Annotated in this window: 41 protein-coding genes and 1 tRNA gene; 15 read left to right on the forward strand and 27 right to left on the reverse strand. The window is 51.4% G+C overall.

Annotated elements, in window-relative coordinates; all coding sequences use genetic code 11:
* Positions 1–1,634 precede the first annotated feature (1,634 nt).
* The 5 genes from B4W65_RS02140 to rimP all read right to left on the reverse strand — a co-directional run bounded on the left by B4W65_RS02140 (position 1,635) and on the right by rimP (position 8,820).
* Positions 1,635–3,392 carry a T9SS type A sorting domain-containing protein gene (locus B4W65_RS02140; protein WP_158522751.1) on the reverse strand — a complete coding sequence of 586 codons (1,758 nt, stop codon included), beginning with the start codon at positions 3,390–3,392 and terminating at the stop codon, positions 1,635–1,637.
* Between the two features lie 404 nt (positions 3,393–3,796).
* Positions 3,797–3,869, reverse strand: a tRNA-Met gene (locus B4W65_RS02145).
* 149 nt (positions 3,870–4,018) lie between these two features.
* Positions 4,019–7,015 (reverse strand): translation initiation factor IF-2, encoded by a 2,997-nt coding sequence (gene infB / locus B4W65_RS02150; RefSeq protein WP_088653446.1) that lies wholly within the window; start codon positions 7,013–7,015, stop codon positions 4,019–4,021.
* Positions 7,016–7,090: 75 nt separating this feature from the next.
* Positions 7,091–8,332 carry a transcription termination factor NusA gene (nusA, locus tag B4W65_RS02155; RefSeq protein ID WP_088653447.1) on the reverse strand — a complete coding sequence of 414 codons (1,242 nt, stop codon included), beginning with the start codon at positions 8,330–8,332 and terminating at the stop codon, positions 7,091–7,093.
* A gap of 23 nt (positions 8,333–8,355) precedes the next feature.
* On the reverse strand, positions 8,356–8,820 hold the full coding sequence (gene rimP, locus B4W65_RS02160; protein ID WP_088653533.1) for a ribosome assembly cofactor RimP: 465 nt from the start codon (positions 8,818–8,820) through the stop codon (positions 8,356–8,358).
* 188 nt (positions 8,821–9,008) lie between these two features.
* On the opposite strand from rimP, the gene thiL reads away from it, so the two are divergent.
* Genes thiL through gcvH form a run of 4 tightly spaced genes read left to right on the forward strand, consistent with a single transcriptional unit; the run spans position 9,009 to position 18,564 of the window.
* The gene (thiL, locus tag B4W65_RS02165; protein WP_088653448.1) at positions 9,009–10,046 is read left to right on the forward strand and encodes a thiamine-phosphate kinase; all 1,038 of its coding nucleotides are present in this window, start codon (positions 9,009–9,011) and stop codon (positions 10,044–10,046) included.
* Between the two features lie 10 nt (positions 10,047–10,056).
* The gene (gene ruvA / locus B4W65_RS02170; RefSeq protein WP_088653449.1) at positions 10,057–10,638 is read left to right on the forward strand and encodes a Holliday junction branch migration protein RuvA; all 582 of its coding nucleotides are present in this window, start codon (positions 10,057–10,059) and stop codon (positions 10,636–10,638) included.
* A gap of 36 nt (positions 10,639–10,674) precedes the next feature.
* Positions 10,675–18,141 (forward strand): T9SS outer membrane translocon Sov/SprA, encoded by a 7,467-nt coding sequence (gene sov / locus B4W65_RS02175; protein WP_240509451.1) that lies wholly within the window; start codon positions 10,675–10,677, stop codon positions 18,139–18,141.
* A 45-nt stretch (positions 18,142–18,186) separates the two neighbouring features.
* Positions 18,187–18,564, forward strand: coding sequence for a glycine cleavage system protein GcvH (gene gcvH, locus B4W65_RS02180; RefSeq protein WP_088653450.1), 378 nt, complete (start codon positions 18,187–18,189; stop codon positions 18,562–18,564).
* Between the two features lie 52 nt (positions 18,565–18,616).
* On the opposite strand, the gene B4W65_RS02185 is transcribed toward gcvH, so the two are convergent.
* Entirely contained in the window at positions 18,617–19,963 is a 1,347-nt protein-coding gene (locus tag B4W65_RS02185) for a sigma-54-dependent transcriptional regulator (RefSeq protein ID WP_088653451.1), read from the reverse strand.
* Between the two features lie 215 nt (positions 19,964–20,178).
* On the opposite strand from B4W65_RS02185, the gene porW reads away from it, so the two are divergent.
* The 4 genes from porW to B4W65_RS02205 are packed head-to-tail and all read left to right on the forward strand — an operon-like array spanning position 20,179 to position 26,284.
* On the forward strand, positions 20,179–22,983 hold the full coding sequence (gene porW / locus B4W65_RS02190; RefSeq protein ID WP_088653452.1) for a type IX secretion system periplasmic lipoprotein PorW/SprE: 2,805 nt from the start codon (positions 20,179–20,181) through the stop codon (positions 22,981–22,983).
* A gap of 46 nt (positions 22,984–23,029) precedes the next feature.
* Positions 23,030–24,589, forward strand: a complete 1,560-nt coding sequence (gene porX / locus B4W65_RS02195; protein WP_088653453.1) for a T9SS response regulator signal transducer PorX — start codon at positions 23,030–23,032, stop codon at positions 24,587–24,589.
* A gap of 25 nt (positions 24,590–24,614) precedes the next feature.
* Positions 24,615–25,025 (forward strand): tRNA (adenosine(37)-N6)-threonylcarbamoyltransferase complex ATPase subunit type 1 TsaE, encoded by a 411-nt coding sequence (tsaE, locus tag B4W65_RS02200; protein ID WP_088653454.1) that lies wholly within the window; start codon positions 24,615–24,617, stop codon positions 25,023–25,025.
* A gap of 44 nt (positions 25,026–25,069) precedes the next feature.
* Positions 25,070–26,284, forward strand: coding sequence for an alanine dehydrogenase (locus tag B4W65_RS02205; RefSeq protein ID WP_088653455.1), 1,215 nt, complete (start codon positions 25,070–25,072; stop codon positions 26,282–26,284).
* A gap of 19 nt (positions 26,285–26,303) precedes the next feature.
* On the opposite strand, the gene B4W65_RS02210 is transcribed toward B4W65_RS02205, so the two are convergent.
* The 7 genes from B4W65_RS02210 to B4W65_RS02240 all read right to left on the reverse strand — a co-directional run bounded on the left by B4W65_RS02210 (position 26,304) and on the right by B4W65_RS02240 (position 31,986).
* Entirely contained in the window at positions 26,304–26,540 is a 237-nt protein-coding gene (locus B4W65_RS02210) for a NifU family protein (protein WP_088653456.1), read from the reverse strand.
* Positions 26,541–26,775: 235 nt separating this feature from the next.
* Positions 26,776–27,885 carry an Mrp/NBP35 family ATP-binding protein gene (locus B4W65_RS02215; RefSeq protein WP_088653457.1) on the reverse strand — a complete coding sequence of 370 codons (1,110 nt, stop codon included), beginning with the start codon at positions 27,883–27,885 and terminating at the stop codon, positions 26,776–26,778.
* 63 nt (positions 27,886–27,948) lie between these two features.
* Entirely contained in the window at positions 27,949–28,317 is a 369-nt protein-coding gene (locus tag B4W65_RS02220) for an MGMT family protein (RefSeq protein ID WP_088653458.1), read from the reverse strand.
* Positions 28,283–29,065 carry a tRNA (guanosine(46)-N7)-methyltransferase TrmB gene (gene trmB / locus B4W65_RS02225; protein WP_240509452.1) on the reverse strand — a complete coding sequence of 261 codons (783 nt, stop codon included), beginning with the start codon at positions 29,063–29,065 and terminating at the stop codon, positions 28,283–28,285. The genes B4W65_RS02220 and trmB overlap by 35 nt, the downstream gene beginning before the upstream one ends.
* Before the next feature lie 8 nt (positions 29,066–29,073).
* Positions 29,074–29,547 carry a gliding motility lipoprotein GldH gene (locus tag B4W65_RS02230; RefSeq protein WP_088653460.1) on the reverse strand — a complete coding sequence of 158 codons (474 nt, stop codon included), beginning with the start codon at positions 29,545–29,547 and terminating at the stop codon, positions 29,074–29,076.
* A complete protein-coding gene (locus B4W65_RS02235) occupies positions 29,528–30,793 on the reverse strand; it encodes a PSP1 domain-containing protein (RefSeq protein ID WP_088653461.1) in 1,266 nt (421 codons plus the stop codon). The genes B4W65_RS02230 and B4W65_RS02235 overlap by 20 nt, the downstream gene beginning before the upstream one ends.
* Positions 30,794–30,867: 74 nt before the next feature.
* Positions 30,868–31,986, reverse strand: a complete 1,119-nt coding sequence (locus B4W65_RS02240; protein WP_088653462.1) for a DNA polymerase III subunit — start codon at positions 31,984–31,986, stop codon at positions 30,868–30,870.
* Positions 31,987–32,051: 65 nt separating this feature from the next.
* Here B4W65_RS02240 and B4W65_RS02245 point away from each other — a divergent pair, with 65 nt between their 5' ends.
* Together B4W65_RS02245 and B4W65_RS02250 are read left to right on the forward strand one after the other, a co-directional pair.
* Entirely contained in the window at positions 32,052–32,831 is a 780-nt protein-coding gene (locus tag B4W65_RS02245; RefSeq protein WP_088653463.1) for a radical SAM protein, read from the forward strand.
* Positions 32,832–32,881: 50 nt separating this feature from the next.
* The gene (locus tag B4W65_RS02250; RefSeq protein WP_088653464.1) at positions 32,882–33,976 is read left to right on the forward strand and encodes a glycosyltransferase; all 1,095 of its coding nucleotides are present in this window, start codon (positions 32,882–32,884) and stop codon (positions 33,974–33,976) included.
* Here the strand turns inward: B4W65_RS02250 and B4W65_RS02255 are convergent.
* From B4W65_RS02255 to B4W65_RS02265, 3 genes are read right to left on the reverse strand one after another with little or no spacing between them, the layout of a single operon-like run.
* Positions 33,973–34,782, reverse strand: coding sequence for a CHAD domain-containing protein (locus B4W65_RS02255; RefSeq protein WP_088653465.1), 810 nt, complete (start codon positions 34,780–34,782; stop codon positions 33,973–33,975). The genes B4W65_RS02250 and B4W65_RS02255 overlap by 4 nt on opposite strands.
* A gap of 16 nt (positions 34,783–34,798) precedes the next feature.
* Positions 34,799–35,635 (reverse strand): DUF3108 domain-containing protein, encoded by an 837-nt coding sequence (locus B4W65_RS02260; RefSeq protein ID WP_088653466.1) that lies wholly within the window; start codon positions 35,633–35,635, stop codon positions 34,799–34,801.
* Positions 35,632–37,449: an Ig-like domain-containing protein gene (locus B4W65_RS02265; RefSeq protein WP_088653467.1), complete on the reverse strand. Its 1,818-nt coding sequence runs from the start codon at positions 37,447–37,449 to the stop codon at positions 35,632–35,634. Before B4W65_RS02265 ends, B4W65_RS02260 begins: the two co-directional genes overlap by 4 nt.
* A gap of 178 nt (positions 37,450–37,627) precedes the next feature.
* On the opposite strand from B4W65_RS02265, the gene B4W65_RS02270 reads away from it, so the two are divergent.
* Complete coding sequence (locus tag B4W65_RS02270; RefSeq protein WP_088653468.1) at positions 37,628–38,518, forward strand: hypothetical protein; 891 nt, start codon at positions 37,628–37,630, stop codon at positions 38,516–38,518.
* A gap of 60 nt (positions 38,519–38,578) precedes the next feature.
* Here B4W65_RS02270 and metA read toward each other — a convergent pair whose 3' ends face one another.
* The 3 genes from metA to rnr form a co-directional block, all read right to left on the reverse strand.
* Complete coding sequence (gene metA / locus B4W65_RS02275) at positions 38,579–39,496, reverse strand: homoserine O-acetyltransferase MetA (protein WP_088653469.1); 918 nt, start codon at positions 39,494–39,496, stop codon at positions 38,579–38,581.
* Between the two features lie 12 nt (positions 39,497–39,508).
* Positions 39,509–40,117 (reverse strand): TetR/AcrR family transcriptional regulator, encoded by a 609-nt coding sequence (locus tag B4W65_RS02280; protein WP_088653470.1) that lies wholly within the window; start codon positions 40,115–40,117, stop codon positions 39,509–39,511.
* Positions 40,118–40,235: 118 nt separating this feature from the next.
* Positions 40,236–42,416, reverse strand: a complete 2,181-nt coding sequence (gene rnr / locus B4W65_RS02285) for a ribonuclease R (protein WP_088653471.1) — start codon at positions 42,414–42,416, stop codon at positions 40,236–40,238.
* Positions 42,417–42,514: 98 nt separating this feature from the next.
* Here rnr and B4W65_RS02290 point away from each other — a divergent pair, with 98 nt between their 5' ends.
* Positions 42,515–43,774, forward strand: a complete 1,260-nt coding sequence (locus tag B4W65_RS02290) for a phosphoglycerate kinase (protein WP_088653472.1) — start codon at positions 42,515–42,517, stop codon at positions 43,772–43,774.
* A 676-nt stretch (positions 43,775–44,450) separates the two neighbouring features.
* Here B4W65_RS02290 and B4W65_RS02295 read toward each other — a convergent pair.
* From B4W65_RS02295 to B4W65_RS02310, 4 genes are all read right to left on the reverse strand, one after another.
* The gene (locus tag B4W65_RS02295) at positions 44,451–45,041 is read right to left on the reverse strand and encodes a hypothetical protein (RefSeq protein ID WP_146697685.1); all 591 of its coding nucleotides are present in this window, start codon (positions 45,039–45,041) and stop codon (positions 44,451–44,453) included.
* A gap of 4 nt (positions 45,042–45,045) precedes the next feature.
* On the reverse strand, positions 45,046–45,930 hold the full coding sequence (locus B4W65_RS02300; protein ID WP_158522752.1) for a DUF4296 domain-containing protein: 885 nt from the start codon (positions 45,928–45,930) through the stop codon (positions 45,046–45,048).
* A 10-nt stretch (positions 45,931–45,940) separates the two neighbouring features.
* The gene (locus B4W65_RS02305) at positions 45,941–47,335 is read right to left on the reverse strand and encodes a sugar transferase (protein ID WP_088653475.1); all 1,395 of its coding nucleotides are present in this window, start codon (positions 47,333–47,335) and stop codon (positions 45,941–45,943) included.
* A gap of 102 nt (positions 47,336–47,437) precedes the next feature.
* Positions 47,438–49,039, reverse strand: a complete 1,602-nt coding sequence (locus tag B4W65_RS02310; RefSeq protein WP_158522753.1) for a capsule assembly Wzi family protein — start codon at positions 49,037–49,039, stop codon at positions 47,438–47,440.
* An 86-nt stretch (positions 49,040–49,125) separates the two neighbouring features.
* On the opposite strand from B4W65_RS02310, the gene B4W65_RS02315 reads away from it, so the two are divergent.
* Both B4W65_RS02315 and B4W65_RS02320 read left to right on the forward strand, forming a co-directional pair.
* Complete coding sequence (locus B4W65_RS02315; protein ID WP_088653477.1) at positions 49,126–49,734, forward strand: MarC family protein; 609 nt, start codon at positions 49,126–49,128, stop codon at positions 49,732–49,734.
* Between the two features lie 10 nt (positions 49,735–49,744).
* Positions 49,745–50,374 (forward strand): ribonuclease H1 domain-containing protein, encoded by a 630-nt coding sequence (locus B4W65_RS02320; protein ID WP_088653478.1) that lies wholly within the window; start codon positions 49,745–49,747, stop codon positions 50,372–50,374.
* Positions 50,375–50,383: 9 nt separating this feature from the next.
* Here the strand turns inward: B4W65_RS02320 and B4W65_RS02325 are convergent, their stop codons facing one another.
* From B4W65_RS02325 to B4W65_RS02340, 4 genes are all read right to left on the reverse strand, one after another.
* Entirely contained in the window at positions 50,384–52,246 is a 1,863-nt protein-coding gene (locus B4W65_RS02325; RefSeq protein WP_158522754.1) for a tetratricopeptide repeat protein, read from the reverse strand.
* 171 nt (positions 52,247–52,417) lie between these two features.
* On the reverse strand, positions 52,418–54,736 hold the full coding sequence (locus B4W65_RS02330) for a glycoside hydrolase family 3 N-terminal domain-containing protein (RefSeq protein WP_088653480.1): 2,319 nt from the start codon (positions 54,734–54,736) through the stop codon (positions 52,418–52,420).
* 409 nt (positions 54,737–55,145) lie between these two features.
* Positions 55,146–55,493 (reverse strand): J domain-containing protein, encoded by a 348-nt coding sequence (locus tag B4W65_RS02335; protein ID WP_088653481.1) that lies wholly within the window; start codon positions 55,491–55,493, stop codon positions 55,146–55,148.
* A complete protein-coding gene (locus B4W65_RS02340) occupies positions 55,490–55,723 on the reverse strand; it encodes a DUF4248 domain-containing protein (protein ID WP_088653482.1) in 234 nt (77 codons plus the stop codon). Before B4W65_RS02340 ends, B4W65_RS02335 begins: the two co-directional genes overlap by 4 nt.
* Before the next feature lie 458 nt (positions 55,724–56,181).
* On the opposite strand from B4W65_RS02340, the gene B4W65_RS02345 reads away from it, so the two are divergent.
* Complete coding sequence (locus B4W65_RS02345) at positions 56,182–57,429, forward strand: integrase core domain-containing protein (RefSeq protein WP_088653483.1); 1,248 nt, start codon at positions 56,182–56,184, stop codon at positions 57,427–57,429.
* Positions 57,430–57,671: the final 242 nt, after the last annotated feature.

Raw genomic sequence — 57,671 nt, forward strand, 5'->3', positions numbered from 1 at the left:
TTTGGTCCAGCTGCCGGTATCATCGGGGGTTCGACTTACCAGAACCTGCAACAGGCGGTTATCGGCATCGTAGAGATAACGGTGCGCAAAGGTCTCACCGGGGGTGTCTTTCTGGAAAAGGATTTGCTCTACCCGACTGGTGAGCGCGCTGTACTGATAATCGACTGTAAGGTATTTTACCTGTCCAGCAATGTTGATCTCCTGTACGGCCCACACAACGCGCCCGTGAACGTCGTAGCTGAAATAGGTAGCTCCATGGTTGTTGTACATTTTAGTCAGACGGCCATCGGTATGCTTTTGTTGATAACCGGCCAGTTCAAGCTGGGGCTGGTCATAGACGTACCAGGTTTGCTCACGGCGCACGGCATCCTGGGTTCCGGCCCATTCCAGATTGTTGTAATGGGCGGCTATGTGGTTAGCCGGGAAGCGGTGGTCGCTGGTATTGATGTCCAATATACCGTGAGGTATATAGCTGGTGAGGGTGCGGCAACCGTAGATGGGATTACCACTGGCATCTACTATGAGTTGTCCGCTTGTGGGATCGTATTGCTTTACGTCACATATCTCTTCTATCTTCTCTTCAACATACCCCTTGGGTTCACTCATGACGCCTACCTCTGTTATGCGTCCGGTCTCATCGTGATAAAGGGTGTAGTTAAGCTCGTACACCGGACTGGGTGCGTCTGCTTTGGCGGTTTGAACGGCATCGCGCGAGAATCGGATGCGGCCGGCCTGGTCATAGAAGAATTCCGTGCGGCCTTCATCGGGCGACTCGTAGCTTAGGGTGAAAAGGCTGTTGTGCGTATAGCGGGATTTCATACCGTTGTTGCTGCCATGGCTGTCGGCTTGCATATGCAGCGGCACGCGCTGCATATCTCCGGCATCGTCTGTATTAATGTAGTCGATGCCCTCAGGGGGTATGGTGGCCACAAGGCGGTTACTATGGTCGTAGCTGTAAAGGGTATAATGGTAGCTGCGCTGTTTGTATGAGATATCAAAGTTTTCATTGATTTCTCCATAACACTTTTGAATATATTCCCGTCGAATCTCTTTGCGCAATCGCTGGATGGAATCGGTGACGAAATTGCGGAATGCCCACTGAAATCCTATTTCACAGTTGTTCAAACAGCTTTGCTCGGCTTCCATCTCCATCAAATGACGGCGCAAGTCTCCCAGGTGAAGGTGCTTGGTTTCTTCTATGTATTGTATCGTCTCCTCCACCCCCTCCCGTGCTCGCACCCCACGGGTCAATCAGCGTCACGGGATTCCCATCCATCGAAACGTATGGGCTTTGCCACGGGAACACTTTCGGGTCGGGGGTGAGCCAGCGGCCAATTCTCGGATCCAGTGCCCTGAAATATGTCGTATAGCCTGCGCCGCCCGACATTTCGGGGTCGCGCTCACTGCACTTCCCGATTATGTTAGTCTAATGGCTGAATCAGCATAGCTTCAACATGCCATAGGGGTAGTAATCGGCTGGGCCGCTACCCCCCCCCTTTGTGGGAGCCAGGTCAAGAGACCAAAAAAGGAGGTCCCAACAACAGTGCTGAGGTCTCCTTTTTCTATATCACAAAAGCCATCAGAAACCCTGGTCTCTGATGGCTTTTGTGCTAAGATAAATACTTAAAGAAAAGCTATTCCTTTCTGAGTTTAAATTGCGAATAGCCGTGGGCATGTTTCACAACAAGGAAATAAAGACCACTGGGAAGCCCGTCAATTTGGTAGCTGGATTTTTTGGGGAAACTCCTGAGCAAACGACCATTAACATCATAAATACGCAGCGATTGAACCAGCTCCGGACGATTAAAACCAAACTCATTTGCAGCAGGATTGGGATATATAAAAAAGGACAGGTCCGCCACCTCCTCAATACTGCTTATAACGGACGACAGGATGATCAGGCTCTGCTCAAAAAAGGCCTCATTTCCACAGGCATCGAAAGCCCGCCAGCGACGAGTTATTACCTGGTCGCTACCACGCAGCTCCACCGTCTCGCCCATATATTGAACCGAGGCATCATACGATTCAATTAAAGGCTGATAAGGGCTATCATAAACCTCCAATTGACCATCCTGACGAATATACATCTCCTCATTAACGTGATAAATGATGTCGCCTGCCTGCTCGTCACCAAAAACAACAAAATCTAAAATGTTCTCTTTTAAATAGAGCCACTCCCTGACTTTTACAACCGGCCTGTTGCATACCGCCCCAAGCATAAGGGTCGAATACTGAGGAATCACCAGAGTACCGGGACCACAAAGTAGCGCTAAGGAAAAATTATTGTCCGCATTTGCGGCAACAGTTAATTCAGCTCCCTCAGAAACACTTACAGAATTAAGGCCTTCGCTATTGTCTAAGAAACTAACCCTGGTCCCAAGGCCTTTAAGCTGAACATCATCAATGTTCAGAACAGTAACTTGCGGAATAACACTTACCTCTACAAAATTCAGGGTCGACGCTCCGCCTCCTTCAAAACCCTGATAATGCTTAATTCTTTTTGAAGAGGTATTTATGAGCGATTCTCCAATCATCGGACTATCATCCAATCCACAGAGCTTTACCCCCTCTTTCACAACCAAATCTTCTGACTCAATATCAATAAGGGTATTGGTCGTTTTTACTGTATTCTGATTGCCAGCCAAAATGGCTGCAAAAGTACTTTCATAAGTCGCATTCCTTATGATAATATGCGCCTGCTCCCCCGCAGAATCATGCGTGCCATAAGTGCCTGCCACAAGGGTTGGCCTGGGATCAGAAACCCCTGCGACACCAACATCCACCGTTGTGCTCACATTGTCAAATATCGCCTTTGAATCCGAAACATAAATAAAGGAAGCATTAACACCCCCTTCAGGAATCATGGTCAGATTCATATCTTTAAACGTAATATCCGCCCGCAATTCAAGAGGCAGTCCACGTTCAAAAGAAAGCGTGTTGTGATCAGCTCCCCCATCGATGATAATGGCTTTGTTCAACACAAAAGGCTCCCAAACACCCAAATGATTAGGAAAAGACGCATCGGGTTTAATGGCTACATGATTGCTCAGATTAATGACATCCCCATCCTGGGCCAATTGTAAGGCCGCAACAAACTCCTGATAACTGCCGACATAATAGTGTTGGCGATTTTCATTGTCTCCACCTGATTCAAGTTCTCCATTACAGGTGGTTACGGCCTTCACCTCAAATGGATCGGGAATAACATCACCCTCGTTAAAAACAAGCTCGGCTTCGGGCAATTCGGTAAAAGTAAGGACTGCGGACGCCTCTGATCCACTGCCTTCTAAAAATTGCGAGCTGTAGTGCTTGCTTGACTGTGCATAAGAAATGCACGCCGCGTGCACCACAAAAAAGAAAAGTATCCATCCCCTCAGCTTCATCCTCCTCATATTCATCCCCTTTCAAAACTATAGAACCGCAAATATAACTCCAAAATCAATCGCACCAAAATACTACGCCATGATTAAGACAAAGCTGTGTGCCCTAAAGGGCACGTGTAAAAAACGGGACTGAAGTCCCGGTCTTGTCTTCGCCTCGACACTACTGGTCATAGCTGATCATACACAGTTACGGGGCATGGTTGCCCCGCAAGCGTGGACTTCAGTCCACTTTCAAGAACAGGCGCTCCGCGCCTGACCTATCCCTCCCAATCATAACCCAGCTTCCGCACAAGGCCTCTGGGGGTTGTGGGCCTGGGACGTTTGTGTGCCTTGGGCCTGCCCCCACCCGCAGGCCCAAGGCACACAAACGCAAGAGCCTCTGTAAACATACTGTTTACAGAGGCTCTACCTAGTAGCGGGGACCAGACTCGAACTGATGACCTTTGGGTTATGAGCCCAACGAGCTACCAACTGCTCCACCCCGCAATATATCTTCAGAAGCTTTCTTCTATCGTTTTGCGTGTGCAAATATAGGGCGAATTTCCCGAACTTGCAAGCTTACTCCTGCAGTTTTTAAAAAAAAGCGGGCGCCCGATGTTTCAAGCGCCCGCTCACTTAGCCCAAAGGGCAGTAGCTTAGAGGGTACGACTCACCTCTATTTCTTCGTAGGCTTCTACAATGTCGCCTATTTTTATGTCGTTGAAATTGTTGATGTTCAAACCACACTCGTAGCCCGAAACCACTTCTTTCACATCGTCTTTAAAGCGCTTGAGCGAGCCCAAATCACCGGTGTAAATAACAATGCCGTCACGTATCAGGCGGATCTTGGAATTTCGCTTGATTTTACCTTCCTTAACCATACAACCGGCAATGGTACCGACTTTGGTAATCTTGAAGACTTCGCGCACTTCCACGGTGGAAACAATCTGTTCCTTAATTTCCGGCGAAAGCATGCCTTCCATAGCGGCCTTGATTTCTTCGATGGCGTCGTAAATAATGGAGTAGAGACGAATATCGATTTCCTCCTTCTCGGCAATCTTCCGGGCCGCCATACTCGGGCGCACCTGGAAACCAATCACAATGGCGTTGGATGCAGCGGCCAGCATAATGTCCGACTCGGAAATGGCACCTACCGCCTTGTGAATTACATTCACCTGAATTTCTTCGGTACTCAGCTTAATCAAGGAATCGGACAAGGCCTCGATGGATCCGTCCACGTCGCCCTTCACAATCAGGTTCAACTCCTGGAAATTGCCAATGGCAATTCGTCGGCCAATCTCGTCGAGGGTAATGTGCTTTTGAGCACGCATTCCCTGCTCACGCTGCAGCTGCTGACGCTTGTTGGCAATATCCTTTACTTCCTTCTCGCTTTCGAGTACGTTGAATTTTTCACCGGCCTGCGGGGCACCGTTCAGACCCAGAATCAATACGGGTTCTGAGGGGCCTACAGAGTCGACCTTTTGATTGCGCTCATTAAACATGGCCTTAACGTGGCCATAATAGCTTCCCGAGAGAATAAGGTCGCCTACTTTTAAGGTTCCGGCCTGTACCAACATCGTGGCCACGTAACCACGACCCTTGTCCAGTGAGGATTCAATCACACTACCCACAGCTGGTTTATTCGGATTGGCCTTCAATTCGAGCAAATCGGCCTCCAAAAGCACCTTCTCCAACAGCGATTTGATGTTGGTACCATGCTTCGCGGAGATTTCCTGACTCTGGTACTTTCCACCCCAGTCTTCTACCAGGTAATTCATATTGGCCAGCTCTTCCCGAACTTTATCGGGATTGGCGCCGGGCATATCTATTTTATTGATGGCAAACACAATGGGCACACCGGCAGCGGTAGCATGATTGATGGCCTCCACTGTTTGGGGCATCACATTGTCGTTGGCCGCTACTATAATAATGGCAATATCGGTGACCTGGGCGCCACGTGCACGCATGGCGGTAAAGGCCTCGTGACCCGGGGTATCCAAAAAGGTGATTTGTCGTCCACTTTCCAATTTAACGCTGTAGGCACCAATGTGCTGGGTAATACCCCCTGCCTCACCAGCAGTAACATCGGCCTTACGAATGTAGTCAAGCAAGGAAGTCTTACCGTGGTCAACGTGTCCCATAACCGTAACAATGGCAGGGCGCTCCTCCAAATCGGCCGGATCGTCTTCTTCCTCTACAATGCTGTCGATTACATCGGCACTGACAAACTCCACTTTAAAACCAAACTCCTCACTCACCAGGGCAATCGTCTCGGCATCCAAACGCTGGTTGATCGACACAAAAAGCCCCAGGCTCATACAGGAGGCAATAATCTGGGTTACCGGCACGTCCATCATATTGGCCAACTCATTGGCCGTAACAAACTCCGTAACCTTAATGGTTTGCTTCTCCTCGTCCATCCGATCCATTTCGGCCTGATGACGCTGCGAAGCCATGTCGCGCTTATCACGACGGTGACGTGAAGTCTTGGACTTGCCTTTAGTGGTCAGGCGGGCCAGGGTGTCTTTAATCTGACGTGCCACATCCTCCTCGCTGACCTCGGCCCTTACGGGACGCTTTTTCACCTTTGAAACCTTTTTCTTGCCGGCTCCGGCTCCGGCAGCCTGACCCTGACCGGGCTTGCGGTCGCCGGGACGAGCGGGACGGGAAGCGTCTCCTCCTGCGGCAGTCTTATCGCCCACCGCAGCTATATTTACTTTTTCCTTATCCTTTTTAATCCGCTTCCGCTTTTTGCGGCGCGATTTGCGATCTTCGGCACTGCCTCCTCCATTGCGGGAGTCCACCGGCAAATCAATTTTACCCACTACAGTAGGCCCGGAGAGCTTTCGTACCTGAGTAGGCATGAAATCTTCCTTTTTCTCCTCCTTTGCGGGAGCGGCAGGCTCAGTCTTTGTCGGCTTTTCCGGTACAGGTGCCTTTTTCTCTTCCGGAGCTGCTTTTTTAGCAACAGCTGCAGCTTCGGCCGGTGTGGGCTTGGCCGCAGGTTTCGGAGCCGCTTTTGCGGGACCGTCAAGATCAATTTTACCTACCACTTTGGGCGCCTCGGCCGGCTTATCGGATTTCATTGAAATATGTTCCGGCTCCTTGGGCGCAGCAGGCTTCTTCACTTCGACCGGCTTCTTCTCCTCAACCGGTTTTTTCTCTTCAACCGGCTTTTCTTCCTTCTTTTCCTCCTTTACAGGAGCAGGTGCGGGAACAGGCTCAGCCGGTGCCGCAGCAGCAGGCTTTTCTTCCTTCTTCTCCTCTTTTGCAGGGGCTGCAGCAGGCTTGGGTTTGTTCAAATCAACTTTGCCGACCACCTTCAATTCGGGGCCTTTGCGACCACGATTCATGATTTCGTCGATGGACACCTTATCGTCCTCTACATCTTCCTCAACCGGCTTGTGGACTGTTTCAATAGATACCGCTTCCTTCTTTTCCTTTTGCTTGCGCTCAATCAGTTCTTCCGAAGCCTTTTTCACACTCTGGTCTTGTCTGAACTCCTTTTTCAAAAGCTCCACCGTATCTGCGTCAACCTTGGTATTGGGGTTCATATCGAGCTCAATCCCTTTCTTATGAAGGAATTCGACGATGGTGGAAATACCAACGTTACATTCTCTTGCTACTTTACTTAGTCTTTGTCCAACTGCCATAAAAGCTACTTTCAATTAAATACAGAAGATGTGATGAGGAATCGGTAAAACGTTTACCCGACAAAGATAGAGGAATTATTCAAATTCGGATTTCAATATTGAAATGACGTGTTGAATGGTCTCTTCTTCGAGGTCGGTGCGCTTAGCCAAATCTTCCATCGGCAAATCGAGTACCGACTTGGCGGTATCGCAACCAATGGCCTTAAAGGCATCCAGTACCCAGGCATCAATTTCATCTGAAAACTCGTCCAGCGAAACGTCTTCCTCTTCTTCTTCCTCTTCGGTTTCACGATAAACATCCAGCTCGTATCCACACAACTGACTGGCCAGACGAATGTTGAGTCCGCCCTTACCAATGGCTTTGGATACTTCTTCAGGATCGAGATAAACCTGGGCCCGGCCCAAATCTTCAAGGATCTTAATGCTGTTGACCTTCGCGGGATTTAAAGCCCGTTGAATAAACAGCTGAATGTTGGTCGTATAATTTATTACATCAATATTCTCGTTACGCAATTCGCGCACAATGCCGTGGATGCGTGAGCCCTTCATACCCACACAGGCGCCTACCGGGTCGATGCGGTCGTCGTACGACTCCACCGCAACCTTGGCGCGCTCTCCGGGCTGACGAACAATTTTCTTAATGGTGATGAGTCCGTCGTTAATCTCCGGAACTTCCAGCTCAAACAAACGCTCCAGAAATACTTCGGCAGTTCGCGACAACACAATAAAAGGATTGTTGTTGCGAATATCTACCTTAGCCACTACGGCACGGATGCTGTCGCCCTTGCGAAAGAAGTCGCCGGGAATCTGCTCCGTTTTAGGCAGAATCAACTCATTGCCCTCATCGTCGAGCACCAGCATCTCCCGCTTCCAAATCTGATAAACCTCACCGGTAATAATCTCACCAATGCGTTCCTTGTATTTGTTAAAAACGGCATCCTTCTGCAACTCCATAATCCGTGCGGAAAGGTTCTGACGGAGACTCAAAATAGCGCGACGACCAAAATCAAGGAATTTCACCTCATCGGTCACCTCTTCACCCAGCTCGTAATCCTCGTCTATCTTTTTAGCCTCACTCAATGCTATCTGCAAGTTCTCATCCTCTACTTCGCCATCGGCCACCACCTCGCGGTTGCGCCATATTTCAAAGTCGCCCTTATCGGTATTAATGATGACGTCAAAATTATCGTCGGTACCAAAAAGTTTTATCAGCACACTTCTGAAAGCGTCTTCCAGTACCCGAATCAGAGTTACGCGGTCGATGTTTTTCAACTCCTTAAACTCCGAAAATGTATCGATCAAATTTATATGTTCCATGCCTTATTGGTATATAAGCGGGATTAAAACTTCAATTCTTCCTTAACAGATTTAACGTCTTCAAAATTAAAGGTGTGCTCGTAAACCTGCAACTCTTTTTTCTTCTTCCCCTCGGGCTTCACCATTTTTTCCTCCTTCACCACAAAACCGGTCTCTGTAACCGTGGTCAATTCGCCACGATACTTCATCCCGCTTTTGGCCACCACCTCAACCGTGCGACCCACATTCTTCACAAACTGGCGGTGCACTTTAAAAGGCTGCCCAATACCCGGAGAAGAAACCTCCAGTTCAAAATCTTCTGTTTCACGGTCAAGCTCCTGCTCAATCATACGGGAAATACCCACACAATACACAATGGGGATACCCTGATCCCCGTCGAGCAAAACCACGATGCGGTTGGAAGGCTTTACCTCCACATCCACAACAAAGTAGCCGTCCCCGGCAACTTTATCCTCTATCAAGGTCCTTATTTGTGTACTTCCTATCATAAACAGCCACTTAATTACAAAACCGGGAACAAAATAGGGGACACAAAGTCCCCCAGCTGTTCCGGTACGAAATCTGCGCAAATGTAAAGAGGAATAAGTTATTTTCCAAACTTTTACCCCCGCAAATAAGGAGATGCGCCGTTTTTTGTATCTTTGGTCGCTTTTACCAAACCAGAAAAGATCTTGAGATGAGTGAGCAGGCAAAATCATTGAACGACCTGGGTCTTTACGGCCTAATCGAATACCTTAACCAAAAAGTGTCCGAAACGCAGGAAAATGGCGTGCGTCCGGGCAGCGGCGAGGACGCCGCCGCCCTTCCCGAAAACCCGGAAATTCTGCAAGCCGGCACCCTGCTGCTCGAAGGCATCCACTTCGACCTCACCTACACCCCCCTGCAACACCTCGGCTTTAAAGCCGTAACCGTAGCCATCAGCGACCTGCTGGCTATGAATGCCCGCCCGGTGCAACTCAGCCTCAACCTGGGCATCAGTCAAAAAATAAGTCTCGAGATGATCGATCAGTTTGTGGAAGGCCTTTTGGCCGCCTGCACGCACTATGGCGTGCAATTGGCGGGCCTAAAGCCAGGCCCTTCGCTCACCGGCTTTACCATTGCCCTGCAGGCTACAGGAAAAGCAGCCCCGGGAGAGCAGGTTCTGCGCTCCACCGCCCGGGAAAACGAAGTCTTGCTGGTAAGTGGCGATCTGGGTGGCGCCCTCATGGGCCTGCACCTGCTGGAACGCGAAAAGCGCGTACTCAAAAACAACCAGGAAAGCCAGCCGGATTTTGGCAACAACGACTACGTATTGCAAAGGCAGCTGAAACCAATGGCCCGCACGGCTGTTCTGGAGAAGCTGCAACAACTGGGCTTAAAACCGGGCGCCATGACCGTGGTAACCGAAGGACTGGCCACCGCAACCCGCCTGCTTTGCAAAGCCTCCGATAAAGGCTGCCGTTTGCATGAAGAAAAAATCCCCCTGCACCAAAGCACCCTCAAAGCCGCCGCCGAACTCAACTACAATCCGCTGATTGCGGCACTCAACGGCGGGGAAGACTACGAGCTTTTGCTGACCCTGCCGGCCGAAGCTTATGAGAATAACCGCGAAGCCCTTGAAGAAGTACTGCATCCCATCGGCTACATCACCGCAGCCGAAAAGGCCTGCCGACTGATCGCTCGCAGCGGCGAAGAAATCGACCTCAAAGCGCGGGGCTGGGGCAACAACCAATAAAACAGGCAACATGTACGAATACATCTCCGGAAAAATAGTCGAAAGCAGTCCCGCCCACGTGGTCCTCGAAAACAACGGACTGGGCTACTTCATCAACATTTCGCTGAATACCTATGCAGCGGTAAAGGAACTGAAAGAAACCACCCTGCTGGTACACGAGCACATTCGTGAAGACGCCCATTTGCTCTATGGTTTTCACGAACGGGGCGAGCGCGAACTGTTTCAGCAGCTCATCTCCGTATCGGGCATTGGTGCCAACACCGCACGCATGATGCTCTCCTCCCTGCCTCCGGCCGAGCTCCGTGCCGCCATCCTTAGCGAAAACACCGCCCAACTGAAAGGCATTAAAGGCATCGGCCTCAAAACCGCCCAACGGGTCATCGTTGACCTCAAAGACAAGCTCGGCAAGGAAGGCGCCGACCAAAAATTATTTGCCGTGGCAGACAATACCGTAAGAGATGAAGCGTTATCTGCTTTAGTTATGCTGGGCTTTGCCCGCGCTGCCTCTCAAAAGGCCGTGGACAAAATTCTATCCACTGAGCCGGGAGCACGTGTGGAGCAAGTGATTAAACTGGCACTGAAAATGATGTAGCGCCTTACCGGCAATGCCCCTTAAAGCCTTTATCCTTTGAAGACAAAGATCAGATACCGCTTACTCGTTCCGCTTTTAGCCTTTTTGGCCGTAATGGCCGTAGCCAGCGACCATCTTCCGGGCACACTGCACAGCAACATCTGGCAAAGTCCCGAAGGACAGGCGATGGACGAAAGTCCCGACCCGCAGCGCATCAATCCCCCCACGCAGGGACTTCCGCCCGTTCTGGAAAAGGATAAGGACCCAATAAGTCTGCCCGACCCCGACAACATCAGCTACTCGGCCGAATACGACCCGGCTACCGGCCTGGTCACCGTACACCGAAAAATCGGAAACATCGCCGTTCGCCTGCCCTACACCATGACCCTGGAAGAGTACAACCAGTACGAACTGCGCAACTCCATGCAAAACTACTGGAGTGCCCAGGCCAGCGATCAGGAAGCAGCCGGGGACGACCAGTTCGGTCGCTTTCGCGTAGGCGGAGAAGCCTTCGAGACCGTATTCGGAAGCAACGTCATCAACATTCGCCCCCAGGGCATCGCCGAACTCAGTCTGGGTGTCCGCACCACCAAAATCGACAACCCCACCCTGCAGGAGCGGATGCGCAAGACCACCACCTTCGATTTTGACCAGCGCATTCAAATGAACATCCAGGGTACCATTGGCGACCGTCTAAAACTGGGCATCAATTACAATACCGAAGCCACCTTCGATTTTGAAAACCAAATCAGTCTGGAATACACCGGCAAGGAAGACGACATCATCAAAAACATTGAAGCCGGAAACGTCAGCCTCTCCCTGCCCGGAACCCTCATCACAGGCAGTCAGAGTCTTTTTGGGGTAAAGACCGAAATGCAATTCGGAAAGCTCAACGTGCAAACCATCTTTTCGCAACAAAAAGGGGAGACCTCCGTCATGAACATCCAGGGCGGCGCACAGACCCAGGATTTTGAAGTGGCGGCCAACGAGTACGACCGCAACCGACATTTCTTTCTGTCGCACGTCTTTAAGGACCAGTTTGACCGGGCCATGGCCGACCTGCCCGTGGTCAATTCGCCCTTCAACATCAACCGGGTCGAAGTCTGGATTACCAACCGCTCGGGCGACTTTGAGCGGGCACGCAACATTGTTGCCTTTAGTGACCTGGGGGAGGGACTGCCCAACATGGAAAAGCCCAACACCTGGAACGGTCAGCCCAATGTGCGCTATCCGCACAACAACGCCAACGACATCTACCGGCGTATGACCAACGAATACAGCGGCATACGCGACATCAATCAGAGTACCACCATCTTGTCGGCCATCGCTTCGGCCGACAACACGCCCTTTACCACGGCGCGCGACTATGAACGCATCGAGAACGCCCGCCTGCTGCCCCAGTCGGAATACACCCTCAACAGCAAACTCGGTTACATCTCGCTGAACAGTCAGCTCAACGCCGACGAAGTACTGGCCGTAGCCTACGAATACACCTACAACGGCGAAGTCTACCGCGTTGGAGAATTCAGCAACAGCGGCATTGAAGCCCCCCAAACCCTCCTCCTCAAACTGCTGAAGGGCACCAACCTGTCGCCCCGCATGAAAAACTGGCAGTTGATGATGAAAAACATCTACTCCATCGGGGCCTACCAGGTGAGCGACAGCGATTTTCGCCTCAACGTGGTGTATATGAACGACTCGGTGGGCACCCCCCTGAATGTGTTTACCGAAGAAGGCACACAAAACGGCCAACTTTACCTGAGTCTCCTGGGTCTCGACAAACTCAACAAGCAGTTGGAGCCTTACCCCGACGGGACCTTCGACTTTGTTCCGGGCTACACCATCATTCCGGGCCAGGGGCGCATCATTTTCCCGGTACTTGAACCCTTTGGCCGCTACATGGAAGCGCAACTGCAAGATGTAGCTGCCAACCTGCGTGAAAAATACATTTTTAAGGAGCTGTACGACTCGACCCTAACCGTAGCCAGCCAGACGGCAGAAAAGAACAAATACCGGCTTACCGGTTCCTACAAATCTTCCGGAGGAGCCGAAATCTCCCTCAACGCCTTCAACATCCCCAGAGGGTCGGTGGTGGTGACTGCGGGCGGCTTGCGCCTCACCGAAAATGTAGATTACTCGGTGGACTATACCTCGGGCCGCATCCGCATCCTCAATGAAGGGCTGATGGAATCGGGCACACCCATCCAGGTGGCCCTCGAAAGCCAATCGCTCTTTAACTTGCAGACCAAGACTTTATTGGGTACGCATTTGGATTACCGCTTCAGTGAAAACTTTAACCTGGGCGCCACCGTTATGCATTTGCGTGAGCGGCCGCTCACGCAAAAAGTAGGCTTTGGCGATGAGCCCATCGCCAATACGATATGGGGACTCAACACCTCGTGGTACACGCCCTCGAACTTCATCACCACCCTCATCGACAAGCTGCCTTTGGTGGAGACCAAAACACCCTCCTCGGTCAGCTTCGAAGCCGAATTTGCCCACCTTATACCGGGTCACCCCAGTGTTATTGAAAAAGAAGGAACGGCCTACATCGATGATTTTGAAGGCACCAAAATCCCCCTCAGCATGAAACAAAGGGATGCCTGGCAACTGGCCAGCACCCCACAGGGACAGGAAGATAAATTTCCTCAGGCAGGAACCATCAACGACCTGCGTTACGGCTACGAACGGGCACGCCTGGCCTGGTACCACATCGACCCCCTCTTTACCCGGACCAGCACCCTGACCCCCGACCACATTCGCCGCGACAAAGACCAGCTTTCGAACCACTACGTGCGTGAGGTTTACGAACGGGAAATCTTTCCCAACCGCAATCCCGCCTACGGCGAACCCACCAACATCTCAGTCCTCAACCTGGCCTACTACCCCGAGGAGCGCGGCCCCTACAACTTTAACCCCAATCTCGACTTCCATGGTCGCCTGACCCAACCACGGACTTCGTGGGGAGGAATTATGCGGCGCATAGAGACCAACGATTTTGAATCGGCCAACATCGACCACATCGAATTCTGGATCATGGACCCCTTTATTTACGATGAGGGCAGTCACCAGGGTGGGGACCTTTACATCAACCTGGGCGACATTTCGGAGGACATTCTGCGCGATTCGCGCAAGTTTTTTGAGCAAGGTCTGCCCGGACCGGGAGAACCCTTCGATGTGGACTCCACGGCCTGGGGCTACATCCCCAAACAACAGAGTCTGGTCAATGCCTTCAGCAACGACCCTGAAACACGTTTGATGCAGGATATCGGTCTCAACGGCATGAATTCCGAAAAGGAGCAACGCTACTACAATCAGGGCAGCAATCCCTACCTGGCGGTCATTAACAACCTGTACACCCAGGGCAACTTGTCCGAAGCCGCCTACCGGAAAATAATAGGAGACCCTGCCGGCGATGATTTCCGCTATTTCCGTGGGCGAGAGCAGGACCAGCAAGAAATGAGCATCCTCGAACGTTACAAATACTTCAACAACCCCGAAGGCAACTCCCGTCCCTCCGAAGATTCAGGCGAATCTTTCAGCACCGCAGCCACCAACCTGCCCGACGGCGAAGACATCAACCGGGACAACACCCTGAGTGAAGCAGAAAACTACTACCAATACCGCATTGCCCTGCGGCCCAACCAAATGGAAATCGGCCAGAATTACATCACCGACGTAGTAAGCGCCTCGGTCACCCTCGAAAACGGCAATACGGAAGAAGTGCGCTGGTACCAGTTTAAGGTTCCGGTGAACGATCCCGACGATAAAATCGGCAACCTTGACGACCTGCGCTCAGTGCGCTTCATGCGTATGTTTTTGCACGATTTTGCCGACACCGTTGTGCTGCGCTTTGCCTCGCTGGATTTGATTCGTGCCGAATGGCGGCGTTACGAGCGCGACCTCAACGATCCCATCGACCGCAACAATGTAAACCCCAATCCGGATACGCAGTTTGAAGTATCTGCCGTCAACATCGAAGAAAACGGTCGACGCGATCCCGTCAACTACATATTGCCTCCGGGCATCGACCGGGTCATCGATCCGGCCAACCCCTCGGTACGCGAGCTCAACGAACAATCCCTGGCACTCAAAATCGGCGCCCTGGCAAGTGGCGACTCCCGTGCGGTATATAAAAACACCGAGCTCGACATCCGTCAATACCAGCGCATAAAAATGGAGATCCACGCCGAAGCCGTGGAGGGCTACGACCTCAGAGATGGGGAAATGACCGCCTTCATACGCCTGGGGAGCGACTACCAAAACAATTACTACGAATACGAGTTGCCCCTGAAGCTGACGCCCCACGGATATTACGTGGACAGCAACCCGTCGGACCGTCAAATTGTCTGGCCCGAAGACAACCAGATGGATCTTCCCCTGGAACTTTTCAGGGATGTTAAACTCCGAAGAAACGACGCCATGCGCAGGTCCGATTCGAACCTGCAGTTGGCCAACGAATACAAGTTCCAAGATCCGGAAAGGCCCAACAACACCGTAAAAGTGCGGGGTAATCCCAACCTGGCCAATGTACGCACCATCATGATTGGTGTGCGCAACAGCAGTCGCGACGAAAAGACCACCGAGGTCTGGTTCAACGAGCTGCGATTGACCGACTTCAACGAACAAGGCGGCTGGGCCGCCAACAGCCGTATGAACATTAAGCTGGCCGACCTGGGTTCGGTTTCGGTGGCAGGAAGGGCCAGTACCGTGGGCTTCGGAAGCATCGACCAGAATGTAAACGAACGCAGCCAGGAGAATTTTTACCAGTACGATGTAGCCACCAACCTCGAGCTGGGCAAATTCCTCGGTCCCGACAGTCGCCTTTCCATACCCTTTTATGCAGGCATCAGCGAGCAGGTAGCTACCCCCGAATACAATCCGCTCGATCCCGATGTACCCCTGGACATAGCCCTGGACCATGCCGCCAACAAAGCGGAGCGCGACAGCATCAAACAAACTGCTCAGGATTACGTCAAACGCAAAAGCTTTAACTTCACCAACGTACGCCTGCAACCCCAAGAGGAGCAGCAGCCCTTTTATTCCCCCTCCAACCTGAGCGCCACCTACTCGTACAACGAAACCTACCGGCGCAACAACGAAACGGAGTACCTCACCGACAAGAATTATCGGGGCATCCTGGGCTACAACTACCTCCACCAACCGAAAGCCATTGAGCCCTTCAAAGCACTGCAGGGAGAGGCCTTTAAGCTCTTGCGCGACTTCAACTTTTATCTGGCTCCTACTCAGGTGGGTTACCGTTGGGAAGTAATGCGGGGTTACCGCGAAGAACAGTTGCGCAACCTGAGCAATCCCGAATTCACCATTCCCGTGTACGTCGACAAAGATTTCTACTGGAACCGGCATTTCGATCTGACTTACAACCTCACCCGCTCCCTGAAATTCGATTTTCGGTCGACCAACAATGCGGTCATTGACGAACCGGAGGGCCCGGTGAACAAAAACCGCTATCGCGATGAGTACGAGCAGTGGAAAGATTCGGTGATGGACAACCTCCTGAGTATGGGGCGCACCACCAATTACCAACACAATATAAACATCAGCTACAACCTGCCCATCAACAAGTTGCCGTATATGGACTGGACTTCAGCCACCCTTAATTACGGCGCCTTGTACAACTGGCAGCAGGGGCCCGTTACCCGGCTCGACTACGATTGGGGCAACGTCGTCCGCAACTCCAACAACATCCAGGGCAACGCGCAAATGAACTTCAATACCCTTTACAACAAATCGACCTATTTGCGCGAGCTCAACCGTCCGGTACGCCGAGGCCAGGAAGCCAATACCAATCAGGGTGAGAGCGTACGCTTTACCCAGCACAATCAACAGCTTACAGCCGGAGAACCCTTCACCGTTTCGCACCAACTGGGCACCAGCACCGTTACCGCCCGGGTATTTAACGAGTCGGGACAGCCGGTGCGCGGCCGCCAGGACGTGCTCGACAACAACACCCTCACCTTTACGGCCGATGAGGACATCAGCAATGCCCGCATCATGGTCAGCGGTCGTAAAACAGAAGAAACCAATGCCGGCAAACAGATCAAGGATTTTGGTCTGCGCCTGCTGACCAGTCTCCGCAACATCACGCTCACCTATTCCGAAAACAACGGAACCATCTTACCCGGATACATGCCGGGCAGTAAGTTTATGGGCACCGAAAACCATCAGGGACTGTCTGCCCCGGGCCTTCCCTTCATGCTGGGTTGGCAGGAAAGGGACTTCGCCTACCGGGCCGCCGAAAACAATTGGCTGACCACCGACTCTACCCTCAACTCGGCCTACGTCATGAACCATACCAGCGACCTTACCGTAAGGGTCATGCTCGAGCCGCTTCCGGGTATGAAAATAGACCTGAACGCCAATCAGCGCTATGCCAACAACATGAACGAGTACTACCTCTATCAAAACGGGGGCTTCGATGCCTACAACACCACTGAAGAAGGCAGTTTCTCGATGACCTTCAACGCCATTGCCACCGCCTTCCAGAAAGTGGACAAGAAAGGCAGCTTCCAATCGGAAGCCTTCGACCAGTTTTTACAAAACCGGTCAACCATTGCGCGTCGACTGGCAGAGGAGCGCCGGGGACAAATCATTCCCACCGGCATCTATGGCGACAGTCCCTATGCCGCCACCGAAGGACAAGCCTACAATCCCGATGGCTATCCCGATGAAAACCTGCCCGCGGGGAGCGGTCGCGACGGCTACAGCCTCAGCGCTCAGGACGTAATGATTCCGGCCTTTCTGGCGGCCTATTCCGGCCAGAGTGCCGACAATATTTTCTTAAAAGCCATGCCCTCCCTCCTGCACATGCAGCCCAACTGGCGCGTGACCTACGACGGACTCTCCCGCGTCAAATTTCTACAGAAATACATTCGTTCCTTCGACTTGAGTCACGTCTACCGCTCAACCTACAACGTGGGCCAGTACCTCACCAACCTCGATTGGGAGGACATGCGCGACGGCTTCAGCTATGTACGCGATGAGCAGGGCAACTTTGTTCCCAAGTACCAAATCAGCGGGGTATCCATCTCCGAGCAATTTGCCCCCTTGCTGCAATTCAACATCACCTGGAACAACAGCCTCTCTACCCGGGCCGAATACAAAAAAGGCCGCATCCTCAACCTGAGCCTGAACAACAACCAGTTGATTGAAAACCACAACAGCGAATGGGTAGTGGGCTTAGGTTATCGCTTCGACAAAATGAATATGATCCTGGGATCGGGCAACGGACAGCGCCAAATGTCGTCGGACCTTAACCTGCGTGCCGACATTTCCATACGCGACAACTTCTCCATCATCCGACGTATTGAAGAAGGCATGAATCAGATGACGGCAGGGCAACGCATCACCACCCTCAAATTTACGGCCGACTATGTGCTGAGCGACCGCTTTAACATGCAGCTGTTTTACGACCGCGACATCAGTGCGCCCTACATTTCGACCAGCTATCCCATCACCAACAGCAGCTTCGGTGTTAATTTCCGCTTTTCACTGGCGCAATAACAAAAAATGCTTAATTTTGGTGTGTAACTAAAAAAAACAAACATCATGAATCTACCTGAAAACTTGAAGTATACAAAGGACCATGAGTGGGTCAGGATAGAAGGCAATATGGCCGTAGTAGGCATTACCGAATTTGCACAGAACGAATTGGGCGACATTGTTTTTGTTGAAATAGACAGCGAGGACGAAGAGCTGGCCCGCGAGGAAGTTTTCGGGACCATAGAAGCGGTAAAAACCGTTTCTGATTTATACATGCCCCTGAGCGGCAAAATCGTGGAAGTAAACGATGAGCTGGATCCCAAGCCCGAGTTGGTGAACAAAGAGCCCTACGACGGAGGCTGGATGATTAAAATTGAAATCAAGGATCCAGCTGAAATCGAAGGCTTACTAAGCGCTGCCGACTACAAGGCCCTCATCGATTAAGCAGAAAATCTGAAGCAAAGTACCCCAAGCCTGCCCCCCGGGGCAGGCTTGTCTATGCGCCCCCTTCCCTGCTCCATTGCTGTATCATGTTGTAAACGGTCGACTTGCCCACCCCCAGCTTTTCAGCCACCACCAGCACATTTCCGTACTTCTTCAAATAATGCCGAACAATCTTCTCTGTATACTCCTTCAGCGTCAACTCCTCCGTCAGTAAATCCGAAACCGGAGCAGTACCATTAAACACCAAGTGCTCCTCCCCGATTTCACGCTGACCCGATAAAACAGCCGCCAACTCCGTCACGGCCTTTAACTCCCGCACATTCCCGGGAAAGGGATAACGCACCAGCTTATGTTTGGCCGCATCAGACAAGACCCGGTCTTCCATGCCATTGTCGCTGCAAAAACACTGCAAAAAATACCCCGCCAGCAAAAGCACATCCTTTTGGCGCTCCTGTAAAGCAGGCAAATGAATGGGCAAACCCAACAGCAGAAAATACAGATCATCCCTGAAACGCCGCGCTTTCACCGCCTCAGACAAGTCGGTCGCCGAGGCACTGATGATGCGAACATTCACCCTCCGTTCCAGATCACTGCCCCTGCGCCGTACACTGCCCTCCTGCAACACATGCAAGAGCTTCACCTGCAAATCGGCACTCAGCAATTCCACATCCTCCAAATAAAGCGTTCCTCCGTCGGCCTCCTCCAACTTTCCCGGCTGCCCCCATTTGGAAGTCCCCGAACTGCCCTCCTCATAACCAAACAGCTCGGCCTCGGCCAAAGCCTGCGGCAAAGCCGCCAGGCGCAGGCGCACAAAGGGGCGGTCGGACCGCACCGAAGCCGCATGAATGCTGCGGGCCACCAATTCTTTACCCGTTCCGGGTGCCCCCGTTATCGAAACATTCAAACGCGGCACCCGAACCGCCTTATCGATGAGTCCCCGCACCCGTTTCATAGCCGAACTCTCCCCCACCAGCACCTCTTTAACCTTATAACGCTGCGAAAGTTCATCCTGCAAAAGATTAAGGCGCTCCTGCAAAGCCAGCTTGCGGGCAATATGTTGCAAACAATGTCGCAAGCGCTCCTCCACATTCTCATCCTTGGCAATATAATCATAAGCCCCTTCACGCAACAAATGCACCGCCAGTTTCAAATCGTCCTGCCCCGAAATAACCACCACCTCGGTATGGGGACTTTCCTTACGGATCCGGGCCAGCAATTCGTGCCCCGCCATATCGGGCAAGCCCAAATCCAGCGTAACCACCTCGGGTTGCTCCCTGAGTTGCTGCAAAAAAGCAGCACCCGACAGAAAACCCTTCACCGTATGCGTCGCCTCCTTTTCCAGCGCCTTCACCAAAATCGCATTATAAAAACGATCGTCTTCAACCACAAAAATCTTCATCCCGGCAAGTCTTTATTATCTTTAAGGCCACAAAAGGAGACCCACACAAATAAACCGGCGTCCGACTTCTGAACAAAAGCAAAAGCAGACTCCGGTTAAATTTAAAAAATGTTTTGCGCTTCCCCCCCCTTTTCAATGGATATTTATTTTATTTACACCCGAACAAAATAAATCAACACAAAGCCTGTTTATTACTTACAACCTTGTCATTTAAAATGCCTATCAGAAGATTCTCCATAGCACTCGCCCTGCTCTTGCTGGTGTCCTGTTCTACCCAGAAAAACACCTGGCTGTCCCGCTCCTACAACAACCTTACGGCGCGCTACAACATCCTGTTTAACGGTCAGCAAAGTTTTTTGCGTGGGTACCAACAGCTCACCCAAACCCAGGCAGGCGATTTTACCGGTATGCTGCCCCTCTTTCCCTACACCGGGGCCCAGGGTGCGGTAGACGGGGAAATGGACCGAGCCATAGAAAAAGGACTCAAACTCATCCGCGAAAAAAGCATTACCGTAAAGCCCGAACGCCAGCCGGCCATGGGCAGCAGTCGCCAGGATTTCTACATGCAACGCGAGTTCAACCGCTATGTTGACGATGCCTACCTGCTCACCGGTAAGGCCCATTTGTACAAGCACGAATACCAGGATGCCCTTACCGCCTTCGACTACATTTTACGCGACTTCCCCGGTCAGCCCGCCAGCTTCGAAGCCCTCATCTGGATGGCCCGCACCCGCATTGAAATGGGCGATTTTGAAAATGCCCGCATTCTGCTCGACCGCTACGATGCCTTAAGTCCAGCTCCCGCCCGCCTCTATGGCGAATACATGGCCACCTGGGCCGATTTTCATTTGCGCAGACAAAACTACAACAGTGCCCTGCCTTTTTTACAGACCGCCGCTACCGAAGCCAGTGGCAAATGGGACAAAACCCGACGAAACTATATTCTGGCCCAGGTCTACGCCCAAACCGGGCAACACCAGCTGGCCGCAGCCACCTTCCGTCAGATAGTCCGCTCCAATCCCGACTACGAAACCAGTCTCCACGCCCGTGTCAACGAGCTGCTTAACCGGGCAGCAGCAAGTGGCGACTATGCAAGCATCCAGGATGAACTCAGCACCCTGGCCAACGAAGCCAAAAATCGCGAATACCGGGATCTCCTTCACTTTGCCCTGGCCGAAAACCACCTGCAGCAGAGCGACACCCTAAACACCCACATCCAACTGCGCCTTTCAGCCGGGTACAACAACGGAAACCGCGACCTGCTGCGTGAGACCCAGCTTAAAATGGCCGCCCTCTTCTTTGAACAACAGGACTACCCGCGATCCTATGCCTATTACGACAGCACGCTGAATCTGCTGGCACAAAACGATCCCCGAACCAGCAAGATTCGCTTTAGACATACCGGTCTCCAACCCCTCAGCACGGCCCTCGAAACCGTGGCACACAACGACAGCCTCCTCTACCTGGCCAGTCTGCCCGAGGCCGAACTGGACAGCTATCTCGAAGCCCTCATTGAACACGAACGCCAGCAGGAGCTGAACAAACAGCTGGCCCTGGAAACCGGCGGCCGAAGGGGACCAGACCCCTTCTTTTCTGCCACGATGCCCAACTCCTTACGAGCAAATGGGGGACAGCAAGGCACTCAGGGCCAATGGTATTTTTACAACCAGGCCACCGTTAGTCTGGGTAAAATGGAATTTGAACGCCGATGGGGCCGAAGAAGCAGTGAGGACAACTGGCGGCGCTCCGACAAAAGTTCCCAAAGCAACGAACAAACCGCCGAGCAACAGCCCATGGCCATGCCCGGGGCGCCCGGCGAACGCCTGCCCGGCCTGGATGAGATGGATGGTACTGCCCAGGGCAGCAGACCGCAAAGCCAGGTGAGGGACAAAGAAAGCCTGCTGGCCGATCTTCCCTTAAGCGAAGCGGCAAAGGCCGAGCGCCGCGATGAAAATGCGCGGGCCGCCTTTGATGCGGCGATGGTGCTGCTCGACTACTTCAACAAACCGGCAGAGGCCGCCGCCCTTTTTCAGACCCTCTTAAAGGAGTATCCCGACCATGCACTGGCCGAACAGAGCCTCTTCTGGGGGCACCGTGCCTACAGTGCGGCTCAACAGCCCGCAGGGGCCGCAGCCTTCAAAGCCACCCTGCTGGAGCGTTTCCCCGACGGCAAATACGCCCCCTTTCTGCAAAACCCTGACCATGCCGCAGAAGTCCTCAAAAAGCAACAGGAAACCGGGGAAAAATACCACAAGGCCTATACCGCCTATTTACAAAACGAGCTTTCAGAAAGTCTTCGTCTCAGTCGCCAGGTTTTAGCAGAAAGCGATCAATCGGAACTCACACGCAAGGCCCTCCTGCTCGAAGCCCTACTGTTGGGCAAGCAGGGCCAGAACGAAGCCTTCCGCAGCAGTCTGGCTGCCCTGCTGTACCAGCACCCCGGAACCACAGAAGCAGGAGTGGCCGAAAAGTGGCTGGCCATGCTCGAACAGGGCTTACACCCCGTCCGAAGTGTTCGTTCCGCAGCCTCCCGCGACAGCCTTGCCCTAGTCGGGGGGGACCAGGAAGGCGAAGAAGTCCTACTGGATGAAGGCGAGTTGTTCGCGCACCAGCCGGAAGAAGAACAATTCGTATTCTTTACCATTGATGAGGGGGCCGACCTCAATCGCCTCTTGTTCAATTTGGCCGATTACAACTTCCAGCGCTTCCTGCTGGCCGACTACAATGTGGAACAACGCAGGGCCTCCACCGGGGAGACCCTCATTGTAATAAGCGCTTTCGACAACCAGCGCGAAGCGATGGATTACTACTATGCCCTGCGTTCCAACACCAAACTCCTGCAAGTCGATGGCGCCACCGAAGTGCAACTGCTGGCGGGCAGTAAAAACAACCTGAATGCCCTGGTAACCACCGGGGATTTCGGCAACTACCGCGATTTCTTTTCCGAGCACTACCTGGGCGGAGGGGGAGGCATCCTCATCGAGCTTCGCTTCGAAAACCTGCAAAGCCCACAGCCTTAATTGGCGTGATCTTTGCAATTACCGGTGAAGCATGTAAAAAAAGACTATGGAAAATCTACAAAAGCACCGGCTCCTTTGGGTCGACGACGAAATAGAACACCTCAAAGCACACCTCATTTTTCTTCGCGAAAAAGGCTTTCAGGTAGACACCGCAACCAACGGCAAGGATGCACTGGGCTTGCTCAGCGACCAAACCTACAGTCTGGTCTTTTTAGACGAAAACATGCCGGGACTCAGCGGCTTGGAAACCCTGATGCGCATCAAGGAAAAAAGGCCCTCCCTGCCCGTAGTCATGGTCACCAAAAGCGAAGAAGAAGACATCATGGACCAGGCCATCGGCAGCAAAATAGCCGACTACCTCATCAAGCCGGTCAACCCCAAACAGGTACTGTCCTCCATCAAAAAAATTCTGGGCAGCCAAAGCCTTATCAGCCAAAAAACCACCACCGATTACCAATCGGCTTTTGCTGAAATCGGGCTTCGCATCAACGATCGCCTCAGCTACCAAGAGTGGTATGAGGTCTACCGCCAACTGGTGTACTGGGAATTGGAGCTGCAACAGGCCGACAGCCCCATGAACGAAGTCCTCCTGATGCAAAAAACCGAAGCCAACAACCAGTTCATTCGCTTCATAAAGGACAACTATGCCGACTGGCTGCAGTCCGACGAGGCCCCCATGATGTCGCACACCCTCATGAAGCGAAAAATCCTGCCCCTGCTCAAGGAAAAACAGCCGGTAGTCATGGTAGTCATCGACAACTTTCGGTACGACCAGTGGCAACTCATTCGCCAACAACTGGCCCCCTTCTTCACCGTTCGGGAAGACGAGCTCTATTTCAGCATCCTGCCCACCGCTACCCAATACGCCCGCAACGCCATTTTTTCGGGACTGCTTCCGGACAACATTCGCAAAATCCGACCCGACTTATGGGTAGAAGAAGACGACGAAGGCAGTAAAAACCAACACGAGGAAGCGCTGCTTAACGACTATTTTGAGCGCATCCGGCAAGGCAATACCCGGGTACACTATCAAAAAATCGGCGACACCGAATCGGGTCGAAAAATGCTCGACAACTACCATCAACTTAAAGATTACGACCTGTCGGTCGTCGTAGTCAACTTCGTAGATATGCTTTCCCACGCCCGTACCGAAATGAAAATGATCCGGGAGCTCATCTCCGACGAATCCTCCTACCGCTCCCTTACCCTTTCGTGGTTCCAGCATTCGCCCCTTTTTGAATTGCTCCGGAGACTGGCCGACGACCAGGTTAAAGTAGTGATAACCACCGACCACGGCACCATAAGGGTGCAAAATGCCATAAAGGTGGTGGGCGACCGCAACACCAACACCAACCTGCGCTACAAACAAGGGAAAAACCTGGCCTACGACGCCCGCTCGGTTTACGAAGTGCGCAAGCCCGAAAGCATCTTTTTGCCAAAGCCCAATGTGTCCACCTCCTACATCTTTGCCACCGGCAACGATTTCTTTGCCTACCCCAACAATTACAACTACTATGTAAGCTACTACAAGGATAGCTTCCAACACGGGGGCATTTCCATGGAGGAGATGCTGATTCCTTTTGCAATTCTGGAACCCAGAACTTAATTTTACGGCAAAAGAAAACAACATAATGGAATTTACAGCTGCCGGTCCCCACGACCTGGCCCCTGCTGCAGCTGCTCTGGTGGAGCAACTGCGCAGCACCCCCGTAGCCGCCTTCCGGGGTGCAATGGGCGTGGGCAAAACCACCTTCATCAAAGCCCTCTGCGCCCAACTTGGCGTCAGCGACCCGGTCAACAGTCCCAGCTTTGCCCTGGTCAACGAATACCTGGGCAGCAGCGGCCAAAGCATTTACCACTTCGACCTCTATCGCCTAAAAAGTCCCGAAGAGTTGTTCGACATCGGTGGCGACGAATACTTTTACAGCGGAAACATCTGCCTCATCGAATGGCCCGAAAAAGCCGGGGAGCAGCTCCCCGAAGAACGCATCGATGTATATTTGGAAGAAGAGGCCGATGGCCGCCGCAGCATTCGGTTCTGATTTTTTTTGTACCTTCGGAAAAATTACCCTGAAGAACAAACACCATGGAAGGAAGGGCCTCGTATTTTGCCATCAGACGCACCCAGTTGATTCCCCGTGAAGAAACACTGGAAACCGGCAGGCGACAGCGCTCGCTCAGCATCGGTATTCCCAAAGACCCCCTCCCCTCCGAAAATCGTATCGCCCTAACCCCACAAGGCGTTGAACTCTTGCGGGCCAACGGCCATAAAGTCCTCATAGAAAAAGGCGCAGGCGAACGCGCCAATTACTTCGACCGCGACTTTTCAGAAGCAGGCGCCACCATTGTTCCCTCCCTGCGCGAAGTTTACCAGAGCGACATCATCCTGAAAATATCCCCGCCGGCCCCTGCCGAAGTGGAGCTGATGAGTCCCAACCAACTTCTGCTCTCCTTTTTATATATGCCGGGACAAGAGCGGGAATCCATCAATGCACTGCTCAACAAACGCATCAACGCCATCGCTTACGAATTTTTAAAAGACGAAGCCGGCTGCTATCCGGTCGTCCGAAGCATGAGCGAAATTGAAGGCTATGCCGCCATTACCATTGCCTCAGAGTATCTCAGCAAGGCGCACGGTGGAAAAGGCGTACTGCTGGGCGGCATAACGGGCGTTACGCCCGCTGAAGTCGTCGTTATTGGTGCAGGAACCGCAGGAGAATTTGCGACCAGGGCCGCATTGGGACTCGGTTGTCAGGTCAAAATCTTCGACAACTCCTATCAAAACCTCAAGGAATTGGAGCGCAATGTGGGCCAGCGCCTCTTTACCTCCATCCTCCACCCCAGCGTACTCAGCAAGGCCCTGAAATCGGCCGATGCCGTGGTGGCCAGTCTCCGCTATTTCGACAGTGAGCCCGGCTTTTTCATCACCGCCGACCAAATCGCCAAAATGAAGCACGGCTCTGTAATCGTAGATTTAAGTGTGGGCAACGGCGGCTGTTTTGAACAACCCTCTGTCGCTCATTCTGATCAGCCCTACATCAACGAAAGAGGCGTGGTGCACTATTCGGTACCCAACATTGCCTCCCGCGTGGCGCGTACCGCCTCCATCGCGCTCAGCAACATCTTTACCCCCATGTTGCTGCACATGGCCGATTCGGGCGGCATCCACCAACTCATTAAAGAAGATACCGGAGTGAGTCACGGCACCTACATCTACAAAGGCATCCTCACCAACAGTTACGTCGGCAACCACCTGAATCTCCCCTTCAAGGACATAGGTCTCCTGCTGGCGGCCTTTTAAACCAAGAGAAAGAAAAACACTAAACGGCCACCACTTCCAGAACAGACGGAACCCGGGTTTTCACCACCATCTCTACGCCGTTCTTTAGCGTTTGCATACTCATGGGACAGCCATCACAAGCCCCCTCAAGTCGCACCTTCACCACCAGATCGTCGGTCACCTCCACAATGGTAATGTCGCCGCCATCCGATTGCAAATAAGGTCTGATTTCGTCAATAGCGGCCTCAATCAAACCCACTACTTCCTGTTTATCCATACAACCAGTATTTAATATTTTCTGTCTGAGCCCCGGAAACTGCCGTTGATTTCTTTGAAACGTGCAGCCCCGCGCCTCAGAAAAATGCGCTTGAAAAACTAAGCACTTCAGCAATTTATGTGGAGAGGTCGTCAAGAGCAAGGCTTGCGACGCCGGAAAAAGCGGAGTGTAACTTGTGTACATGAGCATTTTTCCGGCAAGCGTAACGCAGCTCTTGGCGTCCTCTGCGCTTAAATTATTTTCGGGTGATTTGCACCACCTTAGTCTCCGGCAACTCCCTATTCCGCTTCTCTACCGCTTCCACCACAGCCTCGGCCAGAGCCTTAAACGCCTGCCCCGTTACACTATCTTCCTGCAAGGCCGAAGGCGTTCCGGCATCACCACCTTCACGAATGCTCTGCACAATAGGAATTTGTCCCAACAAAGGCACATTCAGCTGCTCTGCCAGACGCTTGCAACCTCCTTCACCAAAAATGAAATATTTGTTCTCCGGCAACTCTGCGGGTGTAAACCAAGCCATATTTTCTACCAAACCCAGGACCGGCACCGCAATCTGTTCGCCCTGAAACATGCTGATTCCCTTGCGGGCATCGGCCAGGGCCACATCCTGCGGCGTACTCACTACCACAGCACCAGTCAGCGCCAGGGTCTGCACCAAAGTCAGGTGAATGTCGCTGGTACCCGGAGGCAAATCGAGCAGCAAATAATCCAGCTCCCCCCAAAGTGCATCCGTAATCAACTGTTTCAAAGCGTTGGTAGCCATAGCGCCACGCCAAACCACAGCGTCTTCGGGACTCACAAAATAACCGATGCTCAGCAATTTCACCCCGTATTTTTCCACCGGCAAAATCATGTCTTTGCCGTCCACTTTCTCCAGATAGGGACGCGCATCTTCGGTGGCAAACATCTTGGGTACCGAAGGACCATAAACATCGGTATCCAATAAGCCCACCCGGTAACCCTGCTGCGCCAAAGCAACCGCCAGGTTGCTGCTAACAGTCGATTTGCCTACCCCGCCTTTTCCGGAGGCAATGGCAACGATATTTTTTACACCCTCCAACAAAGGCGTTTCTTTCTTCACCTCCCGGGGTTTCACTTTAACAAAAATGTTTCCGCGGATCTCCACCCCATCCCCGATGTAAGTCTCTATAGCCTGCACACAGGCTTTTTTAACCGGAGTAACCATGGGATCGTTGGCACGGTCGAACAACAAAGAAAAGCTGATGCGCTTCCCGTCGATACGGATGTCGTCCTCCACCATACCCAGACTAACAATATCTTTTCCCTTCCCGGGATGTACCACATGCTTGAGCGCATCCAGCACCAATTGGGGATAAAAACTCATGATTGTATTTATTTAAACTTCATAAAGATAAGCACAAAGGTAAAAAAAATATTTGTACCACTTTTACAATTGGTCCAAAGCTGTTGAAGGATCCCAAAAACAGTCGGCAAAGTCACAAATCCTATCGTCTTCCACCCGAACGCCCTCAGACATCAGGAGATCGCGCATCATCCCCTCGCCCGGAAAAAAGTGCTTTCCACTGAGCAGGCCTTTGCGGTTCACCACCCGATGGGCAGGTACAGGAGGGTGAACAGTATGACATTTGTTTAGGGCCCAACCTACCATCCGTGCTGCGCCGGGCGAGCCCAGGGCCGCAGCCAGCGCCCCATAGCTGGTCACCCGGCCATAGGGAATCAGCCGTACCAAGTCATAAACCTGCTCAAAAAAGGGACTGTCCTCATTCGCGGAGGTCGGCGGGGGCTTCCTGGTCATTCTCGTACAATTTTACACTGCGACCGGCATTGTGGTAACTGTCGCGCGGAATGTCTACCTCGGGCTCTTGAAGTCCAGCGGGGTGGTCGAGCAAAAAACTGAAATATTTTATGGGCAGATTGTGGGCCATAAATCGCTCCTCATAATAGGTACGAATGCCCAGTATCTCATCCTCTAGTCCACTGTGGTACAAATCGTCGTAATCGTTCACAATGGTCAGCTTATTGTGCCGGGCCACTTCCCGGGTATAGGAGTACAAAAAGCGGCTGTCCGTTTTCAGGTGCAGCAGTCCACCCGGCTTCAGAAATCCGGCATAAAGTTGCAGAAAACGACAGGATGTCAGGCGCTTTCGTGTCTTGTTCATTTGTGGATCGGGAAAAGTCAGCCAGAGCTCATCCACCTCCCCCTTTCCAAAAAAAGAAGCAATCAACTCGATGCGCGTTCGAACAAAGGCGGCGTTTTTCAGGCCTTCCTTCAGGGCTTGTTCCGCCCCTTTATGCATCCGTGCGCCCTTAATATCGATCCCGATGAAATTCTTATCTGGAAACTGACGGGCCAATCCCACAGTATACTCACCCTTGCCGCAACCCAGCTCAAGCACCAACGGTTTATCGTTACCAAAAAAATCCTTGGCCCACCGCCCCTTCAGTCGATAATCCTTCTGAAACACCTCCTCAAAATCGGCCTGAATTACATGAGGGAAGGCCTCCATCTCGGCAAAACGCTGTAACTTATTTTTCTTCGACACTTTAAATCCTATTCATTGATCGTTGTTACCCAAAATTCGATTTGAAACATCTCCGGCAAAAGCTCACGACGCATACCCTGCTGAAAACTAAAGCGGTAGGTTCCGGGGCGGGCCAAACGTACCCCGTGCTGGTAGTAGGCGGAGACCTCCACCCGGTCACCCCGCTGCCGGCCCAGCCATTCGCCCGAAGTTTCGGACAGAAAAAACTCCAGCGTATCGCGCAGGGCGGGACCGTTCTCCGGCTCCACATCAACAAAAACCCACAAATTACTGTAAGGATAGTCCTCCCCGTGCGTCAGCGTCAGTCCGATGTCCAACAAGTGTGTGGTATCCTGCACCTCCACCTCAAATACAGCGGGCTGGTCCCGGTGCCAGCCCCCCGCTCCAAAGTGCTGTTCCTCCCGAACAAGCTCCCCCTGTGAGCAGGCTGCCCAAAACAAAGGCAGCAAAAGCAAAAACCAACTATTCCGTCTTAGGTCCATTGTCCTCCCTTCTGCGTCGTTCGCCGCCCCTGCCGGGACCCCGGCGCCGTGCGTTGCCCTGTCTCCCGGGGGTGGACTTGCGCTCCTCCTGTACCTCTGGTTTGTTGGCTTCGTTCTGATTTTGTGGTCGATTAGCGGGTTTCCGGTTTTTACGCTTCTTCCGGTTGCTCTTTTTATTCTTATCGTCGAAACGGGTAATGCTCTCTTCCCCGATCACATTTTCATAACCATTTTCCTTAGGCACGGCCAGCACAGCTGTCTGATCATCGAGCTTTTTCACCCGCTGCCCCTTCTTGTTTTGGGCCTGTACCTCCTTCACCTGATCCACCGTGAGGGTAACAATATTCCCGGCATTCTCTCTTCCGGCCGAATACCACATCAAGCGCTTAAAAACATCGGTCTTAAAGTGGTACCAGGTACCATCTTCCGTTTCCAAAGGAATGGCTGTATTCGGGAAATCTTTTTGAGCATCGAGGTAAGCATCCAGCTCATAATTGAGACAGCATTTCAACTTGCCACACTGTCCCGCCAACTTTTGCGGGTTCAGCGATATTTCCTGGTAACGCGCCGCATTGGTGGTGACCGACTTAAAATTGGTCATCCAGGTAGAACAGCACAACTCACGGCCACAGGGACCAATACCACCTATTCGTCCGGCCTCCTGACGCGCCCCTATCTGACGCATTTCAATGCGCACCTTAAAGCGCTCGGCCAAAACTTTGATCAAGGCCCTGAAATCGACCCGCTCATCGGCAATGTAATAAAAGATGGCCTTGGTGCGATCCCCCTGGTACTCCACATCGCCAATCTTCATATTTAATCCCAGATCCCAGGCTATGCGACGCGACTCCAGCATGGTTTCATGCTCCAAGCCTTTGGCCTCCTCCCACTTCTCCAGATCGAGCGGCTTGGCCTTGCGGTATACGCGCTTAAATTCATAAGACGAAGGCGAAACGTTGTTCTTTTTCATCTGCAGCAAGACCAGCTCCCCGGTAAGGGTAACAATGCCAATGTCGTGACCCGGAGAGGCCTCCACAGCCACTACATCGCCCTTGCTTAATTTGGTCTGACTGGTATTCCGGTAAAAGCCTTTACGGGTGTTTTTAAACTGTATCTCCACAATGTCGTTGCCGTCACTTTGGTCGGGCAAATCACTGAGCCAGTCAAAAACCTCCAGTTTACCGCAACGGTCGCCACAGGAATCGCACTTACTGCTGTGCGTGGGCGTAGCTATATCTTGTTCCATCTACTTTGTATTAGTGCCCTTGAAAGGGGCGGTTTATATTGTCTGCTTCCCCGCCGGGGAAGGGTTTGGCATCATCAGGCTGCAAACATCGGCACAATTTTAATGGCCGTATCGAACAGTACAATGCGCGCATTCCCGTTTTGTTCAATATGGGCATAAGCCTCTTGCAAAGCCGCCGCCATTCGCTCTACATTGTTTTCGGTAATAAAGGGCGAAAAACGACGAACAAAATCCTCTTCTGCAGGCGTCAGGTAAACCAATTCGGGCTGCTTAAAGTTATACAAATAACTCTCCCGCAACATCCCGGTGGCATAGTCGATAAAAGCTTTCAGTTCGTCACGCGACAAGGGCGCTGTTTGTTCCACCCAGGACATAATGTCGAAAATCTTACGCGAATAGGTCGAGCGCATCAAAAGGGCAAAGGCCTCAAAAAAGACCGAAGAGTTGTTTGCAGCTTCCAGATGTTTCAGAGCCTGCACATAAGAACCACGCGACAAGCGCGCTGCTACGCGGGCGCTGCCCTCGTCGCAGCCCGTCTCTTTCAACAAAGCCGCCGTAAGTGCATCGGCAGCTATGCCGGGAATGCGCAATTGCTGGGTACGCGACAAGATGGTAGGCAAGAGGGTCTGAGCGGCTTCTGAAACCAGCAAAAAAACCGTTGCCTCCGGAGGCTCTTCCAAAATCTTCAACAACTTATTGGCCCCGGTCAGGTTCATGCGTTCGGGCAGCCAAATGATCATTACCTTGTAGCGGCCCTCAAAATTTTTCATCGAAAGCTTACGCAGTATTTCGGGACTCTCATCGGCATAAATCATCCCGGACTTTCGGCCGTCTCCAATTTTTGCAAACCAGTCGCCGGCCCCAAAATATTTATGCGTCAGCACCATCTCCCGCCACTCTTTAATGCGATCGTCGCTAACGGCTTTGCCGGTGGACTTTACTACAGGAAATACGAAATGGATATCGGGATGTACCAGCTTTGCAGCCTTCAAGCAAGAGGGACAACGGCCGCAGGCATCGTGCTCGCCGGGCTGGGTGCAATTCAGGTATTGGGCATAGGCCAAAGCCAGCAAAAGTGCACCCGAACCTTCTCCTCCGGAAAAAAGCTGGGCATGACCCACCCTGTCTTCCCGTACGGTACGCAGCAAATGTTCTTTTATGGTTGTCTGACCAGCAATTTCACTGAAAAGCATGCCCTCTCGGTTTTTTATTCTGTCAAAGATAAATAAATCCTTTTAACTTTGCCCCAAAAACAGGCATGTCCACCTTTCTGTTTGGAGAAATCATTTTTGGTCCCGTTGCCAGTCGTCGACTGGGTGTTTCACTCGGCATCAACCTGCTGCCCAAAGACCGTAAACTCTGCTCTTTCAACTGCATATACTGCGAATGCGGACTCAATCCGGGAAAGGATTCGCCCAGTCCGAAACTGCCCTCACGCAAGCAGGTAGCCACCCAACTCGAAAAACAATTGCAAGAGATGCAGCGGGACGGCAAACTCCCCGATGTACTGACCTTTGCCGGAAACGGGGAGCCTACGCTGCATCCCGACTTTGCAGCCATCATTGACGACACCATCGAACTGCGTGGACGCTACTGCCCCCAGGCCCGTATCGCCGTCCTCTCGAACGCCACCCGTCTGCACCAGTCCGCCGTTTTTGAGGCCCTGCTGAAAGTTGACGACAACATACAGAAACTGGACTCTGCCCTGGAGCATACCGTGCAGCTGCTGGACCAGCCCCAGGGCCGCTTTAGTCTAACCGACACCGTAACCCAACTGCAAAAATTCAAAGGCCGGGTAACCATCCAAACCCTCTTTTTAAAAGGTCACTACCAGGGACAAAGCATCAACAATACCACGGAAGAAGAGGTGCAGGCCTGGCTGCAGCTTTTGCAACAAATAGCCCCACGTGAGGTCATGATTTACACCATTGCCCGCGACACCCCCATTTCTACCCTTGAAAAAGCCGACAGTTCAACCCTGCATGCCATAGCCGACCGGGTGAAGGCGCTCGGCATCAAAACCCAGGTCTCCACCTAAGCACTGCTTAATTTTTTTTTAACCCAAAACAAAACCTTAAACACCTGAAAATGGAAAACCCACCCTGCATTTTATTTTGCCCCCTCCATTGGGGCCTGGGGCACGCCACGCGCGACCTGCCCCTGATGCATTTTCTGAGCCGCGCCGGCTACCGCATTGTTGTGGCCACCGAAGAACCCCTGCAAAGTCTGATAAAGCAGGCTTTGCCCCAAGCCGAATTCGAAGCTTTTCCGGGTCCACGGATATGTTACGCACCCGGACCGCTGCTGCCGCTAAGGCTGCTCCTTCAAATTCCCCGTTGGTTGTTTTGGCTGCGGAAAGAAAAGAAGATCATCCAAAACCTGGCAGCCAAACACCGGCCGTTGGCCATTGTGTCGGACAACCGCTACGGTGCCCGTCATCCGGAGATTAAGAGTGTTATCCTGACCCACCAGCTCATGGTTAAGCTGCCCCTGCTCCTGCGCTGGGCCGAACCACTGGCCCATCGCCTCATTTTGAAGCTGATTCGCCCCTTTAGCGAATGCTGGATCCCAGATTACCCGGGAACCGCATCGCTCACCGGTGATTTAACCCAGCGCTATTCGCTGCCCCCAAATGCCCGTTTCATAGGCCCCCTTTCCCGCTTTATGTACCAAAAAGAACAAAGCACCCCGCCTCTGCGCTACGATTGCGTAGCCCTGCTCTCGGGCCCCGAGCCCCAAAGGAGTCAGCTCGACAAAATCCTGCAGCAAAAATTGGCAGCTGGTGGACTAAAGAGTCTCCTGCTGAGTGGACAACCGGAGTTGGTGGACCAAAAGCCAAGCGAAAAGCAGGGCGCCCTGACCCGGGTGCCTCATTTGGGCGACAAAGCCCTGAGCCCCTTTCTTAAAAACAGTCGACTGATCATTGCCCGATCAGGCTACAGCACCATTATGGATCTGCACTTTTTACAAAAGAGCGCACTGCTGATACCCACGCCGGGACAGGGCGAACAAAACTACCTGGCCCGCCACTTATCGCAACAGCACCACTGCATCAGTCAAAAAAACCTGGAAAAATGGTCTCCCGAGGACCTGGCCCAAATATCGCCCAAAGAAACGGCCAGTCCCCAGCCCATTAAAAACCTGCTGGAACCGGCCCTCGACTACCTGGTGGCTGAAAACTAAGCGTGCGAAAAACGGTTGACCAGCTCCTGAACCGCAAGTTCTGTTTGCCGGCATTGTTCCAGGTATTCCGCCTCCAGTTGTGCCCAGCCCTTTTCCCGAACCCCCGCAAGCGCCAGGTACTTCTCCATAAAACGCCCCAGCATATAAAGGTCGTGCCAGGTACCCAACAATTGCTCGGCCTCCCGAAACGGCATTAAACGGTGTTGCCCGGGTGAAGCCAATCCCAGCTCCCCGGCCATCAACAACAAATGAGCAGCCTTTTTAAAACAGCTGCGCGCCTCATGCCATTCCTCTCCGGGCCCTGAGGTCTGCAGCAAGGAGAAAGCCCCCCCGGCCAATTCCCCGGCCACTTGCTCAACACTTGTTTCTAGGGTTTCGGGATGCGCGCGGAGCAAAGTATCGAGCTCTGCAAACCAGGCCTTGGGCGACAGCAGGGCCTCCAATTGGGCCTGCTGCAAAAACACCAGCTTTCGCTGGTGCAGCTGCTCGTATATATGCTGACGAAAACCCTCTGGTCCCGGCCAAATAAAGCCACCCAACACATCCAACAGCACCTGTAAATTACGCACCTTACCGGAGCTCTTGTATACGGGTTGAATAAAAGCCGTCAACTGTCCACTCTCTACCAACACCGCATCGTCAGGCCTGTTTGCCGTCAAATAAAACGCAAGCGCACGCAGCTTTTTAACCGCCACCCTAAAGCGATGGATGTATTCGGCCTCGTCGGTCCCCACCGCAAGCTCATAGTTCTCCAAAAAATCGCGGTACAAACCAATACCCAGCTGCAATACCTGATCTCGTCTCATAATGTTTCCAACTCAACTAAGGAAGTTGCGCCTTCACAGGGTGTCGCAAACCCTCGGCCTCAATAAACATGGCCTTTACCGATCCGATCAATATCTTGGCCTCCACAATTATGGGCACCCGATTGGCATCGTCGGTCACCCATACCGTCATATCCTCCCCGGCCTCAAAAATGGTTCCCTTCACCAGCAAGGGAGAAAACTTCAGACAAGAAAAGCGTCGGCCATCTCTCAACTCCGCCACCTCCTTACCCAAATAACGAATGTACAAATTATGAATTTCCCCGTCAACAATCAAAGTTATGGGGATCTTATCTCCCTTGTTGTAAGGCGAAAAGTCGATATTGCGGGCTTGATAGACCATACTCACCAAATCGTAGGAACACGCCGGCCAGTCCATCAGCCCCCTTTCCACCGGTCCCCCTTCACGACTTATTGACGAGCGAATTTGACGATCTTTACTGTTGAAAAGATAATGATGGTACGACTTATAGGAGCCCTCGTTGGTTACCCGGCGAAATTCAAAAGGCTCCAGTGTGCGCGGATGTACCCAGGTCTCAAAAGTGTCCCTCACCGTAAAAAGGCGATCGTAGCTTTTCAAGCTGACGCCCACACTCTTCAGATGCAGGGCCTCCTGGTCCTGCCATTTTGTGGCATCCACCGAAAAAGTAACCAAGCCCGCATTCAACCAAATAAAACCCCAGTTGTACACCGCCTGGTAACGTACCCTTTCGCCCGACTGAAAAACAGTATTTTCGGTGACCTTGCAGGGCTGCTGAGCCGAAGCCGAAGATAAGGCCCACAGCGCGGCCAAAATCAACAGTACCCGTTTTGTATAAGCATTAACCTTTCTCATCTTTGCCTATTGCCCGTGGAGGACTTGCGCATCCGCTCCACAAAACCATAAATATCAAAATCGGCAGGATCCCAGGGCACCATATGGTCCCAGTTGGCCCTAATCGACACCGTTTCGGGATAATAAATAAGTCGCTCCGGCTGCAGCCCCACATCCAGTTGCCCCGTATCCCAGCGTCCATTGCCGTTAACATCCTCCACAATCCGAAGAAGGTAATCCCCGGGTTTCAGATAACGAAAACCCATTTTACCATTGGCGGGAACAGCGGCCTGGCGCAGCACCTGCTCCTTGCGGTCAAGAACCTGCAACAACCAATGCGCGCCCGGTTTCTCAAAATCGAAATACATAATGCCGTAACTGTCTTCGCTCTTCACCGAAAAACTGTGCTTGAGCGGCTTGTTGGCCACACCGTAAATACTGATAAAAGCTGCACTGTCCACCTCCAGCACATAAGATGCGCCCGCCCTACGCTCAAAATCTACGGTAAAGCGTCGCAAGCGCACACTATCGCCCTGCAAAGTCATAGCCAGCAGCTGGGGCACACTGTCGACCACCTCAAACAAACACAAGCCTTCCTCTCTCACCGCTTCCAAAGGCGCAGCAAAAGAAAAGGCCAAGGTCTCCGTGATTTCCAAACTGTTTTTGAGTCCATCCAACTTCAAATCGGGCACCACCACCGGCGCTTCCTCCTCCTTGCGGTTGCGTCTGCTGCGGCCCTCTTCTTCGGCGGGACTGCGATCAAAGAAATAAGCATTCACGGTATCGCGTTCCAACACCACTTCTTGCAAGGAGTCCCGAACCGGATAACTGAGGGCCAGAAAAAGGGAATCGCCCCGAATCAGGGTAGAATCACTCAGCCAAAGCGTAATGCTGTCGTTCTGCAAACTCCGCTCAAAAACCCAGGGGGCAGTTCCACTGTAATCGGGCACCTCCACCTCAAGACGCCCCTCCAGGGGCCTGTTGAAGATAAAATCAAGCTTATGCCGTTCATCCCGCTTATAATCGACCAGGTACTGCGGAGCATTGTCCTCCTGAAACATAAACAACTGCAAACTATCCGGCAAAAAAGCCTGCTCGCGCACCACAGCCACCGAGTCGGCACTTATCGAATCCAGGCGCTCGTGAAAGCCCACAGAGGGAACCACCAGGTCCGACAAAAACGCAATGCGTTCTCCCGGCTGATCGTAACGAAAATTTCGATCCGAATCTTCCAAGCCGTAAACCTTATAACTACCCGGAGCCAGATTTTGAATGGAAAAAAATCCGTTGGAGGAAGTCCTTGTTACCCGCAGGGGCACTCTGCTGCGAAAAAGGCTGTCGGCCGCATCGGCATATACCATAACCAGCGCCTCCGACACCGGAGCCAAATCGGCCGCTTCAAACAAGTGCCCCGAAATGGCCAGACTGTCGATGTATTCGCCCGTTGAAAAGGAAAAAGTGAAATTCTCCAGGATATTGCCTTCGTTGTTGTCGCGAACGGCATCTGCAAAATCGAGGGTATAGGTAGCGTTCTGCTGCAGCTCCTCGTCGAACTGAACCAGCAAAACATTTCCTCTGGCGGTAGCCGAAGGCTGGGTGTTCACCGGCGGTGAAACCATCAGTTTTTGAAAAACATCGGTCAGCTGAATGTTCTCATCAAATTCTATCCTGATCTGGTCACCCAAAAAGTTCAGGGCATTGGCCGGTGGCGAAGATTTCACCATAACCGGCGGGTCCTCATCCTTTGGTCCCCCCGTAGGGTAACCCGTGCTGGCACAGGCCGACCAGTACAACAACAACAGCAAGACAGCAAGCACCTTAACAACTATTCTCATGCAAAATATTTTTAATACCGCCCTGCCCAAAAAAAAGCTAAGCGCCGGTAGTACAAAGTTATAAACTTTCTTCGTTTTATGGCCCAAGCCCATCCCACAGCCTTTCATAAATCATACCGCGGCTTGCCCTTAATGCAAAAAAACCTATTTTTGCCCTGCAAACCATAACTTAACTGCGATGGAAACAACGAGTAAGCACCCGGGCAACAACAAACGCCTCTACCTGATCATCGGCATCATTGCCCTTGTACTGATTGCCATCAGCGTTCTGTTTTACATGCAGAACCGCGAAATGAACACCATAGTAGAAAACCTGAACGAAGAAAAAACCATCCTTACCGAAGAATACCAGAATCTGGTTTTCAATTACGACTCCCTGCACAGCGATAACGATACGCTCAACCTTATGCTGGAGATGGAAAGGGAACGCATAGCCCAGTTGGTAGAGGAACTCAAGACCCTTAAAGCCACCAATACGGCCCGGATGAGAGAGTTTCAGAAAGAACTGACCACCCTTCGGGGCGTATTGCGCACCTACATTGTACAAATCGACTCCCTCAACCAACGCAACCAGGTATTAACCCAGGAGAACCTGGAACACCGCCGTCGCTACACCCAGATACAAAGTTCTTTCCGCGAGTTGGAAGAAGTCAAAACCACCCTCGAAGAAAAAGTCACCATAGCCAGCAGGCTCGATGTGACCAACCTAATGGCCGAAGGGCTCAACCCTTCGGGCCGAAAGACCGACCGCAGCAACCGCATTGCCAAAATCAGGGTCTGCTTTACCGTACTTAAAAATGTAACGGCACCGGTGGGTATGAAGGACTTTTACCTGCGCATTGAGCGACCCGACGGACAGCTGCTGCTGCACTCCCTGGACGACAAGTTTCGTCACGAAGACGCCGACATCAACTACTCGGCCATGCGCAGCATAGAATATGGAGGCGAAGAAACAGACGTATGCATTTTTTACGAGGCCGATGCCGGGGAACTGCTCAGCGGAGAATACATCGCCGACGTCTTTGCCGATGGATTTCACCTGAAAAGCCTGCGCTTTAAGCTGCGTTGAACAAGCACCTTCGCAACAGCAGGCACTAAAAGACAAAAAGCAGGCACCCGCCTGCTTTTTTTATTCCAGCTCGCCCAGTTTGTAGGGCGTAGATTGATAAACGTAATAATTGAGCCAGTTCGAATACAAGAGGTGGGCGTGACTGCGCCAGGTCACCCTGGGAGCCTTCTCCGGATTGTTGTCGGGATAGTAGTAATCGGGCACCGCCATCTCCATCCCCTTATTCACATCCCGCCAGTATTCTTCGCCCAGCGTATTGGCCTCGTACTCCGGATGCCCCGTCACAAAAATCTGACGCCGGTCCTCCGAAATCACGATATAAGGCCCCGCCTCGGCAGAACGCGTCAGGAGCACTACTCCTTTACAGGCTTCAATATCGGCTTCCCGCACCTCGGTGTAACGCGAGTGGGGCGCAGTAAATACATCGTCGAAGCCCCGAAGCAAAGGTTCTGTACGCAAAAGCACCTCGTGCTCATACACCCCAAACAACTTCTTGCCCAGCTCGTATTTTTTCAGACCAAAATGGTGGTATAAGCCCGCCTGAGCCCCCCAACAAATATGAAATGTTGAAGTCACATGCTCCTTGCTCCAGTCCATAATCTCCTGCAACTCCTTCCAGTAAGTCACCTCCTCAAAATCGAGCAACTCCACCGGAGCTCCCGTAATAATCATACCATCGAAATACCGGTGACGCACCTCATCAAACTGCCTGTAAAAAGCCAGCAGGTGCTCCTGCGGCGTATTGCGATGAGTGTGGCCCGAAGTCATCAGCAACTCCACTTCTACCTGCAGGGGACTGTTCGAGAGCACACGCAAGAGGTGCGACTCCGTTACAATTTTAAGCGGCATCAAATTCAGAATCAAAATCCGCAAGGGACGAATGTCCTGCGCCACCGCACGACTCTCCCCCATAACAAAAACATTTTCCGCTTCCAGCAAGGCCTTGGCCGGGAGCGAATCGGGAATATTAACCGGCATGGTGCATTCAGATTAACGCTTCATTACTCCGTAGAACAGGATGTTTAGAATATTGTCGAGCTGCGCTTCAAAATCCTCCGTCGAAGCACTGCCACGAAACAAAGGAATTTCCAGTCCACGCAAAGCCGTTACAATACCAATGGCACCCACACGGGTGTTTTTCACATGAAACACCCCCGAAGATACCCCTTCATCCAGAATGGTCTTCAATAAATTCTCCTCCAGGGTATCGCCACTCTGCTTAAAGGACCCCAAAAACTCGTAGCCGCCATAAAGGTCTTCCTTCAACACCTTTTGGTAGTTCTCCAACTGACCAATGGTCTCCATGCGCACCTTCACATAGGCACGCAACTTATCGGGTGCGGCACTGTTTCCGGCCACCAGCTCCTTCAGTCTGCTGTACAACAACTCCGACTCCAGCTCAATCACCGCCTGAAAAATCTCCTCCTTGTTCTTAAAATAGTAGTACAAAGAGCTCTTCCCCTTGCGCAAGGCCATGGCGATGTCTTCCATCGTCGTTTTTTTATAACCGAAACGAGCAAACAGCTCACGCGACGCATCCAGAATGGCATTCCGGTTGGCATCCTGGGAAGGAGTAAGTGCGGTATTTTCCAGACTCATAATTGCTATTTTAATGGGTAGAACATACAAAAATAGAAAATGTTTTGGAGAGCCTCCCTACAGAAGCCCCCAAAATACCACACCTCACCAATAGGAAAAGTAAAAAAATGCGGCCCGCTTACTCGGACCCGGACTTCATCCAGTCGTCGCCCGCCTCTCCGGCCAGTCTGAAATCGAGCTGCCTTTTCTCCAGGTTGGCGCGTACCACCTGTATGTTGAGCGCATCGCCCAGCTGAAAACGACGGCGACTGCGGCGACCAATCAGACAGTAATTGTCCTCATCAAACTGGTAAAAGTCGTCGTCCAGCTCACGCATAGGAATCATACCCTCACACTTATTCTCCACCAACTCCACATACAGGCCCCACTGACTAACGCCCGAGATCACCCCTTCGAATACTTCACCCTCGTGGGCCTTCAGAAATTCCACCTGCTTATATTTCGTTGAAGCCCGCTCGGCATCCGCCGCCCGCTGCTCCATCTCTGAACTGTGGTCGCACTTTTCCTCGTACTCATCCGAGTCTGCCGACTTGCCCCCGTCCAAATAGCGCTGCAACAAACGATGCACCATCATATCGGGGTAGCGACGAATGGGCGATGTAAAGTGCGAATAAAAGGGAAAGGCCAGACCATAATGCCCAATGTTGTGGGTGGAATAAATGGCCTTGGCCATGGTACGCACCGCCAGCGTCTCGATGATGTTCTGCTCGGCCTTGCCCTGAACAGACTTGAGCAGGCGGTTGAGGGCCTGACTCAGGCGCTCCTTGCCCTGCGGGGTGGCTTCCAGGCCAAAGCGACGGACAAAATTGCTGAACGTCTCGTACTTATCCGGATCCGGCTCATCGTGAATACGGTAAATAAAAGTCTTGGCCGCAGCCTTCTTATTCTTTTCCAGCTCGTTTTGCCCGATTAACTCGGCCACCCGCTTATTGGCCAGGAGCATAAACTCCTCAATCAGCTTATTGGCGTCCTTCGATTCCTTAAAAATCACACCCAGCGGATTTCCGGCATCGTCCAAATTAAACTTTACTTCAATGCGCTCAAAACTGATGGCTCCGCGCTTAAAACGTTTTTCCCGTAAAGCCTTGGCCATCGCGTTCATGAGCAACAACTCCTCTGCCAAATCGCCTTCTCCACTCTCGAGCACCTCCTGCGCCTCCTCGTAACTGTAGCGCCGGTCCGAATGAATCACGGTCCGCCCCACCCACGAATCCTTCAGCTCGCCCTGCCCCGTAAGGGTCAGCACCACCGAAAAGCACAGCTTGTCCTCATTGGGTCGCAAGGAGCATAAAAAGTTACTCAAGCGCTCCGGCAACATCGGTACCACCCGGTCGACCAGGTACACCGAAGTCGCCCTTTCATAAGCCTCCTCCTCAATAATGGAATCGGGCTGCACATAGTGCGTCACATCCGCAATGTGTACACCCACCTCCCACAAATCCTCGCCCACCTTCTGAATGGACAAGGCATCGTCAAAGTCCTTGGCATCGGCAGGGTCGATGGTAAAGGTCGTTACCCCCCTGAAATCGCGCCTGCGCGCGATTTCCTCGGCAGGAATCTCGTCCGGAATCTTCTCCGCAGCAGCCACCACCTCGTCCGGATAGGTATAAGGCAGATTAAACTCTGCCAAAATAGCGTGCATCTCCGTGTTGTTCTGTCCGGCATCCCCCAGGATGTCAACAATCTCGCCCACAGGATTTTTGGACTTAGCCGGCCATTCCACAATCTTAGCCACCGCCTTTTGACCGTTTACCGCTCCTTTGAGCTTATCCTTGGGTATAAAAATATCCTTATTGATCACCCGCGAATCGGCCACCAGAAAAGCGAAATTCTGGCTCACCTCCAGCGTGCCCACAAAGAGCTCGCGCTTGCGCTTGATGATTTCAATCACCTCCCCTTCCATCTGCCTGCGGCGCTTGCGCGCAAACTGCAAAATTTTCACCACATCGCCGTGGAGGGCCGTGTTCAAATTGGCCTGCGCCACAAACACATCTTCCCCGCCGTCTTCGGGCACAATATAAGCCGCCCCGGAGGCCGTCATATCTACCTTGCCCACCAGTTGCATGCCGCGCGACAACAACTTGAAGCGCCCGGCCGACACCTCAGACAAAAAGCCGCTCTCCATCAACTCGAACAGCAAAACCTCCACCATCTGACGCCCACTTTTCTTCTCCACATTGAGCAAAGCAGCCAACTGTTTGTAATTATATGTCTTCTTAGGATTGTTGTAAAAAACATCCTGAATCATACTCTTCAATTCCGACCGCTTGGGTCGTTTTCCATCTTTCTTTTTTTGCATAATTTCTGTTTAAAATGCCCACGGCATCCTACCAAAGATAACAAAATAAAATTCGTATCTTTACAGCTCTAAAATAAAATCCTATAAACTAAAGTTATATGTCTAAAATCGAAGCCTACAATTTTGCCGGCAAAAAAGCCATTGTACGGGTGGACTTCAACGTTCCGCTCAACGACAAATTTGAAATTACCGACGACACCCGCATCCGTGCCGCCATGCCTACCATTCAGAAAATTCTGAAAGACGGTGGTTCCGCCATCATCATGTCGCACCTGGGTCGTCCCAAGGGCAAAAAGAACCCCGACTTCTCGCTGCAGCACATTCAAGCCCACCTGGCCAAGACCATCGGCACCGAAGTCATTTTCGCAGGCGACTGCGTAGGCGCCGAAGTAAAAGCCAAGGCCGACGCCCTGAAGGCCGGACAAGTCCTCCTGCTGGAGAACCTCCGCTTCTACCTCGAGGAAGAAGGCAAACCCAAATTGGCCGACGACGCCAGCGACGAAGAAAAGAAAGCCGCCAAGGCCGAGATGAAAGAAAAGCAGAAAGCCTTTTCACAGGAACTCGCCAACCTGGCCGACGTGTATGTGAACGACGCCTTTGGCACCGCTCACCGCGCCCACGCCTCCACCGCGATCATTGCCGACTACTTCAGTCAGGACAGCAAAATGTTCGGCTTCCTCATCGAAAGCGAAGTCAGCAGTCTCGATAAAGTAGTAAAAGAACCCAAACGTCCCTTCACCGCCATTATGGGTGGTGCCAAGGTAAGCTCCAAAATCACCATCATCGAGAACATGCTCGACAAAGTGGACAACCTGATTTTGGGTGGCGGTATGACTTTCACCTTCCTGAAAGCCCGCGGCGGCAAAATCGGCAGCTCACTGGTCGAGGACGATTACCTCGAACTGGCCAAGCAGCTCGAAGAAAAAGCCAAGGCCAAAGGCGTTAAGCTCATCATCGGCAGCGACGTCGTAGCCGGCGACAAATTCAGCAACGATGCCAACACCCAGATTTGCCCCGCCAACGACATTCCCGAAGGCTGGCTCGGTCTGGATGCCGGTCCCGATGCCATCAAAGAATTCAAAGACGTTATCGAAAACTCCGCCACCATCCTTTGGAACGGTCCCGTTGGCGTTTTCGAAATGGACAAGTTCGCAGCCGGCTCTGAAGCCGTTGCCGAAGCCATTGTAACCGCCACCTCAAAAGGCGCCTTCTCCCTCATCGGTGGTGGCGACTCAGTAGCCTGCATCAACAAATTTAAAAAAGCAGATGGCGTAAGCTACATCTCCACTGCAGGAGGTGCCCTCCTCGAGTACCTCGAAGGCAAGGAGCTCCCCGGCATCAAAGCCATCCGCAGCTAAGCGGCAAGGCAACAAACAACACCTTTAAAAGGGCTGCACCCCACCGGGCGCAGCCCTTTTTCTGTACCCACACTCCCTCCCTCCGGAAGGGAAGTGGTGTAGAACAGCTGTCTTCAAAAAACTACTCGTCTCCGCGCAGATGCAGCTGCTCAAGCCTCTGAATGTTTCCGTAAGTGAGCGAAGAAACTGACGTGAACAGGAAACAGGCAGCAGCGCCGAACAGCTGCATCAAGCCAGCCTCTGGAAGGGAAGTGGTGCAAGACAGCTGTCTTCAAAAAGCTACTCGTCAGAGCGCAGATGCAGCTGTTCAAGCCTCTGAATGTTTCCGTAAGTGAGCGAAGAAACGCAGCGTAACAAGCATCGCTGTCTGAACCGAAGGTGAGTTTCGATGCTTGTAGCGGAGTGCCTGAAGCGAACAGGAAACAGGCAGCAGCGCCGAACAGCTGCATCAAGCCAGACTCTGGAAGGGAAGTGGTGTATTCCTGGGGCCTTCAGGAAATTTCGTAATGAACTAGGATCCGTAACGCCACAAGCACGGCTGTCTGAGCCGAAGGCGAGTTCCGTGCTTTTAGTGAAGGAACCGTAAGTGAATAGAAATTTTATGGCAGCCCCAGGAATACACCACGACCACCCGAGTTCCGTGCTTGTAGTGAAACGACTGCAGTGACAAGGTATTTTATCTCACTCGCAAGATGGCACCACGACCCCGCCACTTCATCCCCCCCAAATCAAGGCCCTTCAACAGCAACAAACCCGGACACGCACCCACCTCAACACGACCAAGTTCCAGTCCCGCAGCCTCCGCAGCCAAAGCCGTAGCCGCATGCAAAATACCCAGCCAATCACCCTCCGGATGCACAGCCATATAAGCGTCCAAACGCGACAACAAGGGCAGCTGAAAATTCTCCTGGCGCCGCCGCAAAACCGGTGCCTGCAGCATCTCAGACTCCACCCCCTTCACCACCAAGGGTACAGCGCCCATACTCTCCGCCTCCGTACAACCGCCCAACACGTAAGTGCCCCCCGCATAATGCCGGTTCAAGTCCCGCCCCCCAAATACAAAAGAAGCAGACCCGGCCACATCCAACAAGCCAGGCAACAGCAAACCACCGAGCAGTTCCATTCCCGGTCGCTCCCGCAAACCCTCCGGATGCAACTCCAGACTCAGAATACGACCATCAGCCCCCAGCTCCACCACCGGCCATTTGCCTAAAGAACCATCGGGCAATAAAACAAAGTGCGAAGTAAATAAACGAGGTCTCCTCATACCACTAACGCTCACGGACCTTACGCAAAACAGGCTTATCCGCTTTCTCCAAGGCAGGCAATTTGGCATTTTGCTCCTCCACCGAATCGGTCAACACCTGCAAACGCAAATCAGTAATCTGGGCCGAGGAAGCAGTAAGACTGTCCTGAAGCAACAAAAAGCCATCAATATATTTGGGAAAAGTGTCCCGTTTTAAGTCCAGCGAAAGTTCTTGCATCTGCTCCTGAAAAGAGTGCGCAATTACGTGGTATACGGTATCGGCCACACTGTCGTTGTAAAAAACCGACAACATAATCCTTGGGGCGCGGCTCTCATCCTGGTGCAAAAAACGATATCCGGCACTCAGCTTCAGGCGCCCCTGCAAAGCCAAGGTATCCACATCAATCCGAAAAGGAAGGCGACTGTCTGCACTGTCTTCAGGTGCAACGACCAATCGTGTAGAATCTTGCCAAAGATTAGACAACAGAGCCTGAACAGCCTCCTGCTCAGCCAATCGCTGTTGTTCCTTTTCCCGCTCGTTGTAAATCCGCACATCGGCTTCCATGCGACTCAGTTCCTCCAGTACCAGGCGATAAACGTCCTGATAAAGCTCGGGGTGCTCTACATACCATTTGCGAATGGTATCAAATTCAAGGGTCGTCAACCCATGTTTTTCCAAAACAAACTTATAGGATCCGGGAATTTCAGTCAGTCGGGCGTTCCCCCGCATAGGAGCAAATCCCAGGGTACTTTCAAGCATGTGAAGTTCCGCCAGAATAAGCGCCATCTCTTCGGGCTTAGGATAAGTCCCCGGCACCCGATGCCTGCCACACGCCATCAAAAGAGCTAACAAAATAAGCACCCCCAAAAAGCGCGAAACAAAAACACCCAAAACTTGCCTATATCCCATACAACAAAGACTATTTACCATCTCCCCGAACCATCGTTCTGATGGTTTTCAGAAACAAAACAAAATCCAGTTTAAGCGACCAGTTGTCTATGTATTCCAAATCCATACGCATCCATTCCTCAAAAGGGATGTTGTTGCGGCCCGACACCTGCCAAATACAAGTTATACCGGGCTTCATGGACAAGCGCCGCAATTGCCAGCGCTCATACTCCCGCACCTCATCGGGCAAGGGGGGACGCGGGCCCACCACCGACATTTCACCCATCAGCACATTAAAAAACTGGGGCAATTCATCCAGACTGGTTTTTCGTAAAAAGCGACCGACCCGGGTCACACGCGGATCGTGCGTAATTTTAAAAACCGGACCATCCATCTCATTCTGGTCCATCAGCTCCTTTCTCAAATCCTCTGCATTCACCACCATGGTACGGAACTTATGCACCAAAAAACGGCGGCCGCGCAAACCAACCCGCTTCTGACTAAAAAAAACCGGCCCTTTGGAGTCGAGTTTAACCGCCAGGGCAATACTCAAAAAAACCGGTGAGAGAAAAACCAAAACGCCAGCAGCAAAAAGCCGGTCGAACAACTCCTTCGTTTTCAGCTCCAGATAATTCACAGGCGTACTCGAAATGGTCAACATAGGCGTGGTACCAAAATAATGCATGAAAGTCTTATTGGCCAGCATATTAAAAAAGGGCGAATACATTCTAAAGACCACGCCAACCTCCGAACAGATCTCGACAAGGTTCTCCAACTCCCTCGGATCCAGACCCTCCTTACAAACCAGAAGTTCATCAATGGTCTTATCGCGCAACAGCTGCTCCACGTCCGTATCGGCAGGCAACAAGGGCGCCATTTCTTCAGCATCCTGATTCAAGACCTCATCACTTATTATGGCCGAAACCCGATAACCCCATTCCGGATGCCGCTGCAGCTGTCGAAGAAAACCATTGGCGGTTTTATCCCCAATAATTAAAATATTCAAGTAATTAAACCCTTTTTTGCGGGCCCGCTTCAAAAAATGGTACACCAAGGTTTTGTACCAGAAGGTTAAAACCAGGGTTAAAGCGGCAAACAAAAGAAAGAGTCGTATGCCCAGATAAAAGAGGTTGAATGACCAGGCGGCCACCACCAACATCAGAGTGCCCATGAAACTGACCCCAAGACAATTAAAAAGCACCACAGAGAAAGGCCGGGAACGGTACATCACGTTGGTGCCCATCCCGTTGGACAAAAGGGCCCAAAAAATAAGAATCAGGAGTTGAAGAATAACACTGTCCTTTTGATGCAGGACCGAAATTCTTCCAAATTCAAAATACAAGGCCAGGTTAAAGCTGATAAGGGCAATCAGAACATCCACAAGGGTCAAAAGGCCATTAATAACGCGTGCTTTTTCCTTAAGCATCCTGGTTTGATTTAAAAGTCTTGGCGAAGATAAGCGAAACCCTCTTCAAATCCAATGCCGAAAAACAGTTCAAAGCTGTATCCCGATCTAAGTTAATGAAAATTAGAATGAAAAAGAAAGTCCACCCAAACACCCGGCTGAGCGCGACAAGGCGCCGGCATCCACAGCCACCTCCAACTTCCATACAAGGCCTTGGATTCGGGACGACCGACAGCGGGCACCCAGGCGTGAATAAAATTGCGAACGACCACCCTTAAAATAATAACCAGGGGTCTCGTCCCAGGTATAACGCTCCGGATACTGCTGAAAATAAGAACCATAATGTCGAGCTGCCGTAAGCATCCCTTCCCAGTACCAACGTGTCCCCAGGCGGCCGTCGGCCCCCAGATGCAGGGCCTTAAACCGATCGTTCACCAGCAGCGTACTGTTACTGGTTCCCAACTCAGGATTCAGATGCGCCACCTGGTCCCTGCTCAGATTCAAAGGCGAGCCCATGGCCCTGCCGTAATGGGTCCATCCCGCAGGATACACCCCATTGCTCATATAGCCATCCCGACCGCCAAAGCGATTGCCGTGGTTGTAATTGTCCTCCAGATACTGCCCCACCTCCTTTTTCGAATAACTTTCCGGATTGGGCACCCCCAGTCCCCGCATCAGGTTCTCCCTATAGGCCGGGTCGTCCAGCTGAAAGGCAATGACAGAGATCGTTTCACCATTATTCAGCGTCACCCTGGCATCGGGCATACCGTTGCCCGACTGGTAGGCCGTGTTGATCCATTCCACACTCAAATTGTCGAGCCAGGTCAAACGCGCCGGCTGCCAGTGTACGCCCAGTATCTGATCCCGGTTGCGCACGCCCAGCCGCATGCCCGAACCATCGGCAAAAGGGGCCTGATAATAAAAGCGATAAGTCCCGGAGGTGCTGTGAAGATACAAACCGAAATCGAACAAACCCATGTGTGCGCCACCTGCATTGGTGGCGTCGCCGCCACCAATCTTTTCCGAACTGCGTCCGAGTATCGACCGCCAATAATCGAGGGGAATTTTTTCCCCATTGGTCCTATACCCCCCCATCAACACCGAATGGTTCAAACCCACAAAAGGTTTCCAGGTCCCCCCGTTGTAACGCAGATAGGCATATTTCTCGTGCAACAAAACCTCCCGGTGGTATTTGTCGGCGGGACCGTCATCCAGCAAGGCGTGACTCAATTCGCCCTTTACTTCCCAGCGACTCAAAAAACCCGGCAATGCCGTATAAGCAGGCAAACCCACTGTTAAGCGGTCGGCCGGCCGTGCATTATTGCCGTACAAATAGGCACCATGGCCCTTGTAGCCCGCCTCAAAAATCGGGTCAAAGACATGCCTGCCTACCCGCAGCGACAAAAAATAGGCATCTGCCTGAAAGGACAGCGCATGCAGATAAGCCCCTCCTTCGGCACCGCCATAGCGCCCCTCGCCCGCTACAGCCAGCCGCCAATGCTCCCCGGGCGTCCATTGAAGTCCCCCGCCTACGCCTGCCAGCAACTGCTGCTCCTCAGCAAAATCCCAACGACCTTCACGGCCCGAATGCAGCCAAAAAGGCAGCTGGTCGCCCACAGCACCAACAGCGGCAGCATCCACCCTCAGGTGGTGCGACCAGGAGCCCTGCGCCAATACAATCTGCGGCAACAGTCCCAAAACCACAAAAAACAGGAGCTTTCGCATCTTAAATAAAATGGATTTATAATATGCTCCCGCAAAGTTACAATTCACACGCCGGAAAATGACTACTTTTGCCAAAAACATCCCCTATGAACAGCTTTGATCTTCTGGAGTTCTTCTCCGCCTTTATCGTACTCTTTGCCGTCATCGACATCCTCGGCTCCATACCCATCGTTATCGACATCCGCAACAAAGGCGGACGCATCAACGCATTTCATGCCGCCTCCATTTCTTTCGGCATCTTGCTGCTCTTCCTTTTTGTAGGAGAAGCCCTGCTGGGCCTCTTTGGCGTTGACCTCTCCTCCTTTGCCATTGCAGGCTCCTTCGTGCTCATGCTCATGGCTATGGAAATGATCCTCGGCATCACCCTTTTCCGGCACGACTCCCCGGCAGGCGCCTCCATCGTCCCCATCGCCTTCCCCCTCATCGCCGGAGCCGGCTCCTTCACCACCCTGCTGGCCCTGCGTGCAGAATTTGCCCTGTTCAACATCATCGCCGCTCTCTTTGCCAACATTCTCGTCGTTTTCTTCGTCCTCCACAACACCAATCGCATCGAGCGCATCATTGGCTCAGGCGGCATTTACGTACTCAAGAAGTTTTTCGGCATCATCCTAATGGCCATGGCCATCCGCCTGTTTATGTCGAACATCGCCACCCTGCTTGTCGATTTCATGAGCAAAGTCAAGGACCTGGGATAAACCAACAAACATGAAAAAAGCCTATTATGTTGTCTGGTCGGGCCGCCAACCCGGCATCTACGAAACCTGGGAAGAATGTAAGGCCCAGGTACACGGCCAGGAAAAGTCCACCTTCAAAAAGTTCAAGACCCTCGACGAAGCCCGGGCGGCCTACGCCGCCGGGGCACCCGCACCGGTTGACCGCAAAAGCAGCCCAAAGACCCGCAGCCCAAAAACAGCCTCAGCCAACGGGGCCATTCCCATTTCCGACAGTCTCGCAGTCGATGCAGCCTGCAGCGGCAATCCCGGCGTAATGGAATACCGCGGGGTGCACACCTCCACCGGCGAGCAATGGTTTCATCAGGCCTTTCCGCTGGGGACCAACAACATTGGAGAATTTCTGGCAATTGTACACGGCTTGGCCGAGCTGCAACGGCGCAAAAGCAAGTTGCCGCTGTACACCGACTCCAAAACAGCACTCAGCTGGATCAAAAAGAAAAAATGCGGCAGCAAACTGATTCGCTCCGTACAAACAGAGCCCCTGTTTGCCCTCATAGAGCGCGCCGAAAAATGGTTGCAAAACAACAGCTACACCACGCCTTTGCTTAAATGGGATACCGAAAACTGGGGAGAAATCCCCGCAGATTTTGGAAGAAAATAACTGCAAAGACTAGTTCCTCATCAAGGGCAAGTTAAAACGAAGGCGATTTCCGACCTCTGCCTGTGGGTCAAAAGTTTCGGACTGCACCCCACCCCATTCTTCGGGATGAAACAACAAGGCGTTTCCGCTAAGGGATTGTTCCTGAGCGACAGACGCTCCCAAAGCCCTAAAGCTCGTCTCCATTCGGCGACGCTCCTCCGGCTTAGGCAAAGGCAGATTGTTCTCAATGACCACCTCCAACAACTGATTGCGCTTAACAAAGGCAATATTAACCACCACCCGGTCCCCTGCTCCAACTCCCTGAAAAGTCTGCTCAATAAAAGGCTGGGTAAACATAGCCGGCACCATAATGTGTTCGGCCTGCTGCTGCAGATTGGTCTCAATTCTAAAATCCAGGTCGATGTCCAGTTGTTGTTTTTGCACCAACAAATAGCGCTCAACATATTCCATTTCTGCACGCACCGAAATCAGCGACTCGCAAGAATTCTCCAGGATGTTTTGCATCAGAAGCGCCACCCCATCCAATCGCTGTCGCGCACAATCCACATCCCCGCGATCAAGACAGTCCCTCAGCGTTTGCAACAAGGTCAACACATAACCAGGTTTTAACCTTTCACGCATACGCACCTTTCGGTTTTTAGCCATTTCCCGGTGCGCCTCCATACGCCGCTTACGCTTTCTCAACATCCAAAAAGCCCCCGAAGACACCAGTACCATAAGCCCCAATCCCACTGCAAACCAAACAGTACGGGTTCGCGCCTTAAATAAAAGCAAGTCCCGCTCCGCAATTTCCTGTTCCAACTCCTTGCTGATAAGCCCCTTTGTAAACTCAGGATTGTCACGAATCATACGATCCCGCATTGCCACATAATCCTCGTAAGCCTTCAACGCTTCTGCAGGCATAGCCGCCGCCTTGTAGGTATTGTACAACGAAAACTGATTCTCCGCCTCTACGTCCTTCATCTCCAATGTTCCGGCCTGTTTTATAGCCATCTGATACAAAAAAACCGCCTGCATGTAATCCTTACGTCCATTGTACAAATCGCCCAACATCCCATATACCTTAACTTCCCCAATGCGATCGCCTTCGGCCTTAAACAGAAAAAGCGCACGCTCCAAAAGCGAACCTACCCCATCGTACTTTCCCTGGCGAAGACTAAGCGCTCCCAAATTACTTAAAACACGCGCTTCCAAAACCGATGCACGCAAACGCCCGTATATGGCCAAAGCTAAACGGTAATTGGTCTCCGCAGATTCAAAATCACCCTGACCGGCAAACAATACGGCCTTATTGTTATATATGGCTGCGGCCGACTCCTGCATATCCTGTTCCTCATACACCTCCAGAGCCTTGTCGTAGAAACGCAGCGCCTTGTCGCTCTGCTCACCAGCAGCAAAAACAATCGCCATATTCTGATAACACTCAGCAATTCCCGGTCGGTTATCCAACTCCAACTCGACCTTCAGCGACTGTTCATAAGCCCACAGCGCACGATCGTAGTTGCCCATATAAGAATGCACCAGACCCATATTATTAAACGAAGCTGCCGCTCTTGTCCCATCCTTAATTTTCTCAAAAACTTCTGCGGCCGACTCATAGGCCTGCGCTGCATCCTTCCATCGACTTTCTACATAAGCCAATTCGCCCTCGTAGTAGGCCACCATCCCACTCAGAAAAACCGAATCGTAGGCAGCCAATTCGTACAACGAAGCAATCAACCGATCCGCCTCCTCCGGGTTTACCTCCAAGGCCTCAATAATCAGATCCTCACACAGCGAAAGCTCATCAATGGACGACTGTCCCCCCATCGACAAAATTGGAAAACAGAGCCATAAACTCAGTCCCACAAATAACAACCTGACGTATTTCATCGTGTCTGGAATAAAAACAAGTAAGCAAAGGTGGCTAAAAATATGAAAAATATAACAATAAACATAAAACATGGCCCGCACACAAGGCCACCCGGGGTCGAAACCTACCAACCACACGCACCAAAAAAGGGGGCCTAAGCCCCCTTTCCCCTGTCTCCTCTAAGCTGTACACTACTCCACGTAACGAAAACCGGCAGTCAATCCACCAAGCTCCAGCTCAAAATCACCCGGCTCAGTCACCCGCTGTCCCTCCGCGTTGATGAAGGACAGGTCGGCAGACCGCAGCACGAAACGCACGGTTTCAGCTTCTCCGGGCTCCAGCGCTATCTTGTCAAAAGCCCGCAGGCGACGCACATCCGGCGTAAGCGAAGCAAATAAATCCGAGGTGTACAACTGCACAACCTCCTTACCGGCTCGCCCCCCGGTATTGCTCAGGGTGACTTGCACCTCCAGCTCCCCATCAGCAGTCAGTTCTTCGCTGCTCAGGCTCAAATCACTGTAAGTAAACTCGGTATAACTCAAGCCAAAACCAAAGGGATACTGCACAGCAAAATCCGACTCGTAATCGTAGGCCCCGGCCATCTTCGCCTGATGCTCCGAAGGCTTATGGTCATAAGTCACTAAAGAATTGGTGTACATCGGATAGGTAAAGGGCAGCTTACCACTCGGATTGATGCTGCCAAACAACACATCGGCCACGGCCAGTCCCCCAAAATTACCCGGCAAATAAGCCTGAAGCACACCCTTCATCAGCGGCTCAATACGACGAATGATGCGGGGGCGCCCCTGGTTCAGCACCAGAATCACCGGCTTGCCCGTTGCAGCCAAGGCCTCTGCCAGACGCAATTGCTGCTCCGAAAGCGTCAAGTCGTGCAAATCGCCCGGCTTTTCGGTATAGGAATTTTCACCCAGCGCCAACACAATGTAGTCGACACGGGCAGCCGCCCGTACCGCAGCAGCCACATCCACTTCTTCTTCCACCCAATAGCTGGCCTCATTCACGTAACGCACCCCTTCTACAAATTCCACACGATGGGCACCTACCTTGGCGCGAATGGCGTCCAGAATGGTGGCATAATCCCCGGTAAACGCCTCATTGTCGCGCCCTTGCCAGGTGTAGGACCAGCCCCCGTTGAGGGCACGCATGGTGTGGGCATTGGGCCCCGCCACCAAAATGCGGGCATCCGTAGGCAAGGGCAAAATATTGTCTTCGTTCTTCAACAGGGTCATCGACTCCTGGGCCGCTTGATAAGCAGCCGCCTCAAACTCGGCACTCCCAAAAAGCGGATAATCTTCATAGTGCGTTACCGGACGCTCAAACAAACCCAACTTGTGCTTGGTGTTCAGGATTCGGCGCACCGCATCGTCGATGCGCGCCATAGCCACCTCTCCTTCATTGACCAAAGCCACCAGGTCGTCGCAAAAATCGAGACTGTAAGGAATCATCGACATATCGATGCCCGCATTGATGGCCAGCTTTACCGCCTCCTTATGGTTCACCGCCACCCTATCGCGCGAATGCAAATTGTTGATGTCTGCCCAGTCGGTCACCACCAAACCCTGAAAACCCAACTCCTCCTTCAACAAGCCGGTCAGTAAGCGGTGACTGGCATGTACGGGTACCCCGTTGATGAGGCCCGAATTCACCATAACCGTATGTGCCCCTGCTTCAATGGCCGCCTCAAAAGCAGGCAGGTGACGCTCACGAAGTTCCGTGTTGGACAGGTGTGCCGGCGTACGGTCCTTGCCCGACCAAGGGGTGCCATAGCCCAAATAATGCTTCAGGCAGGAAGCCACGTGAAAGGGATTGCTCACCTCGTTGTTTTCTCCCTCATAGCCCTTCACCAACTCCACGCCCAATTCGCTAACCAGGTGTACGTCCTCCCCAAAAGTCTCCCACATCCTTGCAAAACGAGGATCGCGTCCCATATCCAGCACCGGTGAAAAATTCCAGGGAATACCCGAAGCACGGGTTTCATAGGCGGTAATTTCACCGCCCTTGCGCACCAGCTCCCGATTCCAGGTCGCCGCCTGCCCAATTTGCTGCGGAAAGAAAGTCGCCCCTACCGTATAAGTCGTCCCGTGAATGGCATCCACCCCGTACAAGACCGGAATGCCCAAACGCGTTTCCTCCGCAGCCACACGCTGCAGCTCCGAGATCACCTCGTGCCATTTCTCCACCGTACGCGCCTTATTGCTGGCTGTATTTAAGATGGAACCTACCCCATAGTCGACCAAAGCCTTCCTTACCATGGCCGAATCGAGCCGCAGGGGCTCCTCGGTCACAAATTCATTTTCTCCAACAGTGAGCACATCCAGCGTCAACTGCGCCATCTGTCCCACCTTCTCCTCCACAGTCATTTGCGCAAGCAGGGCCTCCACCTCCGGAATACGCTCCACCCCGTCGGTCGCCCCGCGCTCCCGGGGCCCCGAACAAGCCGACAACAACAGAGTTGCCGCCAATCCACCAAAAATCCAAAATTTCTTCATCTTCAAGCTGTTTTATAGGTGTGAAAAAATACCATCTACAGCTCCCAAAGATAAAGTACAGACCTCAGTTGACCGGCACACAGCACCTCACTTAAACCTCATCCGGCACCCCTTTTTTTTACGTTCAGCACCTGTGGGCAGGGCTGCGCCTTGCCCACAGGTGCTGAAAACGTCCCAGGGTTGAAACCCTGGGTTATGATTGGGTGACTATTGTGTGAAGCTTGTAAAATTTACTATATGACTGTATTTCAGAATCATACAAACTCAATAATTAATTGACGTAATAACACTGGTTACATATATGTTACTTTTGTTTATAGAAATCTTTTTACTTTGAAGCAAATGTAAGTCGATAAGTGTAAATTAATTCATATTATTAAAACAGACAAATTTAACCATTCTACTAATCCTACAACCCATCCAAAAAATTAACGACACCCTCTAATAAATCCTTATTCAAATTTGAATTAGTTGTTTTTATCTTCTGTCGTAAGTATTCTTGTGGCACTTGCTTTTTTATTAGTAGCTGTGCCAACTTTCCTAATTGACCTAAGAACTCTTTTTCAGGCGATGGGTGTGAATGATAATTAACGAGATTACTATATTTCTGTATTGCTTCTATAGTAGTTTTATACTCATCCTGCATTTTTTGAAACTCCTGGGAAGTTCCCCCCGTATCAGGATGCAGTTGCTTTGCTAATTTGCGGTAGTGCAATTTGGCTTGCTCTATATTGGTGATATCTTTAAAATAAATCATAGCTTTTCAAATTCTTCAAATGATATACTAAAATGTTCAAGTATTAAAAGAAGCTGCTGCTTGTTGTAATAGTGGTATCTAGTGCGCCCTGCATGTGCAATTTTTTCTTTTAAGGCAGGGCAAATATCAATTTCACGCCTGAGTTGCTGCATGGCCGACTTAATTGAAATACTATTGGGATAAAGCTTCTTTACTAAATCTTGCTTTAATATTGTTCTTGGAATTATCATAGCGTTATACTTTTTACCAGAAATTGATAAATTTTTAAATGAAGAAGTGTTTTTTGAGAATACAATTGGGGTATTGTGCTTTTACTACTAATAAACCAAAGCAAATGATAATAAATCAAAAAACACGAAGGGTATATAAACACGAAAAGCCTCTGTAAGAGGCTTGTTTTAAGTATTATACGTGATTCTTTAGGCACAATTCATATTGTTATACCCGTTTGTAATTAGCTCTGTAAAGGTAAAAATTATTAGCTTTTTCAGAAGTGAAAATGATGAAATAATGGCTCACATGAAATGAAAAGTTGTGAACTACCTCGGGGCAAGCCTCGGGGAATTAAACCCCTAATAGATTAAATATTTAGAATTGTTGGAGTGTTAAACAATTTTCATCAAATTTATCGATAAATCCACCTTTGTACATTTTGATTTGGCAATACAAATAAACACACACCTGCTTTATGAAAAAATACACCTCCTACCATACTTCCATAAAATTGCTTGCAAAGAGGAATACTCTACCTGATAGCTATTACTCGGCAATAGATCGTTCGACCATCTGGCGATGGAAAAATGAATCTGATAGTAAATATTTTGGAAGTGAACTGCAGGAAGTTGAGGTTCTTGAAAGTTTCATTAGCAGAAAAGAGGCGCAAGTGATGATGAAAACATATATGAAAGTTGTCTTGTCACTGGTATCTGTTATTTCCGGTTCAAAGTCATTTTACCAATTGCTCCAAAATAACAAAGAAGGTTTGGTACATGCAATACACAGATATCATAAGAAAATAGATACAGGGTTGGTGTTGCGATTATTAAAAATTCCGGTATCCGTTTTTTATTATTGGAAGAACAAGGTTCTATACAAATGTGAAGCATCGCCTTTAAAGCTTTGCAAAAGGGTATATCCGCTTCAATTGACAATAAATGAGGTTTCGGTTATAAAAGAGCTTGTCTCATCGGAACAGTTTAAATATTGGCCTATCTGCTCCCTTGCTTGGTACGCAACAAGAGAAAATTTATTGCACATATCCCTGGCCACATGGTATAAATACATTCATATATTAGGACTAAATAGAACCCGAATAAGAAAGAGAAAACGTTATCCTACGGGGATTGTGGCCACTGAACCCAACCAGATATGGCATGCGGATATTACTGTTGTAAAAAGCTTGGATGGCCTAAAAAGCTATGTGTACCTATTAATGGACAACTTCTCAAAGTATATCATCAACTGGAGGGTTGAACCTGTGGTGTCGGGAGAGATAAGGGTACAAACCATTATGGACGGGTATCAGCAACATATTAATCAAAACAAAGACGTGCAGTTGATTGTTGACGGAGGACCGGAAAATAACAACCACAAAATGGACGTATATCTCAATTCAAGTGAAATAAACATTCAGAAGCTCATTGCCCTAAAGGATATCCCTTTCTCCAACTCACTGATAGAGGCACAGAACAAAATATTGAAATACAGGTATCTGTTTAAATGTCAATATCAGGATATTGGTGCGTTACGTAATGCCCTGGATTGGATAATCCCAGACTACAACGATCAAAGACCCCATAACTCTTTGAAAGGATTGACCCCTTATGAAGCATTTACTGGAAAGACATTTGATATTGAAGAACATGGTGATAAAATGAAACAATCCAAACAGAATAGGTTAACAGAAAACAAGAAAAGATTATGCGCGATATGCTGATAAAGAAATAATACCAATCGTATATCAAAATGCGCTGAAAGCCATCTTTGATAACTACAGTGGTTAATGCCGATACATAATCAAAGCGCCTTGCTTTTAAGGCGCATTGATTGGTAATCTGTATAAAAAGGCGTTAAAGAAGAACCGACCCAATGGTCGTTTTACTTTTAACACCAATAATACATTGAAAAATCACAACAAATTATCCGATAGGGTAATATGTTGGTTGTGTTGCAATATTG

This window comes from Geofilum rhodophaeum (assembly GCF_002210225.1).
GTDB lineage: Bacteria > Bacteroidota > Bacteroidia > Bacteroidales > Marinilabiliaceae > Geofilum > Geofilum rhodophaeum.

Bases quoted from the DNA above. Each gene is read 5' to 3' on its own strand.
- rnr (WP_088653471.1), bottom strand. From the start codon at position 42,416: ATGCAAAAAAAGAAAGATGGAAAACGACCCAAGCGGTCGGAATTGAAG.
- B4W65_RS02245 (WP_088653463.1), top strand. From the start codon at position 32,052: ATGTCCACCTTTCTGTTTGGAGAAATCATTTTTGGTCCCGTTGCCAGT.
- B4W65_RS02250 (WP_088653464.1), top strand. From the start codon at position 32,882: ATGGAAAACCCACCCTGCATTTTATTTTGCCCCCTCCATTGGGGCCTG.
- metA (WP_088653469.1), bottom strand. From the start codon at position 39,496: ATGCCGGTTAATATTCCCGATTCGCTCCCGGCCAAGGCCTTGCTGGAA.
- B4W65_RS02315 (WP_088653477.1), top strand. From the start codon at position 49,126: ATGAACAGCTTTGATCTTCTGGAGTTCTTCTCCGCCTTTATCGTACTC.
- B4W65_RS02300 (WP_158522752.1), bottom strand. From the start codon at position 45,930: ATGGGATATAGGCAAGTTTTGGGTGTTTTTGTTTCGCGCTTTTTGGGG.
- B4W65_RS02320 (WP_088653478.1), top strand. From the start codon at position 49,745: ATGAAAAAAGCCTATTATGTTGTCTGGTCGGGCCGCCAACCCGGCATC.
- B4W65_RS02140 (WP_158522751.1), bottom strand. From the start codon at position 3,392: ATGAGGAGGATGAAGCTGAGGGGATGGATACTTTTCTTTTTTGTGGTG.
- B4W65_RS02215 (WP_088653457.1), bottom strand. From the start codon at position 27,885: ATGAGTTTTTATCCCCAATTGGTGCTGGATGCGCTCAAGCATGTGGTA.
- porX (WP_088653453.1), top strand. From the start codon at position 23,030: ATGGAAAATCTACAAAAGCACCGGCTCCTTTGGGTCGACGACGAAATA.
- B4W65_RS02205 (WP_088653455.1), top strand. From the start codon at position 25,070: ATGGAAGGAAGGGCCTCGTATTTTGCCATCAGACGCACCCAGTTGATT.
- B4W65_RS02210 (WP_088653456.1), bottom strand. From the start codon at position 26,540: ATGGATAAACAGGAAGTAGTGGGTTTGATTGAGGCCGCTATTGACGAA.
- B4W65_RS02255 (WP_088653465.1), bottom strand. From the start codon at position 34,782: ATGAGACGAGATCAGGTATTGCAGCTGGGTATTGGTTTGTACCGCGAT.
- B4W65_RS02280 (WP_088653470.1), bottom strand. From the start codon at position 40,117: ATGAGTCTGGAAAATACCGCACTTACTCCTTCCCAGGATGCCAACCGG.
- B4W65_RS02310 (WP_158522753.1), bottom strand. From the start codon at position 49,039: ATGCGAAAGCTCCTGTTTTTTGTGGTTTTGGGACTGTTGCCGCAGATT.
- B4W65_RS02265 (WP_088653467.1), bottom strand. From the start codon at position 37,449: ATGAGAATAGTTGTTAAGGTGCTTGCTGTCTTGCTGTTGTTGTTGTAC.
- B4W65_RS02240 (WP_088653462.1), bottom strand. From the start codon at position 31,986: ATGCTTTTCAGTGAAATTGCTGGTCAGACAACCATAAAAGAACATTTG.
- nusA (WP_088653447.1), bottom strand. From the start codon at position 8,332: ATGGAACATATAAATTTGATCGATACATTTTCGGAGTTTAAGGAGTTG.
- thiL (WP_088653448.1), top strand. From the start codon at position 9,009: ATGAGTGAGCAGGCAAAATCATTGAACGACCTGGGTCTTTACGGCCTA.
- ruvA (WP_088653449.1), top strand. From the start codon at position 10,057: ATGTACGAATACATCTCCGGAAAAATAGTCGAAAGCAGTCCCGCCCAC.
- B4W65_RS02220 (WP_088653458.1), bottom strand. From the start codon at position 28,317: ATGACCAGGAAGCCCCCGCCGACCTCCGCGAATGAGGACAGTCCCTTT.
- B4W65_RS02295 (WP_146697685.1), bottom strand. From the start codon at position 45,041: ATGAGGAGACCTCGTTTATTTACTTCGCACTTTGTTTTATTGCCCGAT.
- B4W65_RS02290 (WP_088653472.1), top strand. From the start codon at position 42,515: ATGTCTAAAATCGAAGCCTACAATTTTGCCGGCAAAAAAGCCATTGTA.
- tsaE (WP_088653454.1), top strand. From the start codon at position 24,615: ATGGAATTTACAGCTGCCGGTCCCCACGACCTGGCCCCTGCTGCAGCT.
- infB (WP_088653446.1), bottom strand. From the start codon at position 7,015: ATGGCAGTTGGACAAAGACTAAGTAAAGTAGCAAGAGAATGTAACGTT.
- B4W65_RS02235 (WP_088653461.1), bottom strand. From the start codon at position 30,793: ATGGAACAAGATATAGCTACGCCCACGCACAGCAGTAAGTGCGATTCC.
- rimP (WP_088653533.1), bottom strand. From the start codon at position 8,820: ATGATAGGAAGTACACAAATAAGGACCTTGATAGAGGATAAAGTTGCC.
- B4W65_RS02335 (WP_088653481.1), bottom strand. From the start codon at position 55,493: ATGATTTATTTTAAAGATATCACCAATATAGAGCAAGCCAAATTGCAC.
- porW (WP_088653452.1), top strand. From the start codon at position 20,179: ATGCCTATCAGAAGATTCTCCATAGCACTCGCCCTGCTCTTGCTGGTG.
- B4W65_RS02345 (WP_088653483.1), top strand. From the start codon at position 56,182: ATGAAAAAATACACCTCCTACCATACTTCCATAAAATTGCTTGCAAAG.
- B4W65_RS02330 (WP_088653480.1), bottom strand. From the start codon at position 54,736: ATGAAGAAATTTTGGATTTTTGGTGGATTGGCGGCAACTCTGTTGTTG.
- gcvH (WP_088653450.1), top strand. From the start codon at position 18,187: ATGAATCTACCTGAAAACTTGAAGTATACAAAGGACCATGAGTGGGTC.
- B4W65_RS02185 (WP_088653451.1), bottom strand. From the start codon at position 19,963: ATGAAGATTTTTGTGGTTGAAGACGATCGTTTTTATAATGCGATTTTG.
- B4W65_RS02325 (WP_158522754.1), bottom strand. From the start codon at position 52,246: ATGAAATACGTCAGGTTGTTATTTGTGGGACTGAGTTTATGGCTCTGT.
- B4W65_RS02305 (WP_088653475.1), bottom strand. From the start codon at position 47,335: ATGCTTAAGGAAAAAGCACGCGTTATTAATGGCCTTTTGACCCTTGTG.
- B4W65_RS02230 (WP_088653460.1), bottom strand. From the start codon at position 29,547: ATGGACCTAAGACGGAATAGTTGGTTTTTGCTTTTGCTGCCTTTGTTT.
- B4W65_RS02260 (WP_088653466.1), bottom strand. From the start codon at position 35,635: ATGAGAAAGGTTAATGCTTATACAAAACGGGTACTGTTGATTTTGGCC.
- B4W65_RS02270 (WP_088653468.1), top strand. From the start codon at position 37,628: ATGGAAACAACGAGTAAGCACCCGGGCAACAACAAACGCCTCTACCTG.
- B4W65_RS02340 (WP_088653482.1), bottom strand. From the start codon at position 55,723: ATGATAATTCCAAGAACAATATTAAAGCAAGATTTAGTAAAGAAGCTT.